Raw genomic sequence first — 56,851 nt, forward strand, 5'->3', positions numbered from 1 at the left:
GATGTCCTCTTCCTCGCGCGAGCTGTACACGCTCTTGCCGGCCAGCACTTTCACCAGGTCGGCGAGGAACTGCACATTGGCTTCGTTGCGCTCGCACTGGAACGGATTGAAGCCGGTGGGCTGGCCGTTCTCCAGCGCCAGGTAGTTGCCGCCGCAGGCGCGTACGAAAATCTCCGCGCCGCGATCCTTGTCAAAGAAGAAAATGGTGGGCGTCGGCTTGAGCTTCTGCACCTGGCTGAGGAGGAAGTTGATGAGCGCCGTTTTACCGGTACCGGACTTACCGATCACCATGGTGTTGGCGATAGCCTTTTCACCGAGCGAGTTCTCCGCCGGATGAGTAGCGTGGAAATTGAAGTAGTACGGCTGGCCGTTGGTGCTCTGCAGTGTGGTGACGCAATCGCCCCAAGGATTGTTGTCTTTCTTGCCGGTGGCGAAGTTGTGCAGAGGTGACAGGCCAAGGAAGTTGAGCGAACTGACGTTGGCCAGGCGTGTGCGGTATTTCCAGTTGCCCGGGAACTGCGAGTAGAACGAGGCCGTGACGGCCAGATCCTCCTTGACCGAGATGAAGCCGGCATTGGAGAGCTCCGCGCGGGTGGCGGCGATCTGCTGGGATAGTGCATCCTGGCTCGGGGCGTACACGGCCATGGTGAAGTGGTACTCACCCAGCACGAAGTTGCCGGAGGCGAGCTGGTCCATGGCCTGGTCCATCTCGATGATCTGGCTGACGGCCTTGTCGCCGGAGGAGATCATCATGCCTTTGGTGCGCTCCAGCGCCTTGAGTGCGTCCTGGCGACCCATGGGGCTGAAGGAGTGCGTGATGACGTACTCGAAATCGAGGTACTTCAATCCGTTGAGAATGCCCGGATAAGTACTCTCGGTGTACTCCTTGATATTGAGAAGGGCACCGAAATGGTTTTCACCATTCGGTGTGGTCAGTACGAAGTCTCCGGTCTTGCTCGAGAAGCGCTGCTTGCTCACTGGCAGATAGTGGTAGACCGGTGCGGGAAGCACCGGCACCGGTTCGTCGATGCGGTTCAGCACATAGCCGAAGAATTCCAGCGTTTCCGAGAACACCACGCCGTTGCTCGCCTCGTACATACCCAGGCGATACGGCGCGTAATCCTTGAGCACGGCCTCCACGTTACCCGCGAGCTCCTGGATGGTGCTGATGGCGTGCGCCTGCTCGGCTTCCAGCTGGCTGACCTCGCTGGTTTTCTCCGCGAAGCGTTTGCCGCTCACCACCGGGCGATAGATCATCGTCAGGTAGAGCTCGTTCTGCATGAGCTTCTGCGTGGAGAGCGCATGGAAGTAGGCGTCGGACAGGCTCTGGTTGAAGGCCTGTCCGAAGCGGCTCTTGTCCTTGATGCGACGGCGGCGGCGCAAGTCGTGGACCCAGAAGGCCACGTTGACGAAGTCTGGTGCGCGCAGCGTCTGCAGCATGCGGTTGAAGGTGTTGTGGCGATGTTCGATGTCCCATTCCTCCCTTCCTACGAAGGGCAGGCCGCCCAGTCGCCACACCATGAGGAAATCGCCGCCGGTCGTCTTGACCACGGTAGGCGATACATGGGTGGAAAGCGGAATGAGTTCGCTGATGGGGGCGTCGGGGATCAACATGGTTGCATACCGTTTCAGATGGGGAGTGCCCCGGCCGTCCTGGCCGGGGCATCTCCGATTACTTGCCTTGACCGGGCTGCCCGCGGTAGCCGTTCGGCGTGAATACCCACATGCCGTCGTGCTCCTGGAGATTGCGCACCCGCGTGCGGAACTGCAGTCGCAGCCCCAGCAATCGGAAGATCATCTCGTCGCGCTTGGCCATATGCCGCATGACGAAGATGACGCAGGGCACCAGCACCAGAAAGATCGGATTGGTATACATCGCCAATAGCAAGCACGAACCCGCACCGACGAAGAAGGGCACGTAAGGCACGCCCATGAACATCGGAGGGCGCGTGCAACCGCGAAACAGTGCGTTCTTATGCATAGTGGTTCAGGAAATGCACCACCATGGCGGTGCAGGTCTGGCCGGTTTCGCCGACGACCATCTTGGCGACCTGGGTAGCGGCGCCGACCAGCACGCCACCGATCAGGATCGGGGCCACATCACCGATGCGCTTGTGCGCGAAGGCGATCTGGTAGCCGGAAAAGATGACAGCGATCGTGACTACAGCAATCGAGGCCATGTTGAGCAGGCCGTTGATGCTGTCGAAGAAGCCGCAGACCTTCTTGTCGGAGCCGGCGAAGTCCGGCGCGGCGAGCGCGATTTGCGGCAGCACGACGGCGGCGAAAATGACAAGGCCCATCATCAGCATGGGCGTCATGCTCTTGGTCTGGCGCTTGATATCGGTAGGCAGGTTCATCTCGGGTTCCTCATAAGGTGATTCAAGAACTGAAGGTGCGACTACCCGGCGATGCCGGGCGATGGACAGCTACGTGGTGCGCAGCCTGGTTCACTACGGTCACCCCGAAGCTGGTCGAGGTGGATGTCGGCCCGAAGGCCTTCGCGGCGAACGCCTGGGGCGCTCGTTTGGCGAACAGGGAGATGCACGGCGACATGGCGAGCCATGGCATCGGCGGTTGCTCAGAAAACAAAGGCGTCATCGCGGCTTCCTTGGCGAAGATCGGCCTGATCGATGTTCGGCGTGCCGGTGGACACCGCCATTTGCGGTGCTACGGCGGGCGCTTGCTGTCCTGCGGTGGGTGCAGCATCGTTCGGGCCGCGTACGCGTGGCACGAAGATCTCATCCGACGCCGCATTCGCCTGCGCGGGCGCTGCGCCATCGGGTGCAACGTTGGCGGCGACCGCATTTCCCGCATACGGCATTCCCGCTGGTGCGCTTTGGGCGACCGTCGCAGGTGTGGGTTGCATGGTGTTTGCGGAATTGTCCGGTAGCGGCTGCGGACCGGGCCGGGTTGGCGCATAACCCACGTTGGCTGGGGACGCGCTGGGCAAGCCGGCAGCACGTGCCACCGCCGGAGCGATAATGGCGCTGGCTGCCGTGTCCAACGCCACGCTGCGCAGCGCGATACGATAGGAACTGTCGTTGATCGGCGCATAGGCGACCGATTTGCTACTGCTGCGGACGGCTGCCTGATTTGCGGCGACTACAGGAATCGCCATTGCCTGGTTGCTGGCGAGCTTCATGCTGCGGTTGATGGAGTCGTAGACCTTTTGCACGTAGCCATCGCGGTAACCCGTGACGAAGTTGCCTGAGTAGTAGCAACTGAACGCTTTGCCCCAATCGTTGCCGGAGCTGGCATAACACTCGGAAAGAATGCGTGCGCCGACTGCAAGGTTGGCGCAGGGGCTGAAGGCCTTTTCGTAGCTATCCAGGCCGTACTTGCCAAGGTTGGCGCGATTGACCTGGGCCAGGCCTACGGAGAAGTTGTAGCCCTGATCTTCGAGCATACGTACGGTGGCCAGTGCCTCGCCGAGATTCTGTGGCTGACGCACTAATTGGCCGCCGACCACGCCGATGGCGTAAGGGTTGTGGCTCGATTCGACTTTGACGATGTGCTGCATCACCTCCGCCGGTACGGCAAGGTTCGGGCAGCTCATCATTTCCAGGCCGGGAAGCATCGAGTACTCCTTTTCAAGCAGCTTCCGCGTTCATGGCGCGGGCAGGGTTGAAGTCGATGCCGGTGATGTAGCGATTGCCGGCGTGGGCTTTGATATGCACCACGATGTCGATGGTCATCATCAGCAGTCGCTTGATGGTGGCGAACTCCAGGCCCGCTCCCTCGTTGGATGCTTTCACCATCAGGGCGAGCTGGTCCCAGGTCTGCTCGGTGCTGCCTGCATGACAACTGGTAATGGAGCCGGGATGGCCGGAAGCGCAGTTGCGGATGAAATAGAAAGACTCATCGCCACGCAACTCGGCAAGGATGATGCGATCCGGCTTCATGCGTAGGCAGGCTTCCATGCAGCTCTTGGCGGTGACATTGCTGGTGCTCTGGCCGCCCTTGGAGTAGAGAAGGTGCACGACGTTCGGCTGGTCAATGAACAGTTCGCGTGCGTCCTCGATGGTCACCAGACGCTCGTTGTGCGGAATGTGATGGACCAACGATTTCATGAACGTGGTCTTGCCGCTGCCGGTAGCGCCGGCGACCACGATGTTCTTCTTGTTCAAGACCGCCTTACGGAAGAAGTCCGCATAGCGGCGCTCCGCGCGCAGTTCGAGCAGTTCGCGGTCGTGATCACTGATGCTATGAGTGTCTTCAAGGATCTGGTCGAAGAAACCGTCCTCTTGATACTGCGCCAGGGTCTTGGTCTGGCGTGACGGGAGGCGGATGGTGATGGATACCTTTCCGGTATCGCAGGCTGGTGGGATGACAAACTGCGCGCGCTGGCCGGTAGGAAAGGTCAGTGACACCACCGGATCGGTGTCCGTGATGCGCTGACCGGTGTTGCTTTCATTGACGACTGCCGTACAGAACTGGCGCGCACGATCGAAGGTGAGCGTCGGTACTTCCACCCGACGCCACCCACCACGGCTTTCCAGATAAAGCTCGCCAGGCTGGTTGATGCAAATTTCCGTGACCTCCGAAGAGGCCATGAATTCTCTGATCCCCAGCACCTCGTACTGGTAATCAAGAAACTCGCTGGAAACCTGGGCAATAGCTGAGTCGTCCATGTCCTGCTTCTTTGTGTCGCTTAGAAACGGGCAACCACACCGCTGAAATCGACGTCTTTGGCGACGTAGATGCTCACGATGGTGCCCTGGTTGATGGTGACGGTCGCAGGCCGGTTGGCAGCGCGCTGCACCGCCTGGTTTGCGATGTTTTGCAACGTCGTGGCGGTATTGCTCTCAAACGGCGACTGCGTGACCACGCCATTGCTGATGGTGGTCTGGCGCGGACCGTGTTCGGCGGCCTCGTATTTGAAGGCGTCGCTGAGCATGCTGATCAGGAGCGCGGCACCGATGCGACTCGGCCAGTGGGCGTTGTAGTAGCCCGGATGGCCGGAACCGCCGAGGTTGTCTACGCCGGGGCTGGCCATGTTCACATCGATCCCGTTGGGCGTGACGATGCGATCCCAGATCACGTAGACGCGATTGGTAGTCGGTTCCATCTCGTACTTGCCCAGTACTTTGGAACCTTTGGGCAATAGCAGGCGGCGGCCGGTGAATGAGTACACCGGTTCCGTCACTGCGCAGGACGTGAAGCCCGGATAGTCAGTGACGATGCGTGTCTGCAGTACGCAACGGATGAAAGTGCCGCGCAACATCAGCGTGTCGGGACCGTTTAGCGGTTGCGCATTGGATACGTCTGGCAACGCGTCGGGACTACCCGGGCGTGAACCACGGGCGCCCTGGATGGCTGTCATGGCTTGCGAGTACGCGTTCTGCTGATTGTTGCCCGGACCGGGCTGACCGCCTGGACCGCCGGCCTGGGCCGCCATATCGCCGGTCATCATGCGACGTTCCATCAACGTCGGCCCACGCGGTTCTGGTGGCGGGGTGGGCAGAGGCATCTGCGGCGGCAGTTGCGGCGGCTGTTTGGGCGCCAGTGCAATCGGTTCCGGAAGGCGAGGGGTGGCCTGGCTGCCCTCCGCGGGTACCGGGGTTGGAGCCAGCGGAACGTTGAGCGTTTCTTCGCGGGACTTGGCCGGTGCGTCGTGACGGCGCGACATCGTATTCACGATCAGCAGTACGGCAACGACGAGCAGCGCAACCATGCCACCGAGCAGCGCCATGGCGCGCCGGTTGGTGCGCCGGGTGTCGTTGGCCCGCAATTGCGGTGCGCTGGAGTCAAGGTCGGGGGCAGGCGCCTGGGTGTACTGACCGGAGTAGGGGTTATTGGACAACGGGTCCGCGCCGCCCGCGTGGGGATCATGCGGTGGAATGTTTCCGTTCTCGTTGCCTTCGCCCGGCTGATAGGGATTGTTCGTGCTCACTTTTTGGCGTTCCTTCGCAGACCCACGACATTGTCGCCGTGGCGGATGACCAAGTAGGGGTACGTGCCGTGGACGATGATGGTGTTGCCTTCGACGGTGGTGTTCACCGTCGCGTCCTCGCCATGTTCCTTCTCGCGCATGAAGACCGCCGGGAAATTGCCGGTCGGAAACTGCTTCAAGTCGCTCATCTTGATGTAGGTGAACTGGCCATCGTCATAGACATTGACCGGAACCAGCCATGGCGCAGTCCTGCTGCGCGCTGCGACGTCGTAGTCAAAGTTGTAGACACGCCCCTTCACCAGTGCGGTGTCCAGCTCCGGCGCCCGTTTAGTCTTGTCGGCTTCGTTGCTGAAGCTGGAGTCAGCTGGATAAGTGAAGGCGATCTTGTACTGGACACCGGCGCGCTTGGCCTGGTCCAGCGCCTTCCAATCAGTTGCGACCACCTTGAGTTCAAGGATGTAAGAGTGCGTCGCCGTGCGGATCATCATGTTGGTGTCCACATCGACATTCTTTGGCTTCAGGTAGAACACGTTCTCGCGGCGGGTAAGGTCCCAGCCGCCACTGAAGCCAGTGCTGTAGTCAAGAATTTTTTCGTTGGGGCTCAACTCGATCTGCGTGGTGATGCCCAGGCCCGTGCGCACCTGATAGATGCGGTCGGGCTGATATTCGTACTGCTGGACGACCTGTGCGATCGCGCCGGGCGCGAAGCCTGCGGCCGCCATGCATACGGCGCCGGCCAAGGCGAGTTTGCTAACACGATTCATCGACGGCCCACTCCATTGGCGGTGTTTCTCGGTGCGGACGCTGGCGTTGCCGCCGGTGCCGCAGTCCTGGGTTGTTCAAGATCGGGAATCGGCGGCGGCTGAGAAGCACTCGGAGAAAGGACTTCCTCTGTCGGCTGCTGCTGGCCGGTGACCGGTGCAGCGGTGCCGTCCTGTGTTCCCGGCGTTTGATCCGCCGGTGCAGGTGCGTGTACTTCTTCGGGAGCGGCAGTCGCGTAGTCGTTGTCCACGCGGTAGCTCATGACCTGGAAGCCGAGCGGATTCTCGATCCGGGCCTGCTCGTCCATCTTCAAGTTCGGCTTGTAGGTGAACTCGAGGTTGGCGATTTTGCTATCCAGCGGCTGGCTGACGCCGGTCTGCTTGTTGTACAGGTTGCGCTGGAAGCGGACGGTAGCGCCTTTGGGAGCCTCATTCGGGCCACCGCCAATAAGGGTGGTGCTCAAGATTTTGACGCGGATGGCGCGTTCCCGACCGTAGACCGCGTACGGGCTGTTCGGATTATTGGGAGAGTGCAGCGCGCGATAGGGAGCGGCGACCTCGGGTGAGGACATGGTGAGCACAGTGGCCCAGTCACGGAGGTTCATCATGGCGACGTCATAGGACTCGCGCGCCAGGATGAAATGCGCGACGTTGCTGCGATTGATCGCTTCGCTTGTGGCGAGCTGGCGGTTGGTGAAGTCCTCGGTTAGTCGCGCCACGGTGCTGGTGCCGGTATACGCATCGGCCATCACGATGTAGGGGACTTTTTCCTTCAGCGGCAGCATGTAGAAGTAGCCACCGGCGAGAATGAGCGACATCACGAGCGCGATGAATGCGACCCACCATGCGCGGCGTTCGCTGCGTTTGGCTAGGTCGGCCACCGTCACTTCATAGTTGACCGACTTGGCGACTGCCTCGTCGATCTTTTGGCTGGAAGTTCTCTTGAACATCAGTGCGAGCTCGGTTCGGTGATCACAACGTTGATCCTTGTCGTCGTCATTTGGCGCTAGCTGGTGCTTCGGTCGCCGGTGCGCCTGGTGCTGGCGTGGCAGTGGGCTCGCTCTGCTGGGGTGCTGCTTCCGCGCGTACCGCACTGGCGGAGCGCACCTGGATCTGGCGGTTGTCAGCCATGACGAAGACATCCTGCGATGCGTAGATCGAATTCAACTTCGTTGCGGCATCCTGGATGTCCGTAGTCTTGAGTTCGGACACCGGCTTATAGAGCGTGAAATCGGCCTCAAGCTGATAGTTAAGCTGCAGGCCCGAGTCCTTCGCCCAGCGCGAGAGCATGGTCTTGAGCGTGCCGTCCATCGGTGACGCATAGAACGTGTATGTCTTGGCGAGCGGAATTTCGGTCGGCGCATCCTGGAAGCGGTTCACCGGCTTCCAGCGGCCACCGAAATCCTTGGCTGGCGGTGTTCCGCAACCTGCAAGCGCGAGGGTTGCTAGTAGCAAAGTGCCCATCAGGGCTCGTTTGAAGAAATCCGTTTTCACGTCATACCCGCAAGTTGTATGGAGACTGCAAAAATCGCGAAGGTCGTTCGAACACGCGTTTCACACGATCCAGGTGCCCTGGACACGCGAAAGGCGCCGACCGGACCTGGTGGCGTTGAATCAGCGCAATAGATGAGGAGTCGCGGCGGAATGCAGCGACGGCCGCGATTGCGAGCTCCGGATCACACGGGCGGAACGCCTGCGTGAACTCTGCTGTCGCGTCACGGCGAATGCGGGCGACGTTGACGCCCGCGAAGCGAAATGTGTCGATTCCATTCAGACTCCCTGTCTAGTCTGGCTTCTTGCTACCGATCCCAACCTTCGATCGGTTCGTTGTGCGCTCGAGATTCGAGCGCATGCACAATCGTTGCTCAGTAGAGCGCACTTACTCGTCGAGGAGCCAGACCTCGAGTGGCAAATTGTGACGTGGCGCGCTTAATTTTGCCAGTTTTAGGACGTCTGGATGATTGTGCTTTCCGTTTCAAACGATGTAGCGAAACCGCAATAAATAAGGGCTTCGCGGCATGTAGGAATACGCCTACATCGCAATGCGGCATCGCCCTACTTTTCGTCACGCGAGAATTAAAGCGCTTCGAATGCGCCGCGCCACCAAGTCATGCGCGCATCGTCTGCTGGGCCGTCGTAACTCACGACGTCGAAGCGACAAGGGCGTTGCGCTTGTTGTGGATGAGCGGCCAGCCACAGCTCCGCGGCCCGAATGAGTTTGGCCTGTTTGCTCGCTGTCACTGAGTTGGCGGCATCGCCATGGGTTGCGCGCAAGCGGTGGCGTACTTCGACAAATACGGTGGTGTCACCGTGGCGCATGATCAGGTCGAGTTCGCCGTGGCGAGTGGTGTAGTTGCGCGTGATCAGGATGAGGCCGGCGCGCTGCAATTCATCGCAGGCACGCTGTTCAAACACCGCGCCTGCGGAACGCATCAGCCCTGATTCGGCTGATCGCTGGAGGCCGGGGGCGACTGCACCGGCGCGCTATCCATCTGCAGGCTACCGTTGAGCGGATGGGCCAGGCCATCTTCGAACTTCGCCCACACCAGTACGCGACGCACGCGGCCGAACTGGTCGGCCGTCAGTTGGCCGCTGGCGCCAGGGAGATAGCTGCCGGCATGATCGCGCAGCCAGTCGACGTAGGGCGCGAGATTCCATGCATCCATGCCGAAGGCGAACAGCCGCGCAGCGGCGCCACGTGCGGCGGGTAGTTGCGCGGCGATGTCGGCGTGGTTGGGCAGGCCCGGTTGGGCGTCGAACAGCCAGGGAGCATCACAGAACTCCACGCCGTCCAAGTCGCGATTGGCGCCTGCGTCATCGACGCCGCCATAGACATGCGAAGTGGCGAACACCGGCAAATTGATGCGAGCGAGCTTCAATTGCGGCAGCAGCAGGCGCGCCTGTTGCGGACGCATGCTGATGAAGACGCCGGCATCGCTATCCGCATTTGCGGCATTGAGACCATTGATAAGCGAGGCATAATTGACACTACTGCCGCTCAGGGTAGCGGTGCTGGCAATTTTGCCGCCGCGCGCTTCCAGTTCGGCCTTGAATGCATTCGCCGCACGCTGGCCGAAGTCTTCGCCGGCAACGATCACGAAGGCGGTATGCAGTCCGCGCTCGATCATGTGGTCGGCGGCTTGTGCGCCTTCAGTTTCCGGCAGCAAGCCGAATTCGGCGACGCCACTGGCGGGGAGGCTTTTGTCGTCGGGATGATTCAATGCAAGCAGTTGCACTGGCAACTGTTGCAGGCCGAACAAGGCAGAGACTTCGCCGCGCGTCAGCGGGCCAATCACCAGTTTGGCGCCATCGCCGACGGCTTGTTGATAGGCCTTGACCGCGCCAGCCGCCGTGCCGCCGCTGTCGTAAACGCGTACGGGCGGACGTGGTGCGTGGTTGCGCGCCGCATCGGCATAGGCGGCAAAGAAGCCCTCGCGGATGGCGGTGCCGGCGGCGGCGTAGCTGCCGGTGGCAGGCACGAGCAGCGCGATGCGCTCGGGCATCTTGAAGCCCTCGCGCACGTTGGCGTCCTGTCCGGGCATCACCGTGCCGACTTGCTGCTCGAGCGCGGGCTGCGGGCGCGCCACGGCGACACCGAGCTGGCTCAGTGCTTCATTGACCCAGGGCAGCATGGCGTCGCCCGGTTGCATGGCGGCGGCGCGTTGCTTCAGCGGATCTGTGCCGAGTTTGGTGAGCTGGGCCAGGATCTGTTTGCGGTTCTGTGCCTGATCGAGTCCGCTCAGTTGGCCGTCCATTTCCACGCGACTGCGTGCCGCGCCCCAAACGTCACCGCTGGCATCCATCGCTTTGGCGCGCAGCTCAAGCAGGCGAAGCCGCAGTTTCGGCGGCACGGCCACGTCGGGTTGCGTGGTGAGCTGAAGGGCGCGATGCGGGTCGTGCTGGTTCAGTGCCCACTCGGCCTGTAGCAGGTCAAGGCGTACGGGTTCGTCGTCGGTCAGGCGCTGGCGCTTGATCTGAGTCAGCAGCGGGGCGGCCTGGTCCAGGCGACCCTCCTGTCGATAGGCTTCGGCGGCGAGCAGGCGGTATTGATCGTTACGGCCGGGCGAATTCTGGGCTAGTGCGAGGTAGGCCTGCGCAGCCTGTTCGAACTTGCCCTGGCGCGCCAAGGTGGCGGCGTCCTGTTCGGCGGAGATTTCGGCCGGCGTGCGTGCCACCTGGGGCGGTACGCAGCCGCTGAGAGCCAGCGAGATCAGCAGGCCGATACCTGCGGCGCGAATCAGGCGCATGGGACGTCCCTTGGATCGGTGGACACGATGAATAGATAGGCGATCATAGCTGATCGTATCGCTGGCCCGTCGCCGAGGAACACCGCAGATGTCACATGTTCAGCCCGGCTGCCTGTGGGTAGTCGCCACGCCTATCGGTCATCGCGATGACTTTTCCGTGCGCGCCGTCGAGACTTTGCGTTCCGTCGCCGTGATTGCTTGCGAGGACACCCGGCACAGCCGGCCACTACTCATGCACTACAACATCGCCACGCCATTGATGGCGCTGCATGAGCATAACGAGCGCGAAGTGGTGGATGCGGTCGTCGAGCGTTTGCTGCGTGGCGAATCAGTGGCGCTGATTTCCGATGCTGGCACGCCGTTGATCAGCGACCCAGGTTTTCGCCTGGTGCGAGCCGCGCGCGCCGCCGGCGTCCGCTGTATACCGGTACCTGGTGCGTGTGCGGCGATTACGGCGCTATCGGTGTCCGGGTTGCCCAGTGATCGCTTCGTGTTCGAGGGCTTCCTGCCGCCCAAGGCTGCGGCGCGCCGCGCGCGTCTGGAGGAGCTGGCTGGCGATCCGCGCACGCTCATCTTTTATGAGTCGTCGCATCGCGTTGCCGAAAGCCTGGCTGATATGCGCGAAGTCTTTGGCGCGACGCGCGAGGGCGTGCTCGCGCGCGAGCTGACCAAATTGTTCGAAACCGTGCTGAGTGAGCCGCTCGAGGCATTGGCGGCGCGTGTTGCCGGCGACCCGGATCAGCAGCGTGGCGAGTGCGTGATCCTCATCCATGGCCGGGGCGAAGAGGTCGATGCGCGGGTGGTGGAGGGGCAGCGCATTTTTGCGATCCTGCGCGACGAGCTGCCCCCGGCCAAGGCGGCGAAGTTGGCGGCGGCGATCAGTGGCGCGCCACGCAAGGCTTTATATGAGTGACCGCGACCGGCTTCGTCTATAATTCCAGGTGGAGTCGGCCGGACAGTCGCGTCGCGCGCAAGCGCATCGAGGAAAGTCCGGGCTCCATAGGGCAGAGTGCCAGGTAACTCCTGGGCGGCGTGAGCCGACGGCCAGTGCAACAGAAAGCAAACCGCCGAACGGCATCTCCGGATGTGCGTGGTAAGGGTGAAATGGTGCGGTAAGAGCGCACCGCGCGCGGGGCTAACGCCGCGTGGCACGGTAAACCCCACTCGGAGCAAGACCAAATAGGGGAACGATAACGCGGCCCGCGTTGTTCCCGGGTAGGTTGCTGGAGCCTGGCGGTGACGCCAGGCCGAGAGGAATGACTGTCGCGCCGCAAGGCGTACAGAACCCGGCTTACAGGCCGACTCCACCTCTTAATCACCCACGACGCCCTCGACATGAGCCTTCATGTCGAGGGCGTCGTGTGGGATTTGTCGAAGGGATTCGGCGCATGAACGGAGATTCATGCGGCGCCTGCGTGGAGACGCTCTTTGGGGCCTTTGCGACGCATCGTTGCGCACAAAAAATCCCCTGCATTCAAGCACCTTTGGATGCTTCCTCAGAAAAGGCTGGAAATAGCGCCATACCATTGCCTTTCTCATTGATTCACAAGCAAAAATCCCTTGACAGTCTCAAGGGGCGAGACTATCGTGGGTTCCCGTGTGAAATCGTGGGAATTAGTGGAGTCTTACGACCGTGTTCCAGGGCGAAACCGCCATCACCGTTGACGATAAAGGCCGCCTGGCCATCCCGACCGCGTATCGGGAGCAGGTGGCCGGCGAGTGCGCCAGTCGTCTGGTGGTCACCTACAACCCCTTCGAGCCGGGCTGCCTGTGGCTGTTCCCGTATGCGGAGTGGGAGCAGGTGCGCGATCAGGTCAATGCACTGCCCAAGGTCAAAGCGGCCCATCGCGACATGCAGATGAAGCTGGTGGGTGCCGCGGCCATCGTCGAACCGGATACGGCCGCACGCATCTTGCTGCCAGCCAGTCAGCGCGCGGCGGCAGGCATCGAGAAGAAAGCGGTTCTGCTGGGCATGGGCAACAAATTCGAGCTTTGGAGCGAACAGGCCCACCTCGCCAAGATCCGCCAGACCATCGGCGAAGACGACATCACCAACGAAATGGCAGACCTGCGCCTGTAACCGGTCACGGTGCGGGACAGAGAAAAGCAAGAAAACGGGACGGGAGCGGGAGTGCGGCATGGCCGAGCAAGTTTTGCGGCACATCCCGGTGATGCTGGGTGAAGCAGTGGAGGGTCTCGCCGTGCGTGCAGGCGGGCGTTATCTGGATGGCACCTTCGGACGCGGCGGTCACGCCCGCGAAGTGCTGTCGCGCCTCGGGCCGGATGGCCGCCTGTTGTTGATGGATCGCGACCCCACCGCCATTGCCACCGCGCAGAAGGAATTCGCCTCCGATCCGCGCGTCTCGATCCGCCACGCCAATTTCTCCAGCCTTGCCGAGTGGGACGAAACCGCCGCCGGCCTGGATGGCATCTTGCTCGACCTCGGTGTGTCTTCGCCTCAGCTGGACGAAGCCGCCCGTGGTTTCAGCTTCATGGCCGATGCGCCGCTGGACATGCGCATGGACACCACGCAGGGCGAAAGCGCCGCGGATTTCCTTGCCCATGCCGGCGAGCGCGAGATCGCCGATGTGCTGTGGACCTACGGCGAGGAGCGCTTCAGCCGCAAGATCGCCCGCGCCATCGTGGAGCACCGCACGGAGCAGCCGATCACCCGCACCGGCGAGCTGGCGGCGTTGATCGAGCGCGTCGTGGGACGCCGCGAGCCGGGCAAGCATCCGGCCACGCGCAGCTTTCAGGCGCTGCGCATCCGTGTGAACGGCGAGCTGGATTCGCTGCAGCAGGGGCTGGAAGCCGCGCTGGATCGCCTGAACGTCGGCGGCCGCCTTTCCATCATCAGCTTCCACTCGCTGGAAGATCGCGCAGTGAAGTTGTTCATCCGCGATCACTCCGGCCGCGTGCAGGGCAGTCGTCGCGGGCCGCCGGTGGTGGCTGCACCCGCGCGGCTGGCACCGGTTGGCAAGGCGCAATTTCCGTCCGACGCCGAGCTGGCCGTCAACCCGCGTGCCCGTTCGGCGGTGTTGCGCGTGGCGGAGAAGCTTTCATGAGGGCGATTGGCGTCGCCTTCCTGCTGATCCTGCTTGGAGCCGTGCTGGTGAGTGCGGTGGGTGTGGTGTGGACGCGCCATGAGAGCCGCGTGCTCTTTGTGGATCTGACCCGCCTGCAGAACCAGCGCGACGAGCTGAATATCGAATACGGCAAGCTGGAACTGGAACAGGCCACCTGGGCCGAACCGCGTCGTGTGGACAGCGAGGCGCGGCAGAAACTCGGCATGGTCAATCCCAAGCCGCAAGACATCCAACTGGTGCGCCGGTGAACATGCGCCCGCGCTTTCCGACTCAGCCCAGCTCGCGCCGCCGCGGCCATGGCCCCAGCGCGCGCCGCCGCATGGTGGTGGTGGTGGGCGTGCTGTCGCTGGCCTCGCTGGGCCTGGTCGCGCGTGCGTTCGATCTGCAGGTGGTGCGCAAGCAGTTCTATCAGAACCAGGGCGATGCGCGCTTCCTGCGTGAAGTGCCGATTGCGGTATCGCGCGGCACCATCTTCGACCGCAATGGCGAGCCGCTGGCGGTGTCCACGCCGGTGATGTCGATCTGGGCGAATCCGGCGGAAGTGCTGGAGAACGAAGACCGCATCCCGCAGCTGGCCAAGGCCATCGGTGCGGACGCAAGCGATATCAAGCAATACCTGATGCAGCGCTCCGAGCGCGAGTTTGTCTATCTGCGCCGCCAGATGAGTCCGGACGCGGCGCAGACTGTGCTCAGCCTGGGCATTCCCGGCATCAACGGTCAGCGTGAATTCCGCCGTTTCTACCCGTCCGGCGAGGTCACCGCGCACATTCTCGGCTTCACCAATATCGACGATCACGGTCAGGAAGGCCTGGAGCTGGCCTTTGACGACTGGCTTGCTGGCAAGCCGGGCGCCAAGCGCGTGATTCGCGACCGCATGGGTCATGTGGTGGAAGACGTGGAGCAGGTGCGTGCGCCGCAGCCGGGCAAGAACCTCACGTTGAGCATCGATCGCCGCATCCAGTTTCTCGCCTACAACGAGTTGAAGAACACTCTCGAGCAGTCGCAGGCCGATTCCGGTTCGATGGTGATCCTCGATGTGCCCACGGGCGAAGTGTTGGCGATGGTCAATCTGCCCACTTACAACCCGAATGCCGTGCGTGGCAGTAAGCCGGACCAGCGCCGCAACCGCGCGATGACCGACGTGGTGGAGCCGGGCTCCACGGTGAAGCCCATCGTCATGGCCGCTGCGCTGTCCAGCGGCAAGTACACCCCGACGGGCCCGATGGTCGACACCGGCAACGGCCACTTCTATTACATGACTCACGATATCCGTGACACGCATGCCTATGGCCTGCTGTCGCCGACCGGGGTGATCCAGAAGTCCAGCAACATCGGCGCCGCCAAGATCGCGATGACGCTCGATACCGGCCTGATGTACGACACCTATCGCGCCTTCGGCTTCGGCAACAGCACCAACAGCGGTTTTCCTGGCGAAGCCTCGGGCTACCTCAAGGTAGGGCGTGACTGGCGTCCGCTGGAAAAGGCCATCATGGCCTATGGCTACGGCCTCAACGTGACGCCGCTGCAATTGGCCAATGCCTACGCCACCATCGGTGATGGCGGCATGATGCATTCGCCCTCATTTGTAAAGAGCGCGGAGAGCGAGTCCAAGCAGATCATCGCGCCCGAAATTGCCCGCAAGTTGGTGGAGATGCTGGAGTCCACCACACAGCCGGGTGGCACCGCCGCGCCGTATGCGTGGATCGCGAATTACGCGGTAGCAGGCAAGACGGGTACCGCGCATAAAGCGACCGCCGGTGGTTATTCCAAAAACAACTACAGCGCCGCCTTCGCCGGCCTGGTGCCGGCCAGCAACCCCCGACTCGCTGCGGTGGTGGTGGTGGATAACCCTAGGAAGGGCAGCTATTACGGCGGCCTGGTTTCCGCGCCGGTTTTCGCCAAGGTGATGGATGGCGCGCTGCGCCTGCTCGACGTGCCGCCCGACAACATCGGTCGCTGGTATGTCGGTGGTCCCTTGCAAGGTAACAACGGTCTGGTCGGCTCCAAGCCGCCAGACGCGCCCGTAGTGGACGACGCCCCCGTCGAGGAGGCCACGCCATGAGCCAGCGCCTCGACCAACTGTTGAAAGGTATCGCCGACGCCCCGGGCGCTGGCGATATCGTCGTTTCGGGCCTGTCGCTCGATTCGCGTCAGGTGCGTGATGGCGATGCTTTCTTCGCCCTGCGTGGCACGCGCGGGCACGGTATCGAGTTCGCTGCGGGTGCAGTGCAGCGCGGTGCGCGCGTGGTGTTGGCCGAGGCCCCGGCTGCGGCAGCGCCTGCGCTGGACGTCCCTGTGCTATGGATCGAAGGCCTGCATGCGCAGGTCGGCGAAATCGCCTCGCGCTTCTTTGGCCGTCCGTCGGAAGCGATGCGCGTCATCGGCGTCACCGGCACCAATGGCAAGACCTCTACGGTGCAGTTGCTGGCGCAGGCGTTGGAGCATCTCGGCCATCGCGCGGCAACCATCGGTACGCTGGGCGCCGGCCTGCATGGCCAGTTGGAAGAAGGCGAGCGCACCACGCCAGATGCGATCAGTGTGCAAGACCTGTTCGCCTCGTTCCGCGAACAGGGCGCCAGCCACGTAGCGATGGAGGTTTCATCGCATGCACTGGAGCAGGGGCGGGTGGCTGCGGTGGCATTCGAAGTGGCCGCGTTCACCAATCTCACCCGCGACCATCTCGACTACCACGGCAGCATGGAAGCCTACGGCGATGCCAAGGCCAAGCTGTTCGCCTGGCCGGGACTGAAAGCGGCGGCGATCAATATCGACGATGCCTTTGGCCGCGCGCTTGCTGCGCGCCTGCCTGCCCATGTGAACACGCTGCGCATCAGCGCGACCGGCGATCGCGAAGCTGACATTACCGCGGCTGCCATCGCCACCTCGGCCGAGGGCTTGTCCTTCGTATTGCGCACGCCCTGGGGTTCGTATCCGCTGCAGAGCCGGCTGCTCGGCCGCTTCAATGTGGAGAACCTGCTGACCGTGGTTGCCTGTCTTGGAGCGCTGGGTGAATCCTTCGAGCGCATCGTTGCCGCGGTGGAAGCCCTGCAGCCAGTCAGCGGGCGCATGAACCGGCTCGGTGGTCTGCACGGCCTGCCGCTGGTCGTGGTCGATTACGCACACACGCCGGATGCGCTGGAGCAATCACTCTCGGCATTGCGCGCGCATTGCGCTGGCCGGCTGATCTGTGTGTTCGGCTGCGGCGGCGACCGCGATGCCGGCAAGCGTCCGCTGATGGGCGGTATCGCTGAGCGTCTGGCCGACGTCGCCATCATCACGGATGACAATCCGCGCGGCGAAGACGGCGATGCCATCGTGGCGCAGATTGTTGCCGGACTGGTGCATCCAGAGAATGCCCTGATCCAGCGCGATCGCGCCGAGGCGATCCAGCAAGCCTTGAAGCTGGCGAAGACCGGCGACGTGGTACTGATCGCCGGCAAGGGCCACGAAACTTACCAGGAGGGCACCGCTGGCAAGCGGCCCTTCGATGATCTTGCAGTCGCTCGTGCAGCGCTGGAGGTGCGTGCATGATGCGATTGAGCGCCATTGCGCTATGGACCCGCGGACGCCTGGTCGGCACCGACGCCGACGTCACTGGCGTCAGCATCGACACGCGCAAGCTCGGTCCGGGCGATCTGTTCGTGGCGATCAAGGGCGAGCGCGTGGATGGCCATCATTTCCTGGCCCAGGCCGCGGCGAGCGGGGCGGTCGCTGCCTTGGTCGAGCGCAAAGTGGATGCGCCGATTGCCCAGGTCGTGGTGAACGATACGCAGCTTGCGTTGGGCGATCTGGCCAGTGCGGTGCGCGCGCAGGGCAACGTGCGCGTGGTCGGTATTACCGGTTCCAATGGCAAGACCACGGTGAAGACGCTGACGGCGTCCATCCTCTCTCGTCACGGCCGTACTCACGTCAACGCCGGCAACTACAACAATGAGCTGGGCTTGCCGCTGACCTTGCTGGCGATGCCACAGGATACTGACTACGCCGTGCTCGAGATGGGTGCGGGCAAGCCGGGTGACATCGCGTATCTGGCTGCCATCGCGCGGCCCGATATCGGCCTCGTCAACACCATCGCGCCGGCGCATCTTGAGCGCATGGGTAGCGTGGAAGGCGTGGCCGAGACCAAGGGCGCGCTGTATCAGGCATTGCCGGCGGACGGTGTGGCGATCATCAATGGCGACGATGCGTTCGCCAGTTTCTTTGCCGGCCTGGCGGCAGGCCGGCGTCAGTTGCGCTTCGCACTGGACCATAAGGCCGACATCGGCGCCGATATCATCGAGCAGCGTGTTGATGGTTCGCGCTTTGTGCTGAGCACGCCAGCAGGTGACGCCGAGGTGGCGCTGCCGTTGGCCGGACGTCACAACATCGCCAATGCGATGGCGGCCGCCGCGATCGCTCTCGCACTCGACGTACCGCTGGACACCATCGTCGAAGGCCTGGAGCAGGTGCCCGGTGTCGCCGGCCGCCTGAAGCAGGAAGCGATGCCCGGCGGCTGGACGTTGATCGACGACAGCTACAACGCCAACCCTGGGTCACTTGGCGCGGCCATCGATACGCTGGCGCTGGCTGCCGGCGAGCGCTGGCTGGTGCTGGGCGACATGGCCGAGTTGGGCCCCTCGGCGCGAGCACTGCATGCCAGCATGGGCGAGCGTGCAAAACAGCACGGCATCGATCGCCTGTTCGCCGTCGGGCCGCTCAGCGCGGCGACGGTTGAGGCCTTTGGCGCACAGGGCGAACACCACGCTGACAAGGCGTCGCTGATCGCGTCGCTGAAGAAGCAGCTGCATGGCGGCGTTACCTGTCTGGTGAAGGGCTCGCGCTCGGCCGGGATGGAGCAGGTGGTCGCGGCATTACATGACTACAAGCCGGTGGAGGGCGCATCCGATGCTGCTTGAACTCGCAGACTGGATGGCACGGCACTTCACCGCCCTGCATCTGTTCCAGTACATCACCTTCCGCACGATCATGGCCGCGCTCACCGCGCTATCCATGTCGCTGCTGCTCGGCCCCGTGCTGATCCGCAAACTGGCCGCGCTGAAAGCGGGGCAGGTGGTGCGCAAGGATGGTCCGCAGACGCACCTTTCCAAGGCCGGCACGCCGACCATGGGCGGCGTGATGATTCTGCTCGCGGTGGCCATCGCCACCTTGCTGTGGGCGGACCTGCATAACCGCTATGTATGGGTAGTGCTGGCCGTGCTGATCAGCTTCGGCGTGATCGGCTTCTACGATGACTACAAGAAGCTGGTGCTGAAGGATAGTCGCGGCCTGGCTTCGCGCTGGAAGTATTTCTGGCAGTCGGTGTTTGGTCTCATTGCGGCGCTGTTCCTTTACTTCACTGCGCCCTCCACGCCGCCGCCCTGCGTAAAGCCGATACCGGCGGTGGTGCAGCACGTGGAAACCACGGCGACCGCGCTGTCTACCCGCTTGACCACAGAGCCAACAGCGGCACCCGTCGCCTGCGCCAAGGAAGTGGCCGAGACCGCGTTGTTTGTGCCGTTGTTCAAGCAGGTGGCGTTGCCGCTCGGCCTGTTCTTCGTGGTGCTGACCTATTTCATGATCGTGGGCTTTTCCAACGCGGTGAACCTTACCGATGGCCTGGATGGTCTGGCGATCATGCCAACGGTGCTGGTGTCCGGCGCGCTGGGCGTGTTCGCCTACCTGGCTGGCAACCGGGTGTTCTCCGAATACCTCGGCATTCCTTCGATACCCGGTGCCGGTGAGCTGGCGATCTTCTGCGGCGCATTGTCCGGCGCGGGATTGGGTTTCCTCTGGTTCAACACGTATCCCGCGCAGGTGTTCATGGGCGACGTCGGCGCGCTCGCGATTGGTGCGGCCTTGGCGGCCATCGCGGTGATCGTGCGCCAGGAAATTGTGTTGTTGATCATGGGTGGCGTGTTCGTGATGGAGACGGTGTCGGTGATGCTGCAGGTGGCGAGCTTCAAGCTCACCGGTAAGCGCATTTTCCGCATGGCGCCGATCCATCATCACTTCGAGCTCAAGGGCTGGCCCGAGCCTCGGGTGATCGTGCGTTTCTGGATCATCAGCGTCGTGCTGGTGCTGATTGGCCTTGCCACGTTGAAGGTGCGCTGATGCTCTTCGACGCCACCCAGGCAAAACGGCGACAGGGACCGCGGGGCAGCTTCGATCTGCCGCTGCTGATCGCGCTCGTCGGTCTGGCCTGTGTGGGTCTGGTGATGATCACGTCCAGCTCTATCGCGGTGGCGGACAGCCAGCACTTGGGCGCGTTCTACTTCCTCAAGAAGCATCTGCTGTTTCTCGGGTTGGGCCTGGTGCTGGCCGGCGCGGCCATGCGCACCGAACTGAAGGTGCTGGAAAAGAACGCCTTCCTGCTGATGATGCTGGCCTTCATTCTGCTGCTGGCGGTATTCCTGCCTGTTCTCGGCATGCGCCTCAACGGTGCGCGGCGCTGGCTCAATCTGATGGTCACCAGCTTCCAGCCGGTGGAGGCGGTGAAGCTGATCCTGGTGGTGTATATCGCCAGCTATCTGGTACGTCACCGCGAAAGCGTGGAGACGCGCTTCCTTGGTCTGCTCAAGCCGATTCTGGTGGCGGGCATCATCGTGCTGCTGCTGTTGGCGCAGCCCGATTTCGGCTCGGCCACGCTGGTGATCGGTGTGACCATTGCGATGGTCTGGCTGGGTGGCGCGCGGCCGATCTTCCTGTTCGGCATGGGCCTGCCGCTGATGCCGCTGCTGGCGATCGCGGCGACCAGCGAGAGCTATCGCGTGAAACGCCTCACCTCGTTCATGGACCCGTGGAAGGACCCGTTCAACGACGGGTTCCAGTTGACCCAGTCGCTGATGGCGATCGGGCGTGGCGAGTGGACCGGTGTGGGTCTCGGCTCCAGCGTGCTGAAACTGTCGTATCTGCCGGAAGCGCATACCGACTTTATCTTCGCGGTGATCTCCGAAGAGCTCGGCCTGGCGGGCATCGTGTTCGTGATGAGCCTGTTCGCACTGGCGGTGGGGCGTGGCCTTTACATGGGGCTGAAAGGTGTGGAGCTGGGTCAGCGTTTCGCCGGCTACGTGGCTTTCGGTATCTCGCTGATGATCGGCCTGCAGACCATGGTGTCGATCGGCGTGAATCTCGGCGCACTGCCGACCAAGGGTCTGACCCTGCCGCTGATCAGCTACGGCGGTTCGTCGATGGTGTTGACCTGCGCGATGGCCGGTGTGTTGTTGCGCGCGACTTACGAGATCAATCGCGCGCTGGATGCGCGCCAGATGGCGACCCGCATGCCGGCAGCCGCAGTGCCGGACGCGAATGCCACCGTCGCTACGGCTGCCGCGCGCGAGCGTGAGGCGGTGAGCGCATGAGCACGAACGCACCCGTGCTGATCATGGCCGGCGGCACCGGCGGTCACATCTTCCCCGGTCTGGCCGTGGCGGAGACGCTGCGCGCGCAGGGCGTGCCAGTGGTGTGGCTGGGTGCGGTAGGCGGCATGGAAACCAAGGTAGTGCCGGCCCACGGTATTCCGCTAAAGACGGTTCCCGTGGGCGGCCTGCGCGGCAAGGGCATGGTGACGCGCCTGCTCGCGCCGCTGATGCTGGCGCGCGCGCTGTTTGCTTCCATCAGCGTGCTGTTGTCGGTGAAGCCGCGCAGCGTGCTATCGATGGGTGGGTACGTGGCGGGTCCTGGCGGCGTGGCCGCGCGACTGCTGCGCTGCCCCCTGCTGGTGCATGAGCAGAATCGCGTCGCCGGATTCACCAACCGCAAGCTGGCGGCTCACGCGCAGCGCGTGATGCAGGGCTTCAACGACACCCTGCCGAATGCCGAATGGGTCGGCAATCCTGTGCGCGGTGCGATCGCTGCTTTGTCAGCACCCGCCGCGCGCATGGCCGGACGTACTGGGCGTGCGCGTCTGCTAGTGCTCGGCGGAAGCCTTGGTGCGCGCGCGCTGAATCTTTCGCTGCCGCAGGCGCTGGCGCAGATGCCCGCCGCACAGCGCCCGGAAGTGCTGCATCAGTGCGGCAACCGTGGCCTCGACGAGGCGCGTGAGGCCTATGCGAAGGCCGGCGTGGAAGCGCAGATCGTGCCCTTCATCGAGGATATGGCTGGCGCGTACGCATGGGCCGATCTGGCTGTGTGCCGCGCCGGCGCTCTGACCCTGGCCGAACTCTCCGCCGCCGGCGTCGGCGCGGTGCTCGTGCCTTTCCCTTATGCGGTGGATGACCACCAGACCCGCAACGCCGAAGCCCTGGTGGCTGCGGGTGCGGCTGAAGTAATGCAGGAGCGTGATCTGGACGTACAGCAACTTGCGCAGCGCCTGGACGCGCTGCTGGAAAACCGCCCGCGGATGCTCGCCATGGCTGAGGCCGCGCGCACCCTGGCCAAGCCGGATGCGGCAGCGGTGATCGCCCGTGCCTGCATGGAGGTGAGCGCATGACGCCGCGTCGCCTGCTCGCACACGAAGATTTGATGGCCACGTTCCAGCGCGTGCATTTTATCGGCATTGGCGGCGTCGGCATGAGCGGCATCGCCGAGGTGCTGCATAACCTGGGCTATGCCGTTTCCGGCTCCGACAAGTCGAACTCGGCGACCGCGCAGCGCCTGGCCCAGCTCGGCATCACCGTGCACGTCGGTCACGCCGCCGAGCATGTCGGCGATGCGGACGTGGTGGTTACGTCGAGCGCGATCAGTCAGGACAACCCGGAGCTGGTGGCTGCCCGCGCCGCGCGCATTCCAGTAGTGCCGCGTGCCGAGATGCTCGGCGAGCTGATGCGTTTCCGTCGTGGCATCGCCATCGCCGGCACGCATGGCAAGACCACCACGACCAGTCTCACGGCGAGCGTGCTGGCCGAAGCCGATTACGACCCGACCTTCGTAATTGGCGGCCAGCTCAATGCCGCCGGCGCCAATGCGCGTCTCGGTACAGGACAGTATTTGGTAGCAGAGGCTGATGAATCGGACGGCTCGTTCCTGATGCTGTCGCCGGTGGTTGCCGCGGTCACCAATATCGATGCTGATCATCTGGAGAACTACCAGGGCGATTTCGCGCTGGTGAAAAAGGCCTTTGCCGACTTCCTGCACCGCCTGCCGTTCTACGGTCTGGCCGTGCTGTGTGTGGATGATCCCGAAGTGGCAGAGCTGGCCAAGGCGACGCCGCGTCGTGTGATGACCTACGGCATCGATACGAAGGATGCGGATGTGCGCGCGGCCAACCTGTCGCAGCATGGCTTCGAGATGCATTTCGATCTGCTGCTGCCAGGTCGTTCGGACGCGCTGCACGTCAAGTTGAATCTGCCGGGCCGCCACAACGTACTCAACGCGCTGGCCGCCGCTGCGATCGGCTGGCAGCTCGGCGTGGAAGCGGAAGCCATCGCACGTGCGCTGGAGAAGTTCCAGGGTGTGGGCCGTCGCTTCCACCGGCGTGGCGAGATTGCGCTGGATAAAGGCACGGCGTTGCTGGTCGATGACTACGGTCACCATCCGCGCGAGCTGGCGGCGGTCTTTGCCGCGGCGCGTGGCGGTTGGCCGGAACGGCGGTTGGTGGTGGGCTTCCAGCCGCATCGCTACAGCCGCACGCGCGATCTGCTCGACGATTTCGCGAATGTGCTGGCCGAAGCCGACGTGCTGGTGCTGACGGATGTCTATCCGGCCGGCGAAGCGCCGATCGCCGGTGCGGATGGCCGTGCGCTGGCGCGTGCCGTGCGTGCGCGCGGCAAGGTTGATCCGGTGCTGATCGAGCATCCGCGCGAATTCAAAGACACCCTGCCGGCGCTGTTGCGCGACGGCGATCTGTTGCTGCTGCTCGGTGCCGGCGATATCGGCGCGGCAGCGGTCGAGCTGGCGAATGCCGGCAATCTGAGGACGAAAAAGTGAGCAAGACGATCACCGATCCCGCACAGTTTGGCCGCGTCGCCGTCGTGATGGGTGGCAGCTCGGCCGAGCGCGAGGTATCGCTGAACTCCGGCCGTGGTGTGCTGGCTGCGTTGCAGGCGCGTGGCGTGGATGCGCATGCCATCGACGGCATCCCCGCGCTGCTCGATGCGGTCCGTGCCGGTCATTTCGCCCGCGTGTTCAACATCCTGCACGGCGGCGGCGGCGAGAACGGTGAGCTGCAAGGTGCGCTGCAGTCGTTGCGCGTTCCGTTCACGGGTTCAGGTGTGCTCGGCTCCGCGCTGTCGCTGGACAAGATCCGCGCCAAGCAGGTGTGGCTGTCGCTGGGCCTGCCGACGCCGCGCTTCAAGGCGCTGCCTCGTGGTGCCGACGTGCATGCGGCCGCCCGCGAGATCGGTTTTCCGCTGATCGTGAAGCCGGCCTGGGAAGGCTCCAGCGTCGGTGTCACTCGTGTGTTCGACGAGAAGGATCTGGATGCGGCGGTTGAGCTGGCTCAGCGCTATCCCGGCGATCTGCTGATGGAGACGCTGATCGAGGGCGACGCGAGTGAGGGCGGTGAGTTCACCGTCGGCATTCTCGGCCGCGAAGTGCTGCCTACGATCAAGATCGTGCCCAAGGGCGAGTACTACGACTACAACGCCAAATACATCGCTGAAGATACGCAGTACATCTGCCCGGGCCTGAGTGGCGCCGCCGAACAGGAGATGCGCGAGCTTGCTCTGGTCGCGTTCGATGCGCTGGCCTGCAGTGGCTGGGGACGCGTCGATGTGATGCGCGACCGCCATGGCAAGAACTGGCTGCTGGAGGTGAACACCGCGCCGGGCATGACTTCGCATTCGCTGGTGCCCAAGGCCGCCAAGGCCGTGGGCATCGACTACGAGACGCTGTGCTGGCGTGTACTGGAATCGAGCTTCCGGGAGGGCGTGTGAGGGGAGCTATCCGCCTCGTTGCCTGGTGTCTGGCCATTGCGCTGGTAGTACTGCCGATTGTCGGCGTGCTGCGCGGATGGTTTGCGGCCAATCGTTGGCCGGTGACCCAGTTGACGGTGCAAGCCGAGTTCAAGCACGTGAGCGCGGACGAAGTTCGCGCCGCCGTGCTGCCGCGTCTCGGCAAAGGCTTCTTTGCGCTGGATCTGGATGGCGTGCAGAAGGCGGTCGCCGCACTGCCGTGGGTGGAGTCGGTGGAGGCGCGCAAGCGCTGGCCGGATACCTTGCTGTTGCGCATTTACGAGCGCCAGCCTTTCGCGCGCTGGAACGACAAGCAGCTGATCAGCCGGCAGGGGCTGGTATTCGATGCGCCCCAGGCGGACCAGGACGAGAGTCTGCCCAGCCTGCATGGTCCCGACGCGCGACTGGCCGAAGTGGTGAGTTTCTACGCCGAAACGCAGAAGGCTTTTGGCGGTACGCATCTGAATATCACCGGCGTGTCGTTGTCCGAGCGCGGCAGCTGGAGTCTCGCCACCTCGACCGGAGCGCAGATCGTGCTCGGCGACCGCGACCAGGCGGGCCGCCGGCTGCGCCGCTTCCTTGATGTCTATCCCCAATTGATGGCGGGCCGCACCGATGGGTTCGCCTACGCCGATCTTCGCTACACCAACGGATTTGCCGTGCGATGGCCGCAGTCGCAAGCACCGGCCGCCGTCACTACCAGAGGCACGCCCCGCACATGAAAACCCGTAACGACAAGCAGCTGGTCGTTGGCCTGGATATCGGCACCTCGAAGGTGGTGGCGATCGTGGGCGAGTACGAACCGGGCGAGCCGATCGAGGTGATCGGCATCGGTACTCACGTGTCGCGCGGACTCAAGCGTGGCTCGGTGGTGGATATCGAATCGACCGTGCACTCCATCCAGCGCGCGGTGGAAGAGGCCGAGCTGATGGCCGGTTGCGATATCCGCTCGGTCTACGCCTCGATCTCCGGCAGCCATCTAGAGACCAAGAACTCGCACGGCACCGCGGCGATCCGCGACCGTGAGGTGACGCCGGGCGATCTGGACCAGGTGCTGGAAGCCGCCAGCGCGGTCGCGATCCCGGCTGACCGCAAGGTTCTTTATAAGGAGTCGCAGGAATACCGCATCGATGGTCAGGACGGTATCCGCTCGCCGGTGGGCATGAGCGGTGTGCGCCTGGAGGCCAGCGTGCATCTGGTGACGGGTGCGGCGGCGGCGGTACAGAACATCAGCAAGTGCATCCAGCGCTGCGGCCTAACCGTTGACGAGCTGGTGCCGTCGTCGGTGGCGAGTGCGAAGTCGGTGTTGACCGATGACGAGCGCGAGCTGGGCGTGTGCCTGGTCGACATCGGCGCGGGTACGACGGATATCGCCATCTATACGCAGGGTTCGATCCGTTACACCAAGTCGCTGCCGGTCGGCGGCGACCAAGTCACTAACGACATCGCCTACGGCGTGCATACGCCGACGGCGCATGCGGAAGAGATCAAGATCAAGTACGCCTGCGCGCTGGCTCAACTCGCCCATGCCGAGGAAACCATCCAGGTCCCGAGCGTAGGCGATCGCCCGCCGCGCCGGCTGGCTCGCCAGTCGCTCGCGCAGAGCGTGCAGGCGCGCTACGAGGAAATCTTCGAGATGGTGCAGGACGAACTGCGCCGCTCCGGCTACGAAAGCCTGGTGGCGGCCGGTGTGGTGCTGACCGGTGGTGCTTCGCGAATGGAAGGTGCGCTGGAGCTGGCCGAGGAGATCTTCCACAAGATGGTGCGCATCGGCGTGCCGCAGCATGTCAGCGGTCTCGGCGAAGTGGTCGCCAATCCCCTGCATTCCACTGGCGTGGGTCTGCTATTGCACGGCGCGCGTTCGGGCGGCATGCGCTCGGGGGGCACGAGTGGCGGCAGCGTCGGCGGGCTGGTGGACAAGTTGCGCGGCTGGCTGACCAAGAATTTCTGAGTTTTGGGTGGCGCAGGAGGCGCCGCCACGGGTGAATGGATGTTCGCCCACCACCACCGGCCGACAGGAGACGGACCGCGTGGTTACAACGACAACGAAAGCTCTACGGAGGACGGGAAATGTTTGAACTGATCGAAAAACTCGCACCAAATGCAGTGATCAAGGTCATTGGCGTCGGCGGCGGTGGTGGCAATGCCGTGGCCCACATGCTCAATGCAAACATCGAAGGCGTCGAATTCGTCGTCGCCAACACCGACGCGCAGGCCATGAAGAGTTGCGGCTCGCGCACCCACCTGCAGCTCGGCGGCAACGTCACCAAGGGTCTCGGTGCCGGCGCCAACCCGGAAGTGGGTCGTCAGGCCGCACTGGAAGATCGTGAGCGCATCGAGGAAATGCTCGAGGGTGCCGACATGGTGTTCATCACCGCCGGCATGGGTGGTGGCACGGGTACGGGCGCCGCACCGGTAGTGGCACAGCTGGCCAAGGAGAAGGGGATCCTGACCGTGGCCGTGGTGACCAAGCCGTTCCCGTTCGAAGGCCGTCGCCGCATGCAGGTTGCCATGAAGGGCATCGAGGACCTGTCCCAGCATGTCGACTCGCTGATCACCGTGCCGAACGAGAAGCTGCTGTCGGTGCTTGGCCGCGAGGTCACGCTTCTTAATGCGTTCAAGGCTGCCAACGACGTGCTGCAGGGCGCGGTGCAGGGCATTGCCGACCTGATCACTGCCCCGGGCCTGATCAACGTCGACTTCGCTGACGTGCGCACCGTGATGTCCGAGATGGGCATGGCGATGATGGGGTCCGGCACTGCTCGCGGTGATGACCGCGCCCAGGCTGCCGCCGAGGCCGCCATCAACAACCCGTTGCTGGAAGACGTCAACCTCAATGGCGCCTGCGGCATCCTGGTGAACGTTACCGCTGGCCCGAACCTCACCATGCGTGAGTTCGACGAAATCGGCCGCGTGATTCACGACTTCGCCAGCGAAGACGCCACGGTGGTGATCGGCACCTCGCTCGATCCGGAAATGCAGGACGACGTGCGCGTTACCGTTGTGGCTACTGGCCTCAATCGTGCGACCACCCGTCAGGTACAGCGCCCGGTGGTGACCCAGCAGGTGGAAATGCGCCAGCGTCCGCGTCCGGTCGTGCTGCGTACCGGTACCGGTAATGAGGTGGTGGATTACGCCCAGCCTGACGTGGTTGCCAGCACCACCGGCCGCAATGATACGGCCGCGCCGGCCAAGGGTTCGGATCCAAGTTTCGACTATCTGGACATCCCGGCCTTCCTGCGTCGCCAGGCCGATTGACAAAAAAATGTTCAAAAAGGAGTGAACAAACGTCAGATTGACTTGTCAGTCACACAACCCGGCGGGCGCGTACTGCAAAGTTTGCGTTCGTTCCGCCCTGATTTGGCTTGGGGGAAGGGCTGACGCCAGTCTGGATTGCTCCTGGAAGAACATGACAAGACTGTGCGTCTGGGATGACGCATGACCGACCAGAAACCTCGTTTTCTGGTGGGTCCGATGCCTCGCCGCCGGCTTCCCGTCCCGGTGCGAGGCATTGTGTTGTGCCTAAAGTATTGACGGAATTGAGGTATTTACCTGTTCGCGGCGCTAGTAGCTCTCATTCAAGGATGAAAGGAGAATGAAAGCGTGAACAGACTGTACGGGCCGGTTTGCTTTTTCAGTGGTTAAGACTGTGTTAGCATCCGTCCCCTGTTGGCTGCTGCCCTTTGCAGGTACCAAATAAAATGATCAAGCAGCGTACGCTTAAGAACATCATTCGTGCCACCGGCGTCGGTCTGCATACCGGCGACAAGGTGTACATGACGCTTCGACCGGCGGCGCCGAACACGGGCATCGTGTTTCGTCGCACCGACTTGAATCCTCCGGTGGAAATCGCCGCTCGCCCCGACAATGTTGGCGACACTCGTTTGTCGACCACGTTGGTCAATGGTGATGTGCGTGTGTCCACGGTGGAGCATCTTCTTTCCGCCATGGCGGGCCTGGGCATCGACAATGCCTACGTCGACCTGTCCGCGCCGGAAGTGCCGATCATGGACGGCAGCGCGGGTCCCTTCGTGTTCCTGCTGCAGTCCGCTGGCATTGAAGAACAAACCGTCGCCAAGCGCTTCATTCGCATCAAGAAGCCGATCAAAGTGCAGGAAGGCGACAAGTGGGCCAGCTTTGAGCCGTTCGAAGGCTTCAAGGTCGGCTTCTCGATCGAGTTCAACCATCCGATCATCAGCAAGCGTACTTCGCGTGCCGAGATCGACTTCTCGACCACCTCTTTCGTGAAGGAAGTGAGCCGCGCGCGCACCTTCGGCTTCATGCGCGACATCGAGATGCTGCGCGAACACAACCTCGCGCTCGGCGGTTCGATGGATAACGCCGTGGTGCTGGACGATTACCGCGTGCTCAACGAAGACGGCCTCCGCTACGAGGACGAGTTCGTGAAGCACAAGATCCTCGACGCGATCGGCGATTTGTACCTGCTGGGTCACAGCCTGATCGGCGCCTACTACGCGCACAAATCAGGCCATGAGCTCAACAACAAGCTGCTGCGCACCCTGATGGCCGACGCTTCGGCCTGGGAAGAGGTCAGCTACCAGGACGATCCGGCCACCTCGCCGATCTCCTACGCCCATCCGGCTCAGGCCATCTGAGCCCTCAGGTTTTAGTCCAAATCTGAACAAACTGAACGGCCGCGTCGAAGGACGTGGCCGTTTGTTTTGTGATACAACTCGCCCCTTCGTGTTGCCGTGTTTCACGTACTGGAGATGTCACCGTCTTTCGTACCCGTGAGGGCATGCTATAAACCCGGCACCGCCAGAGAGCGTCGGTGTGGTAAGGGCGCGCGGCGGCAGCACGATCTGCAAATACAGGGGGAGCGGTTCAGGATCGGCCGCCCCGGTTGTTCCGGGAATCAGAAGTTTCGGCGATGGACGCCAGCTCGAGGAACAGACGCCGCATTTCGGGGTCTGAAATCGAGATTGCCGCGGCCTTCAAATGGTCTGCGGCAGCGGGCGAAAGCGGTTTTGTCCGATCCGGTGCGATATCGACCGGCGGAGGGGGAGCCACTTTCACGGTGACGTATCCGGCGCGCACGCCAATGGCGTGTGCGGCAGCGAGGATTTGCGCCTGCATAAGGCGAAGCCTCGAGGCCAGCGCTGGCGAAGGAGCCAGGAAAACGAGACGGCCGTCGTGCAGGTTGGCAAAACGTACCTGTTCGCGGAGTGGTGACGGCAACGTCTGGCGCAGTGCGCGATCAAGCGCTTCCAGCTCACCGGCCTTACGGGCCAGTGCGGCGAAGGAGCCACATTCGGTTAGGGATTTCGGTCCTGATCCGGTGCGGCGGGGAGCGTGTGGTACGTCGCGCTGCATGGGTGCCGACATCTTCGACGTGGAAAAACATGCAAATCATACTAGTCTCACGCACCAAGCGGGTGCCGAAAACCTTCAATCTCGCCGATCGGCGCCTGCGCTATCGCTTGATGGGTATTGCCGCCGCCGCTGTTCTGGGGTGTGCGGGCCTGGGCGCCACGGTGGCGCTGGCGGTGGCTAGTCCACGCGATCAGGCGCTCTCCGAGATACGACGTTTGCGCCAGCAAGTGTCGCAGCAGAATGGTCAGCTCGGCGACGTACGTAAGGATGCTCAGCGCGAGATCGATGCTTTGGCGATGAAGCTCGGCCAGTTGCAGGCGCAATCGACCCGCCTCAATGCTCTGGGCGAGCGGCTGACCCAGGTCGGCAAGCTCGATGACGGTGAGTTCAATTTCGATGAGCAGCCGGCAGTAGGTGGTGTGGAAGACACGGGTGACAGCGCCTACGCGCTGCCCCAGGCACTGGATACCAGCATCAGTCAGTTGGCCGGCCGCTTCGATAGTCAGCAGGCACAGCTCTCCGCGCTGCAGAGCCTGCTGCTCGACGCCAAGATTGAGTCCAATCTCAAGCCCACCGGGATGCCGGTGCAGGGCTATATCTCCTCCTATTTCGGCGGCCGGCCCGATCCGTTCAGCGGTCATGCCGCGCACCATACTGGCCTCGACATTTCCGCACCCACCGGCACGCCGGTGCAGGCAGTGGCAGAGGGCATGGTCACTTTTGCCGGCGTGCGCAGCGGCTATGGCGACGTGATCGAGATCGATCACGGCAACGGCTATATGACCCGTTATGCCCACAACAGCGAGTTGATAGTGCGCCCTGGCCAGCGCGTGCACGTGGGCGACGTGATCGCCAAGGCCGGTTCGACCGGCCGCTCAACCGGTTCGCATGTGCATTTCGAGGTCTGGTACAAGGGCAACGTCGTCAATCCGCTGGCGTACGTGCGCAACCATCGCTGAAACGCCGGACCTTTTCGCGGCCCAGCCTCTTGAAACTCTTACCCGGTGCCGCCAGTCAGATGAGCCGGGACCGATGACGGGGCGCCTCCGCAAGAGGTTGCGGGAAATCTAGGTCGATTCCGATATGGACGGGCGCAAGCCCGCCCTTCGTTTGGGATCGCCGACCGACCCTAGTATCATTATTCCTTTCGTCCCGCCCGTTTTTACGTAGGCGGGCCGCCTACGACTCCAGGATTCGGAAGATCGATGCTCAATCGCGCCCTGACCAGCCTTTTCGGTAGCCGCAACGACCGCGTGCTGCGCCAGCTTTCCAAGTCCGTTGCACGTATCAATGCGCTCGAGCCCGAGTTCGAGAAGTTGAGCGACGAGGCGCTTCGCGCCAAGACCGACGAGTTCAAGCAGCGCATCGCCGCTGGCGAGTCGCTGGACAAATTGTTGCCGGAAGCCTTCGCCACCGTGCGTGAGGGTGCCAAGCGCGTGCTGGGCATGCGCCATTACGACGTGCAGATGATCGGCGGCATGGTGCTGCATTCCGGCCGCATTGCCGAAATGCGCACCGGCGAGGGCAAGACCCTGGTGGGCACGCTGCCGGTGTACCTCAATGCGCTGGAAGGCAAGGGCGTGCACGTCGTTACCGTGAACGACTACCTGGCCCGCCGCGACTCGGCGCAGATGGGCAAGCTATATAACTTCCTCGGCCTTTCGGTGGGTGTGGTGTGGCCGGGTATGGACCATGCCGACAAGGGCGCCGCTTACGCTGCCGACATTACCTACGGCACCAATAACGAATTCGGTTTCGACTACCTGCGCGACAACATGGCGTCGAGCAAGGATCAGCGCTACCAGCGCGGTCTGAACTACGCCATCGTCGACGAAGTCGACTCCATCCTGATCGACGAGGCACGCACCCCGCTGATCATTTCCGGTCCGGCCGAAGATTCTCCGCAGTTGTACATCGCGGTGAACAAGATCGTGCCGAAGATGATCCGTCAGGAAAAGGAAGACGGCGCCGGTGATTACTGGGTCGACGAGAAGCAGAAGCAGGTGCATCTGTCCGAAGAGGGCATGTCGCACGCTGATGAGCTCCTGCGCCAGGCCGGCGTGATCGACGCCGACAGTGGCCTGTATGACTCCAAGAATCTTGCGGTCGTGCATCATCTCAATGCCGCACTGCGTGCCAACGCGATCTATCACCGCGACGTCGATTACATCGTGCGCGATGGCGAGGTAGTGATCGTCGACGAATTTACCGGCCGCACTTTGCCGGGCCGCCGCTGGTCGGATGGCCTGCATCAGGCGGTGGAAGCGAAGGAAGGCGTGCCGATCCAGCGCGAGAACCAAACGCTGGCGACGATCACCTTCCAGAACCTGTTCCGCATGTACAAGAAGCTGGCCGGCATGACTGGTACAGCGGACACGGAAGCCTACGAATTCCAGCAGATCTACGGCCTGGAAGTGGTGGTGATTCCCACCCACAAGCCGATGATCCGCCAGGACAACCCGGACATGGTTTTCCTTGGCCAGCAGGCCAAGTACGAAGCCGTGATCGAGGACATCCAGGACTGCCACAAGCGCAAACAGCCGGTGCTGGTGGGCACGACCTCCATCGAAGTGTCGGAGCTCCTGTCCAAGCTGCTCAACAAGGCCAAGATCCCGCATGAAGTGTTGAACGCGAAGCAGCATGAGCGTGAGGCACACATCGTGGCCCAGGCCGGTGCGCCGGGTTCGGTGACCATCGCCACCAACATGGCCGGCCGCGGTACGGATATCGTGCTCGGCGGCAGCCTGGAAGCCGCGCTTGCCGCGCTGCCGGAAGAGGCCAGCGACGCCGACAAGGCGCGCGCAAAGACCGAGTGGAAGAAGCGGCACGAGCAGGTGTTGGAGGCCGGCGGTCTGCATATCGTCGGCACCGAGCGTCACGAATCCCGTCGCATCGACAACCAGCTGCGCGGCCGTTCCGGCCGTCAGGGCGATCCGGGCTCGTCGCGTTTCTACCTGTCGCTGGAAGACAACCTGCTGCGCATCTTTGCTGGCGACTGGGTCGGCCGCTGGATGCGCATGTTCGGCATGAAGGAAAACGAGGCGCTGGAAGACCGCATGGTCAGCCGCCAGATCGAGAAGGCGCAGCGCAAGGTCGAACAGCACAACTTCGACATCCGCAAGCACCTACTCGAGTTCGATGACGTTGCCAACGATCAGCGCAAGGTGATCTACAGCCAGCGCGACGAGCTGCTGGAAGTGGATGACGTCTCCGACACCATCACCGATATCCGCGACGACGTAGTCCGCGATGTGGTGCAGCGCCACGTGCCGGCCGACAGCATCGACGAGCAATGGGACATCGCCGGGCTCGATCGCGAGATGGAGAGCGAGTTCGGCTTGTCGCTCGACCTGAAGCATTGGGTGGAGCAGCAGCACGAGATCGATGCGGGCATGATCCAGGATCACGTGCGCGAAGCCGTCGAGCACCTGTTCAAGTCCAAGGAAGAGCAGATCGGCACCGACACCATGCGTCAGCTCGAGAAGCACATCATGCTCAGCGTGGTGGACAACGCCTGGAAGGAGCATCTGGCCAGCATGGATTACCTGCGCCAGGGCATCTATCTGCGCGGCTATGCGCAGAAGCAGCCCAAGCAGGAGTTTAAGCGCGAGTCGTACGAACTGTTCTCCAGCATGCTGGAGCGTATCAAGACCGAAGTCGTGCAGATGCTGGCTCGCATCCGTATCCGCAGCGAGGACGAAGTCGCCGCGATGGAGGCGGAGCAGCAACGTATGGCCGAGCGTCTGGCGCGCCAGATGCATGCGACGGGCGGCGGTGCGCCGGTCGGTGCGCTCAATGCCGATCCAGAGGCCATCGCCGCAGGCAGCCTCGCCATCGCGCCGGCAGCGACACAGGATGGCCCCAAGGTAGGGCGCAACGATCCGTGCCCCTGCGGCTCAGGCAAGAAGTACAAGCATTGCCACGGTCAGTTGAGCTGATCGTTGTAACTAGTGCGAAACAAAAAGGGCGGCCTCAGGGCCGCCCTTTTTGTTTCCGGTCTTCGGCAGAAAAGTCAGTCGCCGCCACCCGGTATGCGCTTGCGGTAGGGCTCGGCGTCCACCGCAATGTACTGCGGCTCTTCGCTGTCCAGGCGAAGCGCGGTGAGTTGACCGCCCCAGACGCAGCCGGTATCGATGGCATAGATGCCCAGGCCACTGAAGCGGCCAAGCGCCGACCAGTGGCCGCAGACGATGCGGGTCTCGCGCCGGCGCATGCCGGGCACCTCGAACCATGGATACATGCCGGGTTTCTGCGTGCCGGGTATACCCTTGCTTTCGAAATCGATGCGCCCGTGGATATCGCAATAGCGCATGCGCGTCAGCGTATTGATCGAGGCACGCAGGCGCTCGATGCCTTGCAGGCGGCTCGACCAGGCTGCCGGTCGGTTACCGAACAGGTTCTTGAGGATGCGTGCATGTCGTGGGCCGGAGAGCTCGCGCTCCACCTCCATCGCAGAGCGTTGAGCCTGACGCAGCGTCCACGATGGCGCCATGCCGGCATGCACCATGGTCCAGCCGAGCTGCTCGTCATGATGCAGCAGCTTTTGCGAACGCAGCCATTCGAACAGCACTGGTGCGTCGTCGGCAAACAGCACCTCGCGCAATTCGGGATTGACCTTGGACTGCGCTTCAGGGCGACGCTGCGCGATGGCGAGCAGGCTCAGGTCGTGATTGCCCAGCGTCACCACGACCTGCTCGCGCAGGCTGTGGATCAGGCGCAGGGTTTCCAGCGACTGGCCGCCGCGGTTGACCAGGTCGCCGCAGAACCATAGGCGATCGCTGGAGGGATCGAAGCGCAGCTTGTCGAGCAGGCGTTGCAGCTCGGGGTGGCATCCCTGCACATCGCCGATGGCGTACGTAGCCATCAGTGCAAGGTACGCGGAATGGACAGGGTGAACGGGGGGATGGGAGCTTCGAAACGCGTGCCGTCATCGGCCAGCATGTCGTAGCTGCCCTGCATGGTGCCTACCGCCGTTTCCAGTACAGCGCCGGAGGTGTATTCGTAATCATCGCCAGGACGCATCCACGGTTGTTCGCCGACGACGCCATCGCCGCGCACTTCTTCCACCTTGCCGTTGGCGTCGGTGATGACCCAGTGCCGCGACATCAGGCGCGCCGGCACATCGCCGGCATTGCGCAGCGTGATGGTGTAGGCGAAGACGTAGCGATTGTCACCGGGCTTGGACTGGTCGGGGACGAAGCGTGTTTCGACCTGCACGTCGATCGTGTAGGAGGCTTTCTCAGTCATGGTGCGATTGTAAAGCCTGACGTTGCGCAATGGGGCAAGCCCACGCACACGTGGCTGAACAGCTCAGGTGCCGGCCAGCACCTTGGCGAGCCGCACGAAATCCAGCGGAGCAAGGGTTTCTGCGCGAGCCTTGGGGTCGACGTCGGCGGTCTTGATGGCATCGCTATCCATGAGCTGGCGCAATGCGTTGCTGAGGGTCTTGCGACGCTGCGCAAAGGCGGCCTTTACCACTGCGTGAACACGCGCAGGATCGGCATCGTGGCGCTGCTCTGGCGATAGCGGAATCAGGCGCACCACAGCCGAGTCCACCTTCGGCGGCGGGCGGAACGCGCCCGGAGGCACCGTGAACAGTGGTTCCACACGACAAGCCAGCTGCAACATGACAGACAGACGTCCATACACCTTGCTGCCGGGCTCGGCCGCCATGCGGTCGACCACTTCTTTCTGCAGCATGAAATGCATGTCCTGGATCGCTGCGGCGTGTTCCACGCAATGAAACAGGATGGGGCTGGAGATGTAATAAGGCAGGTTGCCGGCAATGCGCAGGCGCTCCACGCCGTGTCGATGGGCGAGGGCGGTGAAATCCACCTTCAGCACGTCCGAATGGATGATGCTCAGCTCACCCACACTGGCCGCACGTGCGGTGAGGTCGGGGATCAGGTCGGTATCCAGCTCGATGGCCGTGAGTTTGCCTGCAGCGGCGAGCAGGGGGAGCGTGAGCGCACCCTCGCCCGGGCCGATCTCCACCACAAAGTCATCAGGTTTCGGCGACACGGCACTTACGATGCGCTCGATATAGCGCTTCTCGTGCAGGAAGTGCTGGCCGAAGCTCTTTTTGGGGCGGGCGTTCATGAGGTTCCTGAAAAGAATGGCGCGGGCTCAGGCCCGCTGCACAGATGCGTTGCGACGGGCCACCAGCTCCAGCGCCATGCGTGCGGCAGCAATCAGGCTGGATGGATCGGCTCGCCCACTGCCGGCCAGATCCAGCGCCGTCCCATGATCTACCGAGGTGCGGATAAAGGGCAGGCCCAGAGTCAGGTTGACGGTGCGATCGAAGGCTTCGCTCTTGAGCACCGGCAATGCCTGGTCGTGATACATCGCCACCACGGCGTCGTAGCGTTCGCGCTGCGCAGGGACAAATGCCGTGTCAGCTGGCAGCGGGCCAATCAATTGAAGACCGGCGCTGCGCAGGGCGTCCAGCGCGGGAATCATGACGTCGATTTCTTCGCGCCCCAGATGCCCATCTTCACCGGCATGCGGATTGAGCCCGAGTACGGCGATACGCGGCTCCGCGTAACCGAACTTGTCGCGCAGCTCGGCATGCACGATGCGCAGTGTGCGCGTCAATGCTTCAGCCGTTATGGCGGCCGGAACCGCCGACAGCGGCAAATGCGTAGTGGCCAGGGCGACACGAAGCTCTGGACTGGCCAGCATCATCACCACATCGCTGCGGCTGCGCTCGGCGAAGAATTCCGTGTGCCCGCTGAAGCGGATGCCACTGTCGTTGATCGAGGACTTCTGCAGTGGCGCCGTGACTATGGCCTGATAGCGTCCGCTCATACAGCCGTCCGCGGCCTCCGCCAGCGTCGTCAGTACATGGCGTGCGTTAGCTGGATCGGGGCGGCCCGGTTGTTCCAGGGCGGCCAGCGGCACGTGCAGTACTCGCAACGTGCCAGGGCGGCGCTCAGTGATTGCGCTGCCGTCGTCATCGATGAGTTCGATAGTGGTTCCGCAGCGCTTTGCCGCACGCTCCAGCAGCGCGCGATCGGTGATCGCAACGAAATTGGCCGCCAGCGAAGTGGCGGCCAATCGGATCAACAGTTCGGGGCCGATACCCGCCGGCTCGCCAGCGGTAACGGCGAGCCGAGGTAGCGCGCCTGCGTTCAAGGCATCCCTCAGGAGGACTTGCCCTGCGGGGTGGGGTCTCGCAGATCCGGCACCAGGATGTTGACGAAGGCGCCGGAGCGCATCTCGCGCAGGTAATCCTCGTAAGCCTGCTCCGCCTTGCGGTTGCCGATTGCCTGGCGAGCCTGATCGCGTTCGATCTGGTCGGTAAGGTCGCTCTGGCGCTCGCCAAGGCGCTGCAGGATGTGCCAGCCGGCCTCGCTCTGGAACGGCTGCGACACCTGGTCGTCCTTCAGCTGGGTGATCTGCTGGCCGATGATCGTGCCCCAGGCCTGCTGCGGGAACCAGCCCATATCGCCGCCGACGTTGGCGGTGGTGTTGTCCTTGGAGTTGTCCTTTGCCAGCTTGGCGAAGTCCTCATGCTTGTTGACGATGCGGCTGTACAGCTCCTGCGCTTTCTGCTGGGCCTGTTCCGGCGTCATCAGCTCGCTCGGCTTAATCAGGATCTGGCGGGCGTGGAACTCGGGCACCACCTGACGACTCGGTGCGCGCTGCTCAATCAGCTTGAGGATGTGGAACCCGGTCGGGCCACGCAGGGCGGGGCTGATATCGCCCGGCTTCATGCCGGAGACGGCGTCGGCGAAGGCCGGGGGCACTTCGTCCATGCGGCGCCAGCCGAGGTCGCCGCCATCCAGCGCGTCCTGCGCGTCGGAATAACGGATCGCCGCAGCGTGGAAATCCATGCCGCCTTTGGCAGCCGCGATCGCCTCCTCGGCCTTGCGCTGCGCTGCCTGGATATCGGTCGCGCCCGCGCCGGACGGCAGGCTGATCTGGATATGCGCCAGATGAATCTCGCCGGCCTTATAGGTGGGGCTGGCCAACAGGTTGTTGATCTCGCTGTCGGTGACATTCACCGAATCGCGCACCACGCTCTCATGCAGGCGCTGGGCAATCAGCTGTTCGGCCAGCTGCTGGCGGAAGGCGGCAAAGCTGGAACCTTCCTGCTCCACCGCGGCGCGCAGTTGCTCCGGCGACATCTTGTTCTGCTGTGCCACGGCACTCACGGCCTGGTCGATATCGGCATCAGACACGCGGATACCCTGGTCGTTGGCGCGCTGCACCTGCAGCTTCATCAGGATCAGGCGGTCCAGCACCTGTCGCTGCAGCACGTCCATCGGCGGCAACTGGCCGGGCTGGCTGGCGTACTGCTGCTGCACCGAGCGTACGGCTTCATTGAGCTCGCTCTGCAGGATCACACCCTCGTCCACCACCGCCACGATACGGTCGAGCGGCTGCTTGCCCGAGGCGGCCTGCGGCAGCAGCTGAGCATGGGCGGGAAGGGCGGTCGCGGTCGCGACCGCGAGCAGGAACAACGCGAGAGGCTGCTTCATTCGGAGAGGGCCTTCAATCGCCTCTGGCGACCGGAAAGTTATTGATAGCCAAGGATACCACGGCGCAGGAAGCCTTCCGTCTGGCCGTTGAACGCGCCCAGGCCCTTGAATTGCAGCTCGAACATGATGGCGTTGTTGGTATCGGCACGGTTGGTGGTGAAGTTGTAGTTGCGTACGTAGTGACGGCCGACCAGGCGCACGGCCACGCAGCAACTGTCGTATTCGATGCCGGCCAGCGCCTCGAGGGTCGTCTTCTGCAGCACCGAATAGGTCCAGCGCCCGAGAATGCGCCACCGGTCGGAAATGGGATAGACCATGGAGGCGTCGTATTGTTCCAATAGGCCGCGACGGTAGCGGTACGAGAAGTTGAGGATCCCGTCGGTGCCGATACGGCGCTGCAGTTCCACCGCGGCCAGGTCGGTGCTGCGGCCAGTGAAGTAGGGCTTGCCGGTGATATCGGTGCCGCCTTGCATGCGGCTGTGGGGGTTCCACTGGTACTGCGAATTCACGCGCCACTGGTCGTTGAGCTGCACGCTCAGCTGGGCGACGTAGTCCGAGCTGGACCAGTCGGTGGGGGCGGCGGTCGTGTTGTTGCTGCCGGGCAATTGCACCCGCTGCTGACTGAAGTAACGGATCTGGCCAACGCTGGCCGATACTCGCTCCACGCCGTTGTCGTCGAGCAGGCGGGTAGTGATTGCGGCCGTCAGGTTATTCGCGTTCATCTGACGGTCCGCGCCGGAGTACTGGTTCGGCGAGAACAATTGCCAGTAGTCGAACGACATCAGGTTGGTGTCGAACAGCGGCAGATTGCTCTGGTTGCGGTACGGCACATACAGGTAATACAGACGCGGTTCCAGGGTCTGCGTATAGCTGTTGCCGAACAGCGAAGTGTTGCGGTCGAAGATCAGTCCGCTGTCCAGGCTCACGATCGGCAGTGAGCGGCTGGGCGAGCTCTGAGTGAACGGGGTTGGGATGCCCGGATTGTTGGGAGTGGTCGGATTGAGGAATCCGTAATAGCCGTAGCGTTCGTAGCCGCTGTTGAGCTCATAAGCCGTGTAGCGATAAGCCACCTTGGGGCGTACGAACCAGGACGCGCCGCGGAAATCCGCCATCAGGTAGGGGTACAGGTCGAGGCGATTGCCTTCCACCACGTCGGTCTTGCGGAAGGCGACGGCCTCTGTGTTCGCACCAAATTCCAGCCACTTCAGCAGCGGAATATTCAAATTGAGCGTCGCGCGCGGTAGACGCTTGTACTGCACCGAGGAGTCGGGCAGGAAGGGGTCGACATTCTGATAGACGTCGCCGCCGAACGAAGCATTCCACCACTTGCCGCCGCCGTTTACATAGGCGCTGGACGACAACGTGCCGATCGCGGCGGTGTACAGGTCATTGCCGAAATCGCGCAGATAATTGCGGTCCGACGCGCGGTTGATGTTGGTGTTGAACGACCACGGCCCGTACAGGTGCGAATTGTCGATGAATTTCACCAGATAGCGATTGTCGCCCTTGGTGTTCTCCACGCTATCCGGGTCACTCTTGCCCTGATCGTTGGGCAGGTACTCGATATTCAACTGGCCGCTGGTGCCCGGAATCAGATTCAGATAACGGAACTCACCGGCCAGCATCGCGCCGCGCTCGGCATAGATGCGTGGGTCCAGCGTGGCGTCGTAGTTCGGCGCGAGATTCAGGTAATACGGCGCGCTGACCCAGAAACCCGAACGGCCTGAGGTACCGAAGGACGGATAGAGAAAGCCGCTCTTGCGCCGGTTGTCCACTGGAAAGGTGAAATAAGGCAGATAGAGGAACGGGACGTTGGCAAAGCGCATCGTCGCGCCGTGCGCCGTACCCACGCCGCTCTCCTTGTCAATGCGCAGATCCTTCGAGCGCACTTCCCACAAATGATGGCCGACATCGCAGGTGGAGTAGGTGACCAGCTTGTAGTGGGTGCGCTGGGCATCCAGCATCTGTCCCTGTTTGGCTACGCCGTTGCCGCGCGATTCCAGCATCTGGTAACGCACATCGTCGGCGATACCGGTGCTGGCGTCGGTGTTGCCGCGCATGTGGTCGGCGGACATCAGCTGGCCCGCTTCCTGGTAGCGCACATTGCCGCGCGCGTCGTAATCGGTGGTGTCGCTGTTGTAGTCGGCGGTGTCCGACTGCATGCGCTGGTCGGCGCGCTCGAGTTTCACGCGGCCCTGCAGGTGATAGACCGTCTGGTCCGAGCTATCCACCTGCTCGGCGTAGACCTCGGTATTCGCCGTGTCGCGCAGCGAACTGTCCTTGCTCATGGTCGGGTCGTAGAACTCGAGCATGGCGTTGGGGCGGCACATGGTGAAATTGTCCGGCCGCGGCGCACAGCGGAACGAGCCCAGCGGGCAGGTTGGCGTGGCGTTGGCCGCGGGCTTGGTGTCCTCTTCGGGCGAAGTCGACTGGGCTTCGGCCTGGCCGCCGATCAGGGCGAGGGCTGCGGCTACCGCCAGGAGGCGGCGCGGGGGCAGGTGGCGCAAGGTCGGCTTGGGCGTCACGATGGCAGTCTTGTTGGTCCGGAAGGGTCGTTAAGCTAGCAGAAAGACCCCATATCCGGGCAGGTAAAGCCCCCTACCCCTGCGCGCGAGGATTCAGCATGAACGACCCCAAGCTGGGCAAGACCGACGCCGAATGGCGTGCCGAACTCACCCCGGAGCAATACGCCGTGTGCCGCTGCTCGGCCACCGAGCCGCCTTTCAGCGGCAAGTGGTACCAACATAAGGAGGCCGGAACGTATGTTTGTGCGGCCTGCCACGCCAAGCTGTTCGCCTCCGAAGCCAAATACGACTCCGGCTCCGGCTGGCCGAGCTACTTCCAGCCGCTGGTCCGCGATGCGGTCAGCGTGCGCCAGGACGACAGCCACGGCATGAGCCGCACCGAAGTGCGTTGCACGGAATGCGGCTCGCACCTCGGGCACGTGTTCCCGGACGGCCCCAAGCCGACCGGCCTGCGCTACTGCATCAATTCGGTGGCGCTGGATTTTGTGCCTGCCGAGAAATAAGCGAGGTCAGAGCATCAGCTCGGCGACATGCGCACTAGCGCTGGCGGCCAGGGCCTGCAGGTCGTAGCCACCCTCCAGGCTGGAAACCAGGCGGCCGCCGGCATGGGCGTGGGCCAGGTCGACCAGGCGGCTGGTAATCCAGGCGTAGTCCTCGGTGCCCAGCCGCAGGTCGGCCAACGGGTCGTTGCGATGGGCATCGAAGCCCGCCGACACCAACACCAGCTGCGGTTTGAACGCATGCAGGCGGGGCAGCAGGGCGCCTTCCCACAGTTCGCGGAACTCGTAAGAGCCATCGCCAGGCGACAGCGGGGCATTGACGATATTGCCCACACCCCGCTCGTCTTCGCGCCCGGTCTCCGGGTATAGCGGCGACTGATGGCTCGAAATGAACAGCACGCGCGGTTCGCTCTCGAAAATATCCTGCGTGCCGTTGCCGTGGTGCACGTCGAAATCGGCGATGGCCACACGCTTGAGCCCATGTTCGGTCAGTGCATGCGCTGCCGCCACGGCGATGTTGTTGAACAGGCAAAACCCCATCGCCCGGTCCGGCGTAGCGTGATGACCCGGCGGGCGAACCGCGCAAAAGGCATGCCCCCCACGCGGTCCCATCACCGCATCCACTGCAGCCACCGCCGCGCCGGCGGCACGCAGGGCGGCCTCGGTCGAGGCGGGCGACATTAGGGTGTCCTCATCCAGCCTTACCGTGCCTGCAGCGGGCACCGTGGCAAGGATGCGGTCGACATAAGCGGCATCGTGCACCCGCAGCAGTTGTTCACGCGTAACGCGCGGCGCCTCGATGCGATCGATGGCCGCAAAGCGGTCCTGATCCAGCGCCTGCAACACCGCACGCAGGCGCGCTGGCGACTCGGCATGACCCGGGCCCGGATCGTGCTCGAGACAACTAGGGTGGGTATACAGCCGCAGCATGCGGCGCTCAGGCTTTCGGTTTGCGGCGGCGTTCGTGCTGCCACAGGACCTCGCCATGGCCGCTGGCGCGAGCCAATACGCGCGAGATCACAAACAGCAGATCGGACAACCGGTTGAGGTAACGCTGCGCCTGCGGCCGCACTTCCTCCACGCGACCGAGCGCAATCACCTCGCGCTCAGCACGCCGGCAAACCGTACGCGCCAGGTGGCAGCAGGACGCGGCCATGCCGCCGCCCGGCAGGATGAAATCCTTCAGCGGCGGCAGCGGATCATTGAAGCTATCCAGTACCTGTTCGAGTCGCTCGATATCGGCGTCCTCGACCATCGCCATGCCGGGAATGCACAGCTCACCGCCGAGATCGAACAGATCATGCTGCACCTGGGTCAGCACTTCGCGTACGGCATCGTTCACGCCGTCGGCGGCCAGCACCATGCCGATGGTGCTGTTGAGTTCGTCGACGGTGCCGTAGGCGGCGACGCGCAGCGAATCCTTGGCGACGCGCGAACCGTCACCAAGGCCGGTGCTGCCATCATCGCCGGTACGCGTATAGATCTTCGAAAGACGATTGCCCACGCGTTATCTCAGCGCGACAGCTTAGACGGGTCGGCGTGGTTCAGCGTGCGTCCGAGCTGCACAACGAGCGCATGCACCACCAGACCCAGCGCGACATACAGCGCCATCGTCTGCAGGAAGAACAGGTACCAGTCACCCAGGTTCGAGAACCACGCGGCGACGCTGCGCGGCTGCGGCACGCTGCTGCTCAACCAGTAGAAGCTGCCGTTGGAAATCACGTAGCACACGGCAAAGCTGGCCACTACCGCGACCGCGGCGAGACCCAGGCTACGCAGGTTCAGGCCGGCCTTCTGGCGGGCCAGCCAGCTGCCGCCCATCCACAGGCTGAAATACGACGGCACCAGGAACCAGTAGGCCGCCGACACGCAGTAGTGGTCCCAGAAATTGATGCCCTGGTTGCTGATCACCAGGTAGTCGACCAGCACCGCTTCGGCCATCAGCAGCGGAAAAGCCCAGCGCACCGAGCCGCGCAGCCAGAAGCCTGCCAGGAAAAAGATGCCCCAGGAGGCGTCCCACACGTCGTGATGGAACAGCGAGAGATGCACGCGAGTGGCGGCCATCACCAGGGCGAGGGCCAGGAAAATGCCCAGCCGCTGGGTTTGCGTCGTAGCCATGACTTGCTCCAAATGTGTTGCGCAAAGTGCAGACCGCAAGTCTATCCCAACTGGGTGGGGGCCTGATGAGGGCGGACACCCACAGCGCGTATCATGCGGCCCCATGACTACCCCACCCACCTCCGCCGGAGTACCCGCCCGGCAGCCGGTTCTCATCGTTGGCGGCGGCTTAGTTGGCGCCAGCCTCGCCATCGCGCTCGACGCGGCGGGCATCGAGGCTGTGATGGTCGAGGCGGCCGCGCCGCGCGTCGACGCCCAGCCCAGTTACGACGAACGCAACCTGGCGCTGGCCCGCGCCACGGTAAACGGTCTCGATGCCATCGGCGTCTGGCGCCATGCCGCCGCGCAGGCCACGCCGATCCGGCATATCCATGTCAGCCGCGCCGGCGATTTCGGCAGCGCTCGTATGGATGCCGACCGCGAAGGCGTCGATGCACTCGGCTGGACCTTGCCGGCCCGCGAGCTGGGCGCGGCATTGCTGCGCCGTCTGGACGAATGCCGGCATCTGAAGCGGCTGGCCCCGGCCAAGCTGGAAGCGCTGGAGCCGCTCGCCGACGGCTGGCGCGCGCAGATCCGCACCGCCGAAGGCACGCAATCCATCGATGCATCGCTGCTGGTCGGCGCGGACGGCACTGCCTCTTATGTACGCGAACAGCTGGGCATCGAAGCCGAGACCCACGATTACCAGCAGACCTTGTTCGTCTGCACCGTGACTCCGGAACGCGATCACGCCCACCGTGCCTACGAGCGGTTCGCCGACAACGGCCCGGTCGCCATGCTGCCGCTGGCGGAGCGCCACTGCGGTCTGGTCGTGACGGTGCCGACGGAAGAGGGCGATGCTGTGGCGGCCATGGACGACGAACAGTTCATCGCCTGGGCGCAGCAGCGTTTCGGCTGGCGCCTCGGCCGTCTTGGCCGGCCAGGCAAGCGCCATCCCTATGCGATCAAGCGCGTGGCCGCGCAATGCCTGATTGGTCCGCGTGCCGTGCTGGTAGGCAACGCTGCGCAGACCGTGCATCCGATCGGCGCCCAGGGCTTCAACCTCGGCTTGCGCGATGCACTGACCCTGGCCGAGCTGGTGGCTGGCGCGGAAGATCCCGGCGCGGCCGATTTGCTCGAGCATTACGCCGCACGCCGTGCACCGGATCGCGAAGGCACCATGACGATGAGTCACGGCCTTGTGCAATTGGCTTGCCTGCCGCAACCGCTGTTGGGGCCGCTGCGCTCGCTGGCCCTGCTTGCCTGCGATCGCGTGCCGCCGCTGCAGCGCCTGCTGGCGAAGCGCGGCATGGGCTTCCGTGGCGAGCCGCCGCGTGCCGTATTGGAGCGTTTGCCATGAGTACGAATACACCATCTACGGTTCGCAACCGGCGCGGCCCCGCGCTCGACGTCGCCGTCGTCGGCGGCGGCATGGTCGGTGCAGCCACCGCACTCGCGCTGGCCAAGGCAGGTTTCGCCACCGCGCTGCTGGAAGCGCGTGAGCCGTCACCCTGGCTCGCTACCGATGAAGTCGATCTGCGTGTCGTCGGCCTGGCCCCGTCTTCCATTGCCTTGCTCGACGACTTGGGCGTCTGGACGTCCATCCGTGATTCCCGCGCCGGCCCTTATGCGCACATGCATGTATGGGACGCTGAGAACGGCGCAGCCATCCATTTCGACGCGGCCGATGAAGGGCGCGAGCTGCTCGGCTATATCGTCGAGAACAACCTGGTGCAATGGCGCCTATGGCAAGCGCTGGAAACCGCCGGTGTGCGCCGGCTTTGCCCGGCCGACGTGCGTGGTTTCGACGCGCAGGAAGATCGCATCCAGCTCGAACTGGCCGACGGCGATCTGCTGGCCGCGAAGCTGCTGGTGGCCGCGGACGGAGCCGGTTCGCCGCTGCGCAAACTGGCTGGCATCGAGACACATGGGCGCGATTACGCACAGCGTGCCGTGGTCGCGCATGTCAGCACCGAACGCCCACACGAAGGCACGGCATGGCAGCGCTTCATCGCCACTGGCCCGCTGGCCCTGCTGCCTTTGGCCGACGGCCGCAGTTCCATCGTGTGGTCGCTGCCGGATGACGAAGCCAGGCGCGTGCTCGCGCTCGACGATCAAGCCTTCCTGGCCGAACTGGGCGTCGCCAGCGATTTCCGTCTCGGCCGCATCACAGCCACCACGCCTCGCGCCGCTTTTCCGCTGCGACTGCAATTGGCCGAGCGCTATCAGGCCGAACGCTTCGTGCTGCTCGGCGATGCCGCGCACGCGGTGCATCCGCTGGCCGGGCAGGGTGTGAATCTTGGCTTGCGCGATGTCGCCGAATTGCGCGACACCTTGGTGGCGGCGCGCGATGCGGGCCGCGACATCGCCGCCGAGCACGTCCTTCGCCGCTACGCGCGCCGTCGCCGTAGCGCGGATACGCTCGATGCGATGAGCTTCGACACGTTGGCTCGCATCTATAGCTGGCAGTCCGCACCGCTGGTCGCCGCGCGCGGCCTCGGCGTGCGCCTGCTCGATCGCCTGTCGCCTATCAAGCGCCGCCTGGCGGAGCACGCCGCCGGGTTCTGAGCCGGAAGTACCAGGACCATTTCAGTCACAACAACGTAAGGGGTGGATCATGCGTATCGCACGACTTGCTTGTCTGCTGTTGTTTTCCGGTGCTGCCTTCACCGCGCAGGCGAAGATGGTGCATAAACCGGTGGAATGGACTCAGGACGGTACGCGTTTCCATAGCGTGCTGGTCTACGACGATGCGGTGACCGCAAAGCGACCCGGTCTGGTGATGGTGCCCAACTGGTACGGCGTGAGCGACACCGCGCTGACCAAGGCCGAAGGCATTGCCGGCAAGGACTACGTCATCCTTGTCACCGACATGTACGGCGAAAAAATCCGTCCGGCCAGCGACGATCAGGCCATGGCTGCGGTCAAACCGCTTTATGCCGATCGTGCCCTCATGCGCAAGCGCATCAACCTCGCACTGGATCAACTCAAGGCCCAGGCCAAGACCGCGCCGATCGACGTCAGCAAACTCGCGGCTATCGGTTTCTGCTTCGGTGGCTCCGCCGTACTCGACCTCGCGCGCAGTGGCGCCGATGTTGCCGCCGTAGTGTCTTTCCATGGTGCCCTGCAAACCGACAAGCCCGAGCTCGCCAAGCAGATCAAGGCGCGTGTGCTGGTGATGAACGGTGCCGACGACAAAGGCACCATGCCTGATGCCGACAAGTTCATGGACGAGATGCGAAGCAGCAAGGCCGACTGGGAATTCGTGGTGCTAGGCAATGCGGTGCATTGCTTCACCGAAACCGACCAGCACAAGGAAGGCTGCGCTTATGACGAGCGTGCGGCCAAGCGAAGCTATCGGCTGATGAACGATTGGCTGCACGGAGCGTTCAGCGGGGCACCGTGATCAGAGTTGCCCCGGTCGTTCTATGGACGGCCGGGGCAACGGTTCTAGGCGATTTGCACCAGGCGCGCCTTCTGGCAAAGCGGATAGCTCGCCACGAAGTCGGCAATCAGGGCACGCATCTGCTCGAACGATGGGCCATACAGATAGAGCGCCGTTTCGGTTGGCCCCTGCCACCAGCTCTGGATGACGCCCGCATCGCCCAGGAGTACGGCGAAGGTGCTGTACACCACGTTTGAATCGCAGTTCGCATAGACCTCGTCAGGCAGATCTGTGCCGTTGAGATAAACCGCCAGACCCTCGTTGCGGCCCATGGGTATCTCGCGCTTGCCATCGTCGAGCAGCAGCTTCGAGCCCTTGGGAGCGCCCATGTTTTCCAGGGTGTTTACGAGCCATGCGAGCTTGTCTTCGCTGACGTCGGTCAGATGGATTTCAACGTCGCAATAGTCGATCTCGCCATGCTCGGTCAGCATGGTGCCTCCGCCATCGACTTCACCCAGCCCGCGCTCCCGCAGAAACGCATCCAGCGGATCCTCGTAGATTTCGCCACGGTGGATCGGTTGCACGCGCGCATTCAACTGTGCCGTGAGGTGACCACTCCGCGTGGATGCCTTGGCGAAAGAGAGCCGTTTGCCGAGCATCGTACGTCCTTGTCGTCGACGGCAGATGGGCTGCCTGGGGCTAGAACTTGCGCTCCACCGAGTAATCGGCCAGCGCCGCAAGGGCGTCGCGGTGGGTTGACGGCGGCAGTGCCTTCAGCGCAGTCCGCGCGGCATCGGCATGCATCACGGCCCGCTCGTGCGTACGCTCCAGTGCACCCGAATCCCTAATCGCCGCAATGATCCGATCCAGCGAGTCCAGCCCGCCATGCTCAATCGCATGCCGCAGCGACTGCGCCTGCTCGGCGCTGGCGTTCTGCAGCGCGTAGATCAGCGGCAGGGTCGGCTTGCCTTCGGCGAGGTCGTCGCCGATGTTCTTGCCCAGGGTGTCGGCGTCGCTCACATAGTCGAGCAGGTCGTCGGCGATCTGGAAGGCGTAACCCAGTTCCATGCCGTAGCGACGCAGCGCGGCGACCTGATCCTGCGGCAGCCCGCCGAGGATGCCGCCCAGCTCAGTGGCGGCGGCGAACAGCACCGCCGTCTTGCGTTCGATCACGGCGAGATACGCGGCTTCGTTGACGTCGGCGTTGCCGATATTCAGCAGCTGCAGCACCTCGCCCTCGGCGATGGTGTTGGTGGTGTCGGCGAGGATGCGCATGATGCGCATGTCATCCAGTTCCACCATCAGCTGGAACGAGCGCGAATAAAGGAAGTCGCCCACCAGCACGCTGGCCGCGTTACCCCATAGCGCGTTGGCGGTCTTGCGGCCGCGGCGCAGGTCCGATTCGTCCACCACATCGTCGTGCAGCAGGGTGGATGTGTGGATAAATTCGATCACCGCCGCCAGCTTGATGTGCTGCTCGCCCTGGTAACCCGCGGCGCCCGCCGCCAGCACGTGCAGCATCGGGCGCAGGCGCTTGCCTCCGCTGGCGATGATGTGGTCGGCGATCTGGTTGATCAGCACCACGTCGGAGGAGAGCCGGTGGCGGATCAGGCTATCCACCCGCTGCATGTCGGCGGCGGCCAGCGCGCGCACGGCGTTGAAGTCGGTGGGGCGGATGGCGGCGGCAGGCATCGTGGTCATGGGGGCGTCGCGGCTTCGTAGCGTCTGATTATAGGGGCAGGGTGACGTCGTTTTCCTGCGCGGCGCTTTCGGCGCCCGCCGCGACGCGTGGCCGCAGGGCCGGAGCATGGGCGATCCGTATAATCGAAAGCGTGCCGCGCACCGCAACGGCGTGTCCGGCCGCTTTCCTTCCATAAGCGATTCCCTGGTGAGCAAACTTTCCCGCCTTGAACTGCGCAGCGCGCTGACCCTGGCCTGCGTGATCAGCCTGCGCCTGTTCGGGCTGTTCCTGATCATGCCGGTGTTTTCGCTGTACGCGCAGCAGATGCCGGACGCGACCCCGCTGATGATCGGGATGGCGCTGGGGGTCTATGGCCTGGGCCAGGTATTGCTGCAGATCCCGCTGGGGCTGCTGTCCGACCGCATCGGGCGCAAGCCGGCCATCACCCTGGGTTTGTTGGTATTCGCGTTCGGCGGTCTCGTCGCCGCGCTATCGCACTCGCTGGCCGGCATCGTCATCGGCCGCGCGTTGCAGGGCATGGGCGCCGTGGCCGGAGCCGGTACGGCGCTGGTGGCGGACCTCACGGCTGAGGAAAACCGCGGCAAGGTGATGGGCATCATCGGTATCTCCATTGGCGTCGCTTTTCTGCTGGCGCTGATCCTTGGACCACCGCTGGAGGCATGGCACGGCCTGTCCGGATTGTTCGGCGCCACCTCGATCCTGGCCCTGGCCTCGCTACTGCTGCTGTGGTTGATCGTGCCCACGCCAGCCCGGCGCAAGGCACCGGCCGCCGCCTCGTTCGGCTATGTGCTGGCCATGCTGCGCGACAGCCGCATGCTGGTGTTGAACGGTTCGGTGTTCTTTCTGCACGCCTTGCTCACCGCCAGTTTCGTCGGCCTACCATTGCTGCTGGCAGACAAACTGCATCTGCCGGTGAACCGCCACTGGGAGTTGTATCTGCCGGTGATGACCATCGCCGCTTTCGTGATGGGTGCCTGCATGCATCGCATGCGCGAGGTGGCGCAAAGCCTGCGCATCGTGGCGATCTGTGTGGTCGCCATCGGCCTGTCGCTACTCGGTTTTGCGTTTTCCGGTGAGCACATCGCCGTGCTGGGCGTGATGGCAGCGGTGTTCTTCTCCGCCTTCAATCTGCTCGAAGCCGCCTTGCCCAGCCTGGTCTCCCGGCTGGCGCCGGCCGCGCTGCGCGGCGCAGCGATGGGCGCCTATTCCACCAGCCAGTTCATCGGCGCCTTCATCGGCGGCGCCATGGGCGGCATCGCGCTGGGCAAGCTGGGCACGGGCGGCGTTTTCGTCTGCGCGGCGGCGCTGACCCTGGTGTGGCTGCCGCTGGTTCTGGCGGGTGCCCGGCGCATGACGGTGACGCCTGTCACGGCCCACGTCACGGCCGAAGCAACCCCATAAAAAGCGTTTGCAAACCCCCGGTTTCGACCCAATCATGAGCCTCCTCGACGATGCGGCACCGGATGCCGGGGTTGCGTTCCCATGGCTCATGAAATCATCGCTCTGCTGGCCCAGTACGGGTTGATCCTGGTCTTCCTCAATGTGCTGGTGGAACAGGCCGGCGCACCGGTGCCGGCTGTACCCACCCTGGTCGTGGCTGGCGCGCTCGCCGCGAACGGACAGTTGCCGCTGGTCGGCGTGCTGGGCGTTGCCCTGCTGGCCTGCCTGATCAGCGACCTGGCCTGGTACTGGGCGGGGCGGCGCTTTGGTTCCGGGGTCATGCGCACCATCTGCCGCGTCTCGCTGTCGCCCGATTCCTGCGTCAAGCAATCCGAGCTGCGCTTCCAGCGCTGGCGCGGGCAAGTCCTGCTGGTGGCGAAGTTCGTGCCCGGGCTGTCCACTGTGGCGCCGCCGCTGGTGGGCGCGCTGGGACTGCGGACGGCGGCCTTCCTGTGGCTGGATGGCCTCGGCTCGCTGCTGTGGCTGGGCGTGGCCGTGGGACTTGGCTACGTGCTGGCGCCGGAGATCGACAAAGTGCTCGTCGCCCTAGGCAATGCCGGCACCATCGCACTCGAACTGGTCGGCAGCCTGCTGGCGCTCTACATCCTCGCCAAGTGGTGGCAGCGCCGCCGCTTGCTGGTATCGCTGCGCATGGCGCGGATTACCGTGGACGAGCTGGCCCAGGCGATCGAGAAAGAGCCGCTGCCGGTGCTGGTGGATGTGCGCTCGCAGGCGGCACGCGTGGTGGATACACGCATCATCCCCGGCGCGTTGCTGTCCGATCTCGGCAGCATCGACCTTACCTTGCAGGGTGTGCCGCTCGATGCCGAGCTGATCATCTACTGCAACTGTCCCAACGAAGCCTCCGCCGCCATGGCCGCCAAACGCCTGATGGAACAGGGCTATCGCCGCGTGCGGCCGCTGCTGGGCGGGCTGGATGCGTGGGAGGCCGCGGGCTACACCATTCACCGGCTGGCCCCGGTGGATACCGACACCCTGGGCGGCAACCTGCCCACGCAAAATGCGGCCTGAGCGCCCCCTGCGTTTGGGAGGGGCGGCCGGTATGATAGCCAGCCACCAACAACCCCGGCCGCAATTACCCCTCACGTACGGCCGGCAACCACAGGAAACACATTCATGGCACGCGGCATCAACAAAGTCATTATCGTCGGCAACCTCGGCGCAGACCCGGAAACCCGCTACACGGGCAGCGGCACGGCGATCACTAACCTGCGCATCGCCACCTCCGAGCAGTGGACCGACAAACAGACCGGCGAAAAGCAGGACCGCACTGAGTGGCATCGCGTGGTGCTGTTCGGCAAGCTCGGCGAGATCGCCGGCGAATATCTGAAGAAGGGCCGTCAGGTCTACATCGAAGGCTCGCTGCGTACCAGCAAGTACACCGACAAGGACGGCGTCGAGCGCTACACCACCGACATCATCGGCAATGAAATGCAGATGCTCGGCGGCGGCGAAGGCGGTGGTTCGGGCGGCGGCGGTGGCGGTGGCTACCAGCAGCGCTCGCAGGGCGGCGGTCAGCGCCAGGGCGGTGGCAGCGGTGGCGGCCAGCAGCGTGGCGGCGGCGATTACGGCAGTCAGCGTGGCGGCAACGACTACGGCAACAACCAGCGCCAGTCGGCACCGCCCCCGGTCGAAAACAACACCTTCGACGACGACGATATTCCGTTCTAAGTAGCACATCTCTTCAAAATGGAGAGATAGAACTGAAAGAGCCCTCATCTTTGAGGGCTCTTTCTTTTTGGGTTGCTCCACGAAGTCAGGGCGCTCGCGAGAGCTCGCAATGAGGCACCCTCGAAGACCTCAGGACTGAGGCTCTACGGCAGAGACCTCGATGTCATTGAACGCGTCGATCCTGTTGGGAGCCCATGCGCTTACGCGAGACTTTGAGGAAGCATCAGGATGCAAGGGTGTGCTCTTGCGACATCCATCCCAGAGAAGCTAGGCGATTGCTCGATCTCAATCATAGTGACGAAACCTTCACGCACTCTCCCCGTATAAATCCACTACCGGCTGCTTTTGATTCCCCTGTCGAGGCAGCCGGCAAGGCTACTGATGCAAACTCATGGCCGAGACCCCCGCAAGGGGGTTTTTTTTTGGCTGAAACAGCGGTGCGCTGTCTGATGTTTTCCATCCACAGAAAAAGAAGCCCGCCTTAAGGCGGGCTTCTTTTGTTTCGATGGTGCCTGTATCTCAGGGCACGCCGCCGGTGCGGATCAACTCCATCACCTCGTAGCACGCACCCATCGTGTGGTAGTCCGTCTTGCCCGCGGGACTCTTTTCATCGTCGTACTTGCGATTGTCGCGGGTAAGGATGCGGTACCACGCGCCATGGCGGTGGTCGATGAAGTGCTGCCACGCGTAACCCCACAGCTTCTCGTACCACTCGTCGTAGACGGCCAGGCCGGTGCGTGCATGCAGTAGCGCGGCGGCGGCCATCGACTCCGCCTGTACCCAGAAATACTTGTCGTCATCGCAGACACTGCCATCGGGCGCAAAGCCATAGCAGATGCCGTCGTGCTCGTTGTCCCAGGCGTTCGCAAGAGCCACATCGAACAAATGCTTGGCGGTCGGCACCAGCCAGTTTTCCTCACGCCCGCGTTCAAGCAGCAGCGGCTCCATGATCAGCAGCAGCTTGGCCCATTCCGTCTGATGACCCGGCTGGAAACCCCACGGGCGGAACAGATGCTTGGGATCATCGCGGTGGTAGTCCCAGTCGATGTTCCAGTTCGCGTCGTAGTGTTCCCACACCAGGCCGTCGCCCTTCGCGGCCTGGCGGCGCGTGATGTGATCGGCGAGGGTGAGCGCGCGTTCGAGATAGCGCGGCTCGTCGCTGGCCTGGTAAGCGGCCAGCATCGCTTCGCACATATGCATGTTGGCGTTCTGGCCGCGGTAGCTGCTGAAGTTCCAGTGCTCGTCGGCTTCGTCTCGGTAGAGGCCGGCGGCGGCATCCCAGTAGCGCTGCTCCAGCAGGTTCCAGGTCTCGTCCATCCATGCGGCGGCTTCGGTGATGCCGGCCTTGAGCGCGGTGGAGTAGGCCAGCAGCACGAAGGCGACGCCGTAGGCGTGGTTGGTGCGGTCTTCCGGCTTGCCGTCGCGGATGGTCCAGGCGTAGCCGCCGGTATCGGCGTTGCGATGCACGTCGCGCAGATAGCGCAGGCCGTGGCGCACAGCATCGAGATATTCCGGTTTCTCGAATTCGCGCCATGCCATGGCGTAGTTGAAGACAAAGCGCGTGCTGCTTACCAGATGGCGATGGCTGCGGTCGTAGATCGTGCCGTCGTCCTTGAAGTAGTGGAAGAAGCCACCGGCAGGATCGATCGCGTGCGGATGGTAGAAGGCCATGGTCTGCGCGATGTGCTCGCGCAGAAACGTTTCGCTGCGGAAGTCGGGAAAAGCCGGAACGTTCATGCGTGTTGGTCCATGAAGGCAAGTACCTCGGCTTCGTCCGGCATGGCCGTGAACGAACCCAGGCGGGTCACGGTAAGGGCGCCGCAGGCAGCGGCAAAGCGCAGCATCGCGTGCAGGCGCGGCAGTTCGGTCACGAGGTGGTCGAGCTGGTCGGCACCGGGTTCGATGGTGGCGAGGCCATGCAACAGGCCGCCGACAAAGGCGTCGCCGGCAGCGGTGCTGTCTACCGTAGGCACGGCATAGACCGGCATTTCGCCTTCCGCGTCGGGATGGAACCAGCGCAGCGGCTTGCCGGCGTCAGTGACGACGAGCAAGCGCGCGCGGCCACTCCACAGACGTTCGAGCGTGGCCTCCTCGCCATCGATGGCAAGCCACTCGAATTCCTCCGCGCTGAGCTTCACCACGTCAGCGAGATGCAGTGCGGGCCACAACAGCGGACGCGGATCCACATCGCGTGGCCACAGGGCAGGGCGCAGGTTGAGATCGAAGCTGACCCAGGCGCCTGCCGCGTGCGCACGGCGCATGCCTTCGCGGGTCGCTTCGGCAAGCGCCATCTCGGTCATGCTGTTGGAGCAGACGTGAAACACCGCGGCGTTGCCGAAGCTTTCCTCGCGAAAGTGCGTGGGGCGGAACAGCAGGTCGGCCGACGGCGGGCGATAGAAGCTGAAGCTGCGTTCGCCGTGACTGTCGAGGGCGACGAAGGCGAGCGCAGTATTGGCCTCATCGGTGCGAGCCACCGCGGAGGTGTCCACGCCGGCGCGCTGCAGGCTGTCCAGCAGGAAGTCACCGAACATGTCTTGCCCGAGCATGCCGGCGAAGGCTGCCGGCCCACCGAGGCGCGCGACCGCGACCGCGACATTGGCCGGCGCACCGCCGGCGAAGGGAACGAAGCTGCGTGGGAAGCCCTGAGAGTCGCGGCCTTCGCTATGAAAGTCGATCAGTGCTTCTCCGAAGCACAGGATGTTGCGTGGCATTTGGGGATCTCAGTAAGTGGCGGCGACCGGGGTGTCGCTTTTGATCCGCGAACCGCGCAGACCGTAGAACACGATGTAGGCGTAGCAGAGCAGCGGCAGGAAGAACGCGTGCTGCACGCCGATGCGGTCGGCGAACAGGCCCTGCACGTACGGCACGATCGCGCCGCCGACGATGGCCATGATCAGCAGGCTCGACGCCTTGCCGGTCAGCGGCCCCATGCGCTCGATGCCGAGCGAGAAAATGGTCGGGAACATGATCGAGTTGAACAGGCCGATCGACACCACGCTGTACACGGCAAGCTGGCCCTTGGTCAGCATGGTGGTGATGACCAGCAGCATGTTGATAGCGGCGAAGATCGCCAGCAGCTTGCGCGGCTGCAGTTTGGCCAGCAGCGCCGAGCCGATGAAGCGGCCGACCATGGCGCCGCCCCAGTAATACGCCACATAGTTCGCCGCGGCTTGCTCGGTCATGTTGCCGATGTCGGGCGAGGACAGGTAGTTGACCAGGAAGCTACCGATGGAGACCTCGCCGCCAACGTAGAAGAAGATGCCCAGCACGCCGAACAGCACGTGCGGATGGCGCAACGCATCGAGCAAGGTGTGATGGCTGGTATCCGCCTGCTCGGTGTTCTCCGCCAGTGACGGCAGGCGGAACAGCCAGACGAAGATCGCCAGCAGGAACAGCACGACGGCGAGACCGATGTAGGGTCCCTGCACGATCTGCGCTTCATGTGCGCGATAAGCGATTTGTTCGGCGGCGGGCAACTGCGCCACCTGATCAGCCGTCTTGATCACCGCGGAGAGAATCAACAGACCGCCGAGCTTCGGCGCCAGGAAGGTGCCGAACGAATTCAGCGCCTGCGCGAGGGTCAGGCGGCTGGAGCTGGTCTTCTCGGGACCGAGCAGCGCGACATAGGCATTCGCGGCCACCTGCAACACGGTGATGCCGGTGGCCAGCACGAACAACGCGCCGAGAAACGCCGGATAAGAGTGCATGCCCGCAGCCGGCCAGAACCCCACCGCGCCGACACCGGCAATCGCCAGACCGGTGACGATGCCTTTCTTGTAACCGAGATGCGCCACCACGCGCCCCGCTGGCAGCGACATCAGAAAGTACGCGCCGAAGAAGGTGAATTGCACCAGCATCGCCTGCGCGTAGTTGAGTTCGAAGATCGCCTTCAGGTGCGGAATCAGAATGTCGTTGAGGCAGGTGAGAAAGCCCCACATGAAGAAGATCGTGGTGAGCACGCCCATCGCTACCGGATAGTCGGTGTAGCGCTCCTTGCCCGCTCCCGCGACGCTGGATGTGGAAGAGGGGGGCGGTGAGGCAAAAGCCATGGCGTATTCCTCGTTCGGAGTCAGGATTGGCGTGGCGCGGCGCTGCTTTCGCGCACCACCAGGGTTACCGGAGCGACCGTGGTGGTGGCGTCGGCCTGCGGTTTGCGCAGTCGGGCCAGCAAGAGTTGCGCGGCCTGGCGGCCGCGGGCGCGGGGATCGGTGGCGAGCGTGGTCAGCGGCGGCGTGCTGAAAGCGGCTTCGGCCACGTCGTCGAAACCGGTCACAGCGAAATCGCGGCCAGGCTGCATGCCCCGCTGATTGAGGCCAAGCATCAGGCCCAGCGCGACAGCGTCGTTGTAGCAGACCGCCGCGGTAGGCGCGGGCGTCGCAGTAAACAACTCGCCGCAGGCGCGCACGGCATCCATGCGGGTAGGTGCGGTTTCCACACGCCAATGCGCAGCTATGGGCAGGCGCGCGGCATTCATCGCATCCACATAACCGGCGTAGCGCTGGCGGCACGAACTGGAATCGCGATGGCCGCCGTAGAAGGCGATGCGCTGATGGCCCTGCGCGATCAGATGTTGGGTAGCGAGACGTGCGCCGTGCTGGTTGTCCAGCATCAAGCGATCCCAGTGCGCGTATTCGGGCAGGCTGCCGCCGAGTTCGCGGTTGAATAGCAGCACCGGCGTCTGCGCGCCGACTGCGGCGAGCACGTGCTTCGCATCACTGCCCTCGGCAGGCGACAGGATGATGCCGCCAGGGCCATGTTCGATCAGCGAGCTGAGCACGGCCTGCTCACGCTCCACCGATTCGCCAGTGTTGCCGAGCAGGGTGACGAAACCGGCTTCGCCCAGGGTTTCGTCCACGCCGGATGCGAATTCGGCGAAGAACGGGTTCGCCAGTTCGTTC

At 63.6% G+C, this 56,851-nt stretch carries 52 protein-coding genes and 1 other RNA gene (2 of these 53 running past the window's edge); 26 read left to right on the plus strand and 27 right to left on the minus strand.

Annotated features, from left to right (window positions below; genetic code table 11):
* The 11 genes from ISS97_RS06485 to ISS97_RS06535 all read right to left on the minus strand — a co-directional run.
* A protein-coding gene (locus ISS97_RS06485; protein WP_379987073.1) for a VirB4 family type IV secretion/conjugal transfer ATPase crosses the window boundary here: on the minus strand, window positions 1–1,614 show its 5' portion. It extends 858 nt beyond the left edge of the window; only the first 1,614 of its 2,472 coding nucleotides appear in the window; its start codon is at window positions 1,612–1,614; the stop codon falls past the left edge of the window.
* A 58-nt stretch (window positions 1,615–1,672) separates the two neighbouring features.
* Window positions 1,673–1,981, minus strand: a complete 309-nt coding sequence (locus ISS97_RS06490; RefSeq protein ID WP_379987072.1) for a type IV secretion system protein VirB3 — start codon at window positions 1,979–1,981, stop codon at window positions 1,673–1,675.
* On the minus strand, window positions 1,974–2,303 hold the full coding sequence (locus ISS97_RS06495) for a TrbC/VirB2 family protein (RefSeq protein ID WP_379987221.1): 330 nt from the start codon (window positions 2,301–2,303) through the stop codon (window positions 1,974–1,976). Before ISS97_RS06495 ends, ISS97_RS06490 begins: the two co-directional genes overlap by 8 nt.
* 275 nt (window positions 2,304–2,578) lie before the next feature.
* A complete protein-coding gene (locus tag ISS97_RS06500) occupies window positions 2,579–3,577 on the minus strand; it encodes a lytic transglycosylase domain-containing protein (protein ID WP_417323432.1) in 999 nt (332 codons plus the stop codon).
* A gap of 13 nt (window positions 3,578–3,590) precedes the next feature.
* The gene (virB11, locus tag ISS97_RS06505) at window positions 3,591–4,631 is read right to left on the minus strand and encodes a P-type DNA transfer ATPase VirB11 (protein WP_379987071.1); all 1,041 of its coding nucleotides are present in this window, start codon (window positions 4,629–4,631) and stop codon (window positions 3,591–3,593) included.
* Between the two features lie 20 nt (window positions 4,632–4,651).
* Entirely contained in the window at window positions 4,652–5,893 is a 1,242-nt protein-coding gene (locus tag ISS97_RS06510) for a TrbI/VirB10 family protein (protein ID WP_379987070.1), read from the minus strand.
* Window positions 5,890–6,657 (minus strand): TrbG/VirB9 family P-type conjugative transfer protein, encoded by a 768-nt coding sequence (locus tag ISS97_RS06515; protein ID WP_379987069.1) that lies wholly within the window; start codon window positions 6,655–6,657, stop codon window positions 5,890–5,892. Before ISS97_RS06515 ends, ISS97_RS06510 begins: the two co-directional genes overlap by 4 nt.
* The gene (locus ISS97_RS06520) at window positions 6,654–7,604 is read right to left on the minus strand and encodes a virB8 family protein (protein ID WP_379987068.1); all 951 of its coding nucleotides are present in this window, start codon (window positions 7,602–7,604) and stop codon (window positions 6,654–6,656) included. The genes ISS97_RS06515 and ISS97_RS06520 overlap by 4 nt, the downstream gene beginning before the upstream one ends.
* A 46-nt stretch (window positions 7,605–7,650) precedes the next feature.
* A complete protein-coding gene (locus ISS97_RS06525) occupies window positions 7,651–8,118 on the minus strand; it encodes a hypothetical protein (RefSeq protein WP_379987067.1) in 468 nt (155 codons plus the stop codon).
* A gap of 612 nt (window positions 8,119–8,730) precedes the next feature.
* Window positions 8,731–9,087, minus strand: a complete 357-nt coding sequence (locus tag ISS97_RS06530; protein ID WP_379987066.1) for a YraN family protein — start codon at window positions 9,085–9,087, stop codon at window positions 8,731–8,733.
* Window positions 9,087–10,901: a penicillin-binding protein activator gene (locus ISS97_RS06535; protein ID WP_379987065.1), complete on the minus strand. Its 1,815-nt coding sequence runs from the start codon at window positions 10,899–10,901 to the stop codon at window positions 9,087–9,089. Before ISS97_RS06535 ends, ISS97_RS06530 begins: the two co-directional genes overlap by 1 nt.
* Window positions 10,902–10,989: 88 nt before the next feature.
* On the opposite strand from ISS97_RS06535, the gene rsmI reads away from it, so the two are divergent.
* The 17 genes from rsmI to lpxC all read left to right on the plus strand — a co-directional run bounded on the left by rsmI (window position 10,990) and on the right by lpxC (window position 29,411).
* The gene (rsmI, locus tag ISS97_RS06540; RefSeq protein WP_379987064.1) at window positions 10,990–11,814 is read left to right on the plus strand and encodes a 16S rRNA (cytidine(1402)-2'-O)-methyltransferase; all 825 of its coding nucleotides are present in this window, start codon (window positions 10,990–10,992) and stop codon (window positions 11,812–11,814) included.
* A 30-nt stretch (window positions 11,815–11,844) separates the two neighbouring features.
* An RNA gene (rnpB, locus tag ISS97_RS06545) (RNase P RNA component class A) lies at window positions 11,845–12,211 on the plus strand.
* Between the two features lie 323 nt (window positions 12,212–12,534).
* Complete coding sequence (gene mraZ / locus ISS97_RS06550; protein ID WP_379987063.1) at window positions 12,535–12,981, plus strand: division/cell wall cluster transcriptional repressor MraZ; 447 nt, start codon at window positions 12,535–12,537, stop codon at window positions 12,979–12,981.
* Between the two features lie 58 nt (window positions 12,982–13,039).
* Window positions 13,040–13,966, plus strand: a complete 927-nt coding sequence (rsmH, locus tag ISS97_RS06555) for a 16S rRNA (cytosine(1402)-N(4))-methyltransferase RsmH (RefSeq protein ID WP_379987062.1) — start codon at window positions 13,040–13,042, stop codon at window positions 13,964–13,966.
* A complete protein-coding gene (ftsL, locus tag ISS97_RS06560; RefSeq protein WP_379987061.1) occupies window positions 13,963–14,235 on the plus strand; it encodes a cell division protein FtsL in 273 nt (90 codons plus the stop codon). The genes rsmH and ftsL overlap by 4 nt, the downstream gene beginning before the upstream one ends.
* A gap of 2 nt (window positions 14,236–14,237) precedes the next feature.
* Entirely contained in the window at window positions 14,238–16,049 is a 1,812-nt protein-coding gene (locus tag ISS97_RS06565; protein WP_379987060.1) for a peptidoglycan D,D-transpeptidase FtsI family protein, read from the plus strand.
* Window positions 16,046–17,518: a UDP-N-acetylmuramoyl-L-alanyl-D-glutamate--2,6-diaminopimelate ligase gene (locus ISS97_RS06570; RefSeq protein ID WP_379987059.1), complete on the plus strand. Its 1,473-nt coding sequence runs from the start codon at window positions 16,046–16,048 to the stop codon at window positions 17,516–17,518. The genes ISS97_RS06565 and ISS97_RS06570 overlap by 4 nt, the downstream gene beginning before the upstream one ends.
* The gene (locus ISS97_RS06575; RefSeq protein ID WP_379987058.1) at window positions 17,515–18,882 is read left to right on the plus strand and encodes a UDP-N-acetylmuramoyl-tripeptide--D-alanyl-D-alanine ligase; all 1,368 of its coding nucleotides are present in this window, start codon (window positions 17,515–17,517) and stop codon (window positions 18,880–18,882) included. Before ISS97_RS06570 ends, ISS97_RS06575 begins: the two co-directional genes overlap by 4 nt.
* Complete coding sequence (gene mraY, locus ISS97_RS06580; RefSeq protein ID WP_379987057.1) at window positions 18,872–20,077, plus strand: phospho-N-acetylmuramoyl-pentapeptide-transferase; 1,206 nt, start codon at window positions 18,872–18,874, stop codon at window positions 20,075–20,077. Before ISS97_RS06575 ends, mraY begins: the two co-directional genes overlap by 11 nt.
* Window positions 20,077–21,324, plus strand: coding sequence for a putative lipid II flippase FtsW (gene ftsW, locus ISS97_RS06585; RefSeq protein WP_379987056.1), 1,248 nt, complete (start codon window positions 20,077–20,079; stop codon window positions 21,322–21,324). Before mraY ends, ftsW begins: the two co-directional genes overlap by 1 nt.
* Window positions 21,321–22,394 carry an undecaprenyldiphospho-muramoylpentapeptide beta-N-acetylglucosaminyltransferase gene (murG, locus tag ISS97_RS06590; protein ID WP_379987055.1) on the plus strand — a complete coding sequence of 358 codons (1,074 nt, stop codon included), beginning with the start codon at window positions 21,321–21,323 and terminating at the stop codon, window positions 22,392–22,394. The genes ftsW and murG overlap by 4 nt, the downstream gene beginning before the upstream one ends.
* Window positions 22,391–23,830, plus strand: a complete 1,440-nt coding sequence (murC, locus tag ISS97_RS06595) for a UDP-N-acetylmuramate--L-alanine ligase (RefSeq protein ID WP_379987054.1) — start codon at window positions 22,391–22,393, stop codon at window positions 23,828–23,830. The genes murG and murC overlap by 4 nt, the downstream gene beginning before the upstream one ends.
* A complete protein-coding gene (locus ISS97_RS06600) occupies window positions 23,827–24,777 on the plus strand; it encodes a D-alanine--D-alanine ligase (protein ID WP_379987053.1) in 951 nt (316 codons plus the stop codon). The genes murC and ISS97_RS06600 overlap by 4 nt, the downstream gene beginning before the upstream one ends.
* The gene (locus ISS97_RS06605; protein ID WP_379987052.1) at window positions 24,774–25,517 is read left to right on the plus strand and encodes a cell division protein FtsQ/DivIB; all 744 of its coding nucleotides are present in this window, start codon (window positions 24,774–24,776) and stop codon (window positions 25,515–25,517) included. Before ISS97_RS06600 ends, ISS97_RS06605 begins: the two co-directional genes overlap by 4 nt.
* Window positions 25,514–26,746, plus strand: a complete 1,233-nt coding sequence (gene ftsA / locus ISS97_RS06610; protein ID WP_379987051.1) for a cell division protein FtsA — start codon at window positions 25,514–25,516, stop codon at window positions 26,744–26,746. The genes ISS97_RS06605 and ftsA overlap by 4 nt, the downstream gene beginning before the upstream one ends.
* Before the next feature lie 119 nt (window positions 26,747–26,865).
* A complete protein-coding gene (ftsZ, locus tag ISS97_RS06615) occupies window positions 26,866–28,053 on the plus strand; it encodes a cell division protein FtsZ (protein ID WP_379987050.1) in 1,188 nt (395 codons plus the stop codon).
* A 443-nt stretch (window positions 28,054–28,496) separates the two neighbouring features.
* The gene (gene lpxC / locus ISS97_RS06620; protein WP_090449112.1) at window positions 28,497–29,411 is read left to right on the plus strand and encodes a UDP-3-O-acyl-N-acetylglucosamine deacetylase; all 915 of its coding nucleotides are present in this window, start codon (window positions 28,497–28,499) and stop codon (window positions 29,409–29,411) included.
* A gap of 229 nt (window positions 29,412–29,640) precedes the next feature.
* Here the strand turns inward: lpxC and ISS97_RS06625 are convergent, their stop codons facing one another.
* Complete coding sequence (locus tag ISS97_RS06625) at window positions 29,641–30,129, minus strand: DciA family protein (RefSeq protein ID WP_379987049.1); 489 nt, start codon at window positions 30,127–30,129, stop codon at window positions 29,641–29,643.
* Between the two features lie 29 nt (window positions 30,130–30,158).
* Here ISS97_RS06625 and ISS97_RS06630 point away from each other — a divergent pair, with 29 nt between their 5' ends.
* Both ISS97_RS06630 and secA read left to right on the plus strand, forming a co-directional pair.
* Window positions 30,159–31,088 carry a peptidoglycan DD-metalloendopeptidase family protein gene (locus ISS97_RS06630; protein ID WP_379987048.1) on the plus strand — a complete coding sequence of 310 codons (930 nt, stop codon included), beginning with the start codon at window positions 30,159–30,161 and terminating at the stop codon, window positions 31,086–31,088.
* A gap of 246 nt (window positions 31,089–31,334) precedes the next feature.
* A complete protein-coding gene (gene secA, locus ISS97_RS06635) occupies window positions 31,335–34,067 on the plus strand; it encodes a preprotein translocase subunit SecA (protein WP_379987047.1) in 2,733 nt (910 codons plus the stop codon).
* Between the two features lie 74 nt (window positions 34,068–34,141).
* Here secA and ISS97_RS06640 read toward each other — a convergent pair whose 3' ends face one another.
* The 6 genes from ISS97_RS06640 to ISS97_RS06665 form a co-directional block, all read right to left on the minus strand.
* A complete protein-coding gene (locus ISS97_RS06640) occupies window positions 34,142–34,993 on the minus strand; it encodes a symmetrical bis(5'-nucleosyl)-tetraphosphatase (RefSeq protein WP_379987046.1) in 852 nt (283 codons plus the stop codon).
* On the minus strand, window positions 34,993–35,376 hold the full coding sequence (apaG, locus tag ISS97_RS06645) for a Co2+/Mg2+ efflux protein ApaG (protein WP_379987045.1): 384 nt from the start codon (window positions 35,374–35,376) through the stop codon (window positions 34,993–34,995). Before apaG ends, ISS97_RS06640 begins: the two co-directional genes overlap by 1 nt.
* A 63-nt stretch (window positions 35,377–35,439) precedes the next feature.
* A complete protein-coding gene (gene rsmA / locus ISS97_RS06650) occupies window positions 35,440–36,228 on the minus strand; it encodes a 16S rRNA (adenine(1518)-N(6)/adenine(1519)-N(6))-dimethyltransferase RsmA (protein ID WP_379987044.1) in 789 nt (262 codons plus the stop codon).
* Window positions 36,229–36,255: 27 nt separating this feature from the next.
* The gene (gene pdxA / locus ISS97_RS06655) at window positions 36,256–37,263 is read right to left on the minus strand and encodes a 4-hydroxythreonine-4-phosphate dehydrogenase PdxA (protein ID WP_379987043.1); all 1,008 of its coding nucleotides are present in this window, start codon (window positions 37,261–37,263) and stop codon (window positions 36,256–36,258) included.
* A gap of 8 nt (window positions 37,264–37,271) precedes the next feature.
* Window positions 37,272–38,612 (minus strand): peptidylprolyl isomerase, encoded by a 1,341-nt coding sequence (locus ISS97_RS06660; protein WP_379987042.1) that lies wholly within the window; start codon window positions 38,610–38,612, stop codon window positions 37,272–37,274.
* Window positions 38,613–38,650: 38 nt separating this feature from the next.
* Window positions 38,651–41,137 carry an LPS-assembly protein LptD gene (locus ISS97_RS06665; RefSeq protein ID WP_379987041.1) on the minus strand — a complete coding sequence of 829 codons (2,487 nt, stop codon included), beginning with the start codon at window positions 41,135–41,137 and terminating at the stop codon, window positions 38,651–38,653.
* A gap of 98 nt (window positions 41,138–41,235) precedes the next feature.
* Between ISS97_RS06665 and msrB the strand changes: the two genes are divergently transcribed.
* Window positions 41,236–41,640, plus strand: a complete 405-nt coding sequence (gene msrB / locus ISS97_RS06670; protein ID WP_379987040.1) for a peptide-methionine (R)-S-oxide reductase MsrB — start codon at window positions 41,236–41,238, stop codon at window positions 41,638–41,640.
* Between the two features lie 6 nt (window positions 41,641–41,646).
* Here msrB and ISS97_RS06675 read toward each other — a convergent pair whose 3' ends face one another.
* Genes ISS97_RS06675 through ISS97_RS06685 form a run of 3 tightly spaced genes read right to left on the minus strand, consistent with a single transcriptional unit; the run spans window position 41,647 to window position 43,755 of the window.
* Window positions 41,647–42,564: a histone deacetylase family protein gene (locus ISS97_RS06675; protein ID WP_379987219.1), complete on the minus strand. Its 918-nt coding sequence runs from the start codon at window positions 42,562–42,564 to the stop codon at window positions 41,647–41,649.
* Window positions 42,565–42,574: 10 nt separating this feature from the next.
* Window positions 42,575–43,141 (minus strand): cob(I)yrinic acid a,c-diamide adenosyltransferase, encoded by a 567-nt coding sequence (locus tag ISS97_RS06680; protein WP_379987039.1) that lies wholly within the window; start codon window positions 43,139–43,141, stop codon window positions 42,575–42,577.
* An 8-nt stretch (window positions 43,142–43,149) separates the two neighbouring features.
* Complete coding sequence (locus ISS97_RS06685) at window positions 43,150–43,755, minus strand: hypothetical protein (protein ID WP_379987038.1); 606 nt, start codon at window positions 43,753–43,755, stop codon at window positions 43,150–43,152.
* Between the two features lie 103 nt (window positions 43,756–43,858).
* On the opposite strand from ISS97_RS06685, the gene ubiH reads away from it, so the two are divergent.
* Genes ubiH through ISS97_RS06700 form a run of 3 tightly spaced genes read left to right on the plus strand, consistent with a single transcriptional unit; the run spans window position 43,859 to window position 47,140 of the window.
* Window positions 43,859–45,094 carry a 2-octaprenyl-6-methoxyphenyl hydroxylase gene (gene ubiH, locus ISS97_RS06690; RefSeq protein ID WP_379987037.1) on the plus strand — a complete coding sequence of 412 codons (1,236 nt, stop codon included), beginning with the start codon at window positions 43,859–43,861 and terminating at the stop codon, window positions 45,092–45,094.
* A complete protein-coding gene (locus ISS97_RS06695; RefSeq protein WP_379987036.1) occupies window positions 45,091–46,302 on the plus strand; it encodes an FAD-dependent oxidoreductase in 1,212 nt (403 codons plus the stop codon). The genes ubiH and ISS97_RS06695 overlap by 4 nt, the downstream gene beginning before the upstream one ends.
* A gap of 49 nt (window positions 46,303–46,351) precedes the next feature.
* Window positions 46,352–47,140, plus strand: a complete 789-nt coding sequence (locus ISS97_RS06700; RefSeq protein ID WP_379987035.1) for a dienelactone hydrolase family protein — start codon at window positions 46,352–46,354, stop codon at window positions 47,138–47,140.
* Window positions 47,141–47,184: 44 nt separating this feature from the next.
* On the opposite strand, the gene ISS97_RS06705 is transcribed toward ISS97_RS06700, so the two are convergent.
* Window positions 47,185–47,778, minus strand: a complete 594-nt coding sequence (locus ISS97_RS06705) for a hypothetical protein (RefSeq protein WP_379987034.1) — start codon at window positions 47,776–47,778, stop codon at window positions 47,185–47,187.
* Between the two features lie 40 nt (window positions 47,779–47,818).
* Complete coding sequence (locus ISS97_RS06710) at window positions 47,819–48,820, minus strand: polyprenyl synthetase family protein (RefSeq protein ID WP_379987033.1); 1,002 nt, start codon at window positions 48,818–48,820, stop codon at window positions 47,819–47,821.
* Window positions 48,821–49,007: 187 nt separating this feature from the next.
* Here ISS97_RS06710 and ISS97_RS06715 point away from each other — a divergent pair, with 187 nt between their 5' ends.
* The 3 genes from ISS97_RS06715 to ssb all read left to right on the plus strand — a co-directional run bounded on the left by ISS97_RS06715 (window position 49,008) and on the right by ssb (window position 51,953).
* Window positions 49,008–50,222 (plus strand): MFS transporter, encoded by a 1,215-nt coding sequence (locus tag ISS97_RS06715; protein ID WP_379987032.1) that lies wholly within the window; start codon window positions 49,008–49,010, stop codon window positions 50,220–50,222.
* Between the two features lie 81 nt (window positions 50,223–50,303).
* Window positions 50,304–51,293: a DedA family protein/thiosulfate sulfurtransferase GlpE gene (locus ISS97_RS06720; RefSeq protein ID WP_379987031.1), complete on the plus strand. Its 990-nt coding sequence runs from the start codon at window positions 50,304–50,306 to the stop codon at window positions 51,291–51,293.
* 105 nt (window positions 51,294–51,398) lie between these two features.
* Window positions 51,399–51,953, plus strand: coding sequence for a single-stranded DNA-binding protein (gene ssb / locus ISS97_RS06725; protein WP_379987030.1), 555 nt, complete (start codon window positions 51,399–51,401; stop codon window positions 51,951–51,953).
* A 519-nt stretch (window positions 51,954–52,472) separates the two neighbouring features.
* On the opposite strand, the gene ISS97_RS06730 is transcribed toward ssb, so the two are convergent.
* From ISS97_RS06730 to ISS97_RS06745, 4 genes are all read right to left on the minus strand, one after another.
* Complete coding sequence (locus tag ISS97_RS06730; protein WP_379987029.1) at window positions 52,473–53,690, minus strand: AGE family epimerase/isomerase; 1,218 nt, start codon at window positions 53,688–53,690, stop codon at window positions 52,473–52,475.
* Window positions 53,687–54,664 carry a carbohydrate kinase family protein gene (locus ISS97_RS06735; RefSeq protein WP_379987028.1) on the minus strand — a complete coding sequence of 326 codons (978 nt, stop codon included), beginning with the start codon at window positions 54,662–54,664 and terminating at the stop codon, window positions 53,687–53,689. Before ISS97_RS06735 ends, ISS97_RS06730 begins: the two co-directional genes overlap by 4 nt.
* 9 nt (window positions 54,665–54,673) lie before the next feature.
* Window positions 54,674–55,918 (minus strand): L-fucose:H+ symporter permease, encoded by a 1,245-nt coding sequence (fucP, locus tag ISS97_RS06740; RefSeq protein WP_379987218.1) that lies wholly within the window; start codon window positions 55,916–55,918, stop codon window positions 54,674–54,676.
* A 104-nt stretch (window positions 55,919–56,022) separates the two neighbouring features.
* Window positions 56,023–56,851: the 3' portion of a LacI family DNA-binding transcriptional regulator gene (locus ISS97_RS06745; RefSeq protein WP_379987027.1), read on the minus strand. 224 nt of this gene lie beyond the right edge of the window; the window shows 829 of its 1,053 coding nt (coding positions 225–1,053); its start codon lies off the right edge, out of view — the gene reads right to left on this strand; it ends in the stop codon at window positions 56,023–56,025.

This window comes from Dyella koreensis (assembly GCF_044904565.1).
Lineage (GTDB): Bacteria > Pseudomonadota > Gammaproteobacteria > Xanthomonadales > Rhodanobacteraceae > Dyella_D > Dyella_D koreensis.

Bases quoted from the DNA above. Each gene is read 5' to 3' on its own strand.
- ISS97_RS06490 (WP_379987072.1), bottom strand. From the start codon at position 1,981: ATGCATAAGAACGCACTGTTTCGCGGTTGCACGCGCCCTCCGATGTTC.
- ISS97_RS06495 (WP_379987221.1), bottom strand. From the start codon at position 2,303: ATGATGGGCCTTGTCATTTTCGCCGCCGTCGTGCTGCCGCAAATCGCG.
- ISS97_RS06500 (WP_417323432.1), bottom strand. From the start codon at position 3,577: ATGCTTCCCGGCCTGGAAATGATGAGCTGCCCGAACCTTGCCGTACCG.
- virB11 (WP_379987071.1), bottom strand. From the start codon at position 4,631: ATGGACGACTCAGCTATTGCCCAGGTTTCCAGCGAGTTTCTTGATTAC.
- ISS97_RS06515 (WP_379987069.1), bottom strand. From the start codon at position 6,657: ATGAATCGTGTTAGCAAACTCGCCTTGGCCGGCGCCGTATGCATGGCG.
- ISS97_RS06520 (WP_379987068.1), bottom strand. From the start codon at position 7,604: ATGTTCAAGAGAACTTCCAGCCAAAAGATCGACGAGGCAGTCGCCAAG.
- ISS97_RS06525 (WP_379987067.1), bottom strand. From the start codon at position 8,118: ATGGGCACTTTGCTACTAGCAACCCTCGCGCTTGCAGGTTGCGGAACA.
- ISS97_RS06530 (WP_379987066.1), bottom strand. From the start codon at position 9,087: ATGCGTTCCGCAGGCGCGGTGTTTGAACAGCGTGCCTGCGATGAATTG.
- ISS97_RS06535 (WP_379987065.1), bottom strand. From the start codon at position 10,901: ATGCGCCTGATTCGCGCCGCAGGTATCGGCCTGCTGATCTCGCTGGCT.
- rsmI (WP_379987064.1), top strand. From the start codon at position 10,990: ATGTCACATGTTCAGCCCGGCTGCCTGTGGGTAGTCGCCACGCCTATC.
- rsmH (WP_379987062.1), top strand. From the start codon at position 13,040: ATGGCCGAGCAAGTTTTGCGGCACATCCCGGTGATGCTGGGTGAAGCA.
- ftsL (WP_379987061.1), top strand. From the start codon at position 13,963: ATGAGGGCGATTGGCGTCGCCTTCCTGCTGATCCTGCTTGGAGCCGTG.
- ISS97_RS06565 (WP_379987060.1), top strand. From the start codon at position 14,238: ATGCGCCCGCGCTTTCCGACTCAGCCCAGCTCGCGCCGCCGCGGCCAT.
- ISS97_RS06570 (WP_379987059.1), top strand. From the start codon at position 16,046: ATGAGCCAGCGCCTCGACCAACTGTTGAAAGGTATCGCCGACGCCCCG.
- ISS97_RS06575 (WP_379987058.1), top strand. From the start codon at position 17,515: ATGATGCGATTGAGCGCCATTGCGCTATGGACCCGCGGACGCCTGGTC.
- mraY (WP_379987057.1), top strand. From the start codon at position 18,872: ATGCTGCTTGAACTCGCAGACTGGATGGCACGGCACTTCACCGCCCTG.
- ftsW (WP_379987056.1), top strand. From the start codon at position 20,077: ATGCTCTTCGACGCCACCCAGGCAAAACGGCGACAGGGACCGCGGGGC.
- murG (WP_379987055.1), top strand. From the start codon at position 21,321: ATGAGCACGAACGCACCCGTGCTGATCATGGCCGGCGGCACCGGCGGT.
- murC (WP_379987054.1), top strand. From the start codon at position 22,391: ATGACGCCGCGTCGCCTGCTCGCACACGAAGATTTGATGGCCACGTTC.
- ftsA (WP_379987051.1), top strand. From the start codon at position 25,514: ATGAAAACCCGTAACGACAAGCAGCTGGTCGTTGGCCTGGATATCGGC.
- ftsZ (WP_379987050.1), top strand. From the start codon at position 26,866: ATGTTTGAACTGATCGAAAAACTCGCACCAAATGCAGTGATCAAGGTC.
- lpxC (WP_090449112.1), top strand. From the start codon at position 28,497: ATGATCAAGCAGCGTACGCTTAAGAACATCATTCGTGCCACCGGCGTC.
- ISS97_RS06625 (WP_379987049.1), bottom strand. From the start codon at position 30,129: ATGCAGCGCGACGTACCACACGCTCCCCGCCGCACCGGATCAGGACCG.
- ISS97_RS06630 (WP_379987048.1), top strand. From the start codon at position 30,159: ATGCAAATCATACTAGTCTCACGCACCAAGCGGGTGCCGAAAACCTTC.
- secA (WP_379987047.1), top strand. From the start codon at position 31,335: ATGCTCAATCGCGCCCTGACCAGCCTTTTCGGTAGCCGCAACGACCGC.
- ISS97_RS06640 (WP_379987046.1), bottom strand. From the start codon at position 34,993: ATGGCTACGTACGCCATCGGCGATGTGCAGGGATGCCACCCCGAGCTG.
- apaG (WP_379987045.1), bottom strand. From the start codon at position 35,376: ATGACTGAGAAAGCCTCCTACACGATCGACGTGCAGGTCGAAACACGC.
- rsmA (WP_379987044.1), bottom strand. From the start codon at position 36,228: ATGAACGCCCGCCCCAAAAAGAGCTTCGGCCAGCACTTCCTGCACGAG.
- ISS97_RS06660 (WP_379987042.1), bottom strand. From the start codon at position 38,612: ATGAAGCAGCCTCTCGCGTTGTTCCTGCTCGCGGTCGCGACCGCGACC.
- msrB (WP_379987040.1), top strand. From the start codon at position 41,236: ATGAACGACCCCAAGCTGGGCAAGACCGACGCCGAATGGCGTGCCGAA.
- ISS97_RS06685 (WP_379987038.1), bottom strand. From the start codon at position 43,755: ATGGCTACGACGCAAACCCAGCGGCTGGGCATTTTCCTGGCCCTCGCC.
- ubiH (WP_379987037.1), top strand. From the start codon at position 43,859: ATGACTACCCCACCCACCTCCGCCGGAGTACCCGCCCGGCAGCCGGTT.
- ISS97_RS06695 (WP_379987036.1), top strand. From the start codon at position 45,091: ATGAGTACGAATACACCATCTACGGTTCGCAACCGGCGCGGCCCCGCG.
- ISS97_RS06700 (WP_379987035.1), top strand. From the start codon at position 46,352: ATGCGTATCGCACGACTTGCTTGTCTGCTGTTGTTTTCCGGTGCTGCC.
- ISS97_RS06705 (WP_379987034.1), bottom strand. From the start codon at position 47,778: ATGCTCGGCAAACGGCTCTCTTTCGCCAAGGCATCCACGCGGAGTGGT.
- ISS97_RS06710 (WP_379987033.1), bottom strand. From the start codon at position 48,820: ATGACCACGATGCCTGCCGCCGCCATCCGCCCCACCGACTTCAACGCC.
- ISS97_RS06720 (WP_379987031.1), top strand. From the start codon at position 50,304: ATGGCTCATGAAATCATCGCTCTGCTGGCCCAGTACGGGTTGATCCTG.
- ssb (WP_379987030.1), top strand. From the start codon at position 51,399: ATGGCACGCGGCATCAACAAAGTCATTATCGTCGGCAACCTCGGCGCA.
- ISS97_RS06730 (WP_379987029.1), bottom strand. From the start codon at position 53,690: ATGAACGTTCCGGCTTTTCCCGACTTCCGCAGCGAAACGTTTCTGCGC.
- ISS97_RS06735 (WP_379987028.1), bottom strand. From the start codon at position 54,664: ATGCCACGCAACATCCTGTGCTTCGGAGAAGCACTGATCGACTTTCAT.
- fucP (WP_379987218.1), bottom strand. From the start codon at position 55,918: ATGGGCGTGCTCACCACGATCTTCTTCATGTGGGGCTTTCTCACCTGC.